The sequence below is a fragment of the Amycolatopsis sp. NPDC054798 genome (assembly GCF_053611505.1).
This window is the reverse complement of record NZ_JBSHAM010000026.1, coordinates 57,672-99,996: the sequence shown is the minus strand read 5'-3', so window position 1 is coordinate 99,996 and position 42,325 is coordinate 57,672. Positions and strand designations below refer to the sequence as shown.

At 68.6% G+C, this 42,325-nt stretch carries 40 protein-coding genes and 1 riboswitch (1 of these 41 running past the window's edge); of the genes, 19 read left to right on the top strand and 21 right to left on the bottom strand.

From position 1 onward, the window contains the following. Positions 1-166: 166 nt before the first annotated feature. From ACWGIC_RS18475 to ACWGIC_RS18430, 10 genes are all read right to left on the bottom strand, one after another. Positions 167-1,540: an L-serine ammonia-lyase gene (locus ACWGIC_RS18475; protein ID WP_452077144.1), complete on the bottom strand. Its 1,374-nt coding sequence runs from the start codon at positions 1,538-1,540 to the stop codon at positions 167-169. Between the two features lie 16 nt (positions 1,541-1,556). Further along, on the bottom strand, positions 1,557-2,561 hold the full coding sequence (lipA, locus tag ACWGIC_RS18470) for a lipoyl synthase (protein WP_452077143.1): 1,005 nt from the start codon (positions 2,559-2,561) through the stop codon (positions 1,557-1,559). Then, the gene (glyA, locus tag ACWGIC_RS18465) at positions 2,558-3,835 is read right to left on the bottom strand and encodes a serine hydroxymethyltransferase (protein ID WP_452077142.1); all 1,278 of its coding nucleotides are present in this window, start codon (positions 3,833-3,835) and stop codon (positions 2,558-2,560) included. Before glyA ends, lipA begins: the two co-directional genes overlap by 4 nt. Further along, positions 3,835-4,212, bottom strand: a complete 378-nt coding sequence (gene gcvH, locus ACWGIC_RS18460; RefSeq protein ID WP_067589411.1) for a glycine cleavage system protein GcvH — start codon at positions 4,210-4,212, stop codon at positions 3,835-3,837. Before gcvH ends, glyA begins: the two co-directional genes overlap by 1 nt. 15 nt (positions 4,213-4,227) lie before the next feature. Beyond that, positions 4,228-5,316: a glycine cleavage system aminomethyltransferase GcvT gene (gcvT, locus tag ACWGIC_RS18455; protein WP_452077141.1), complete on the bottom strand. Its 1,089-nt coding sequence runs from the start codon at positions 5,314-5,316 to the stop codon at positions 4,228-4,230. 35 nt (positions 5,317-5,351) lie between these two features. Next, positions 5,352-8,183, bottom strand: coding sequence for an aminomethyl-transferring glycine dehydrogenase (gene gcvP, locus ACWGIC_RS18450; RefSeq protein ID WP_452077147.1), 2,832 nt, complete (start codon positions 8,181-8,183; stop codon positions 5,352-5,354). A 142-nt stretch (positions 8,184-8,325) separates the two neighbouring features. Beyond that, positions 8,326-8,418, bottom strand: a riboswitch (glycine riboswitch). A 166-nt stretch (positions 8,419-8,584) separates the two neighbouring features. Further along, positions 8,585-9,352, bottom strand: a complete 768-nt coding sequence (locus ACWGIC_RS18445; RefSeq protein WP_452077140.1) for a 3-oxoacyl-ACP reductase — start codon at positions 9,350-9,352, stop codon at positions 8,585-8,587. A 6-nt stretch (positions 9,353-9,358) separates the two neighbouring features. Beyond that, positions 9,359-10,732 (bottom strand): aldehyde dehydrogenase family protein, encoded by a 1,374-nt coding sequence (locus ACWGIC_RS18440; RefSeq protein ID WP_452077139.1) that lies wholly within the window; start codon positions 10,730-10,732, stop codon positions 9,359-9,361. Continuing rightward, positions 10,729-11,442 (bottom strand): gamma-glutamyl-gamma-aminobutyrate hydrolase family protein, encoded by a 714-nt coding sequence (locus tag ACWGIC_RS18435; RefSeq protein WP_452077138.1) that lies wholly within the window; start codon positions 11,440-11,442, stop codon positions 10,729-10,731. Before ACWGIC_RS18435 ends, ACWGIC_RS18440 begins: the two co-directional genes overlap by 4 nt. Next, on the bottom strand, positions 11,423-12,769 hold the full coding sequence (locus ACWGIC_RS18430) for a glutamine synthetase family protein (protein ID WP_452077137.1): 1,347 nt from the start codon (positions 12,767-12,769) through the stop codon (positions 11,423-11,425). Before ACWGIC_RS18430 ends, ACWGIC_RS18435 begins: the two co-directional genes overlap by 20 nt. 256 nt (positions 12,770-13,025) lie before the next feature. Here ACWGIC_RS18430 and ACWGIC_RS18425 point away from each other — a divergent pair, with 256 nt between their 5' ends. Beyond that, entirely contained in the window at positions 13,026-13,547 is a 522-nt protein-coding gene (locus ACWGIC_RS18425; RefSeq protein ID WP_344285862.1) for a general stress protein, read from the top strand. A 437-nt stretch (positions 13,548-13,984) separates the two neighbouring features. Here ACWGIC_RS18425 and ACWGIC_RS18420 read toward each other — a convergent pair whose 3' ends face one another. Then, positions 13,985-15,241, bottom strand: coding sequence for an HAAS signaling domain-containing protein (locus ACWGIC_RS18420; protein WP_452077136.1), 1,257 nt, complete (start codon positions 15,239-15,241; stop codon positions 13,985-13,987). 59 nt (positions 15,242-15,300) lie between these two features. Next, complete coding sequence (locus ACWGIC_RS18415) at positions 15,301-15,624, bottom strand: PadR family transcriptional regulator (protein WP_037356117.1); 324 nt, start codon at positions 15,622-15,624, stop codon at positions 15,301-15,303. Between the two features lie 161 nt (positions 15,625-15,785). Between ACWGIC_RS18415 and ACWGIC_RS18410 the strand changes: the two genes are divergently transcribed. Both ACWGIC_RS18410 and ACWGIC_RS18405 read left to right on the top strand, forming a co-directional pair. Then, the gene (locus ACWGIC_RS18410; RefSeq protein ID WP_452077135.1) at positions 15,786-16,367 is read left to right on the top strand and encodes a TetR/AcrR family transcriptional regulator; all 582 of its coding nucleotides are present in this window, start codon (positions 15,786-15,788) and stop codon (positions 16,365-16,367) included. Further along, on the top strand, positions 16,351-17,841 hold the full coding sequence (locus tag ACWGIC_RS18405) for a nitrilase-related carbon-nitrogen hydrolase (protein ID WP_452077134.1): 1,491 nt from the start codon (positions 16,351-16,353) through the stop codon (positions 17,839-17,841). The genes ACWGIC_RS18410 and ACWGIC_RS18405 overlap by 17 nt, the downstream gene beginning before the upstream one ends. Here ACWGIC_RS18405 and mutM read toward each other — a convergent pair. From mutM to rsmD, 8 genes are all read right to left on the bottom strand, one after another. Beyond that, complete coding sequence (gene mutM, locus ACWGIC_RS18400) at positions 17,783-18,643, bottom strand: bifunctional DNA-formamidopyrimidine glycosylase/DNA-(apurinic or apyrimidinic site) lyase (protein WP_452077133.1); 861 nt, start codon at positions 18,641-18,643, stop codon at positions 17,783-17,785. The genes ACWGIC_RS18405 and mutM overlap by 59 nt on opposite strands. A 155-nt stretch (positions 18,644-18,798) precedes the next feature. After that, positions 18,799-19,539 carry a ribonuclease III gene (gene rnc / locus ACWGIC_RS18395; protein ID WP_452077132.1) on the bottom strand — a complete coding sequence of 247 codons (741 nt, stop codon included), beginning with the start codon at positions 19,537-19,539 and terminating at the stop codon, positions 18,799-18,801. A gap of 14 nt (positions 19,540-19,553) precedes the next feature. Then, positions 19,554-19,736 carry a 50S ribosomal protein L32 gene (gene rpmF / locus ACWGIC_RS18390; RefSeq protein WP_009074209.1) on the bottom strand — a complete coding sequence of 61 codons (183 nt, stop codon included), beginning with the start codon at positions 19,734-19,736 and terminating at the stop codon, positions 19,554-19,556. Positions 19,737-19,810: 74 nt separating this feature from the next. Next, positions 19,811-20,428 carry a YceD family protein gene (locus ACWGIC_RS18385; RefSeq protein WP_452077131.1) on the bottom strand — a complete coding sequence of 206 codons (618 nt, stop codon included), beginning with the start codon at positions 20,426-20,428 and terminating at the stop codon, positions 19,811-19,813. A gap of 299 nt (positions 20,429-20,727) precedes the next feature. Beyond that, on the bottom strand, positions 20,728-21,453 hold the full coding sequence (locus ACWGIC_RS18380) for a DivIVA domain-containing protein (protein WP_182892150.1): 726 nt from the start codon (positions 21,451-21,453) through the stop codon (positions 20,728-20,730). 153 nt (positions 21,454-21,606) lie between these two features. Continuing rightward, the gene (locus ACWGIC_RS18375) at positions 21,607-22,326 is read right to left on the bottom strand and encodes a ribonuclease domain-containing protein (protein ID WP_452077130.1); all 720 of its coding nucleotides are present in this window, start codon (positions 22,324-22,326) and stop codon (positions 21,607-21,609) included. Positions 22,327-22,467: 141 nt separating this feature from the next. After that, complete coding sequence (coaD, locus tag ACWGIC_RS18370; RefSeq protein ID WP_452077129.1) at positions 22,468-22,950, bottom strand: pantetheine-phosphate adenylyltransferase; 483 nt, start codon at positions 22,948-22,950, stop codon at positions 22,468-22,470. 52 nt (positions 22,951-23,002) lie between these two features. Continuing rightward, positions 23,003-23,569, bottom strand: a complete 567-nt coding sequence (gene rsmD / locus ACWGIC_RS18365) for a 16S rRNA (guanine(966)-N(2))-methyltransferase RsmD (protein ID WP_452077128.1) — start codon at positions 23,567-23,569, stop codon at positions 23,003-23,005. Between the two features lie 125 nt (positions 23,570-23,694). On the opposite strand from rsmD, the gene ACWGIC_RS18360 reads away from it, so the two are divergent. The 15 genes from ACWGIC_RS18360 to ACWGIC_RS18290 all read left to right on the top strand — a co-directional run bounded on the left by ACWGIC_RS18360 (position 23,695) and on the right by ACWGIC_RS18290 (position 39,112). Beyond that, on the top strand, positions 23,695-25,818 hold the full coding sequence (locus ACWGIC_RS18360; RefSeq protein WP_452077127.1) for a HelD family protein: 2,124 nt from the start codon (positions 23,695-23,697) through the stop codon (positions 25,816-25,818). Positions 25,819-25,858: 40 nt separating this feature from the next. After that, positions 25,859-26,854, top strand: a complete 996-nt coding sequence (locus tag ACWGIC_RS18355) for an LLM class flavin-dependent oxidoreductase (RefSeq protein WP_452077126.1) — start codon at positions 25,859-25,861, stop codon at positions 26,852-26,854. After that, positions 26,854-27,666, top strand: coding sequence for an alpha/beta fold hydrolase (locus ACWGIC_RS18350; protein WP_452077125.1), 813 nt, complete (start codon positions 26,854-26,856; stop codon positions 27,664-27,666). Before ACWGIC_RS18355 ends, ACWGIC_RS18350 begins: the two co-directional genes overlap by 1 nt. Before the next feature lie 289 nt (positions 27,667-27,955). After that, positions 27,956-28,729: an MlaE family ABC transporter permease gene (locus tag ACWGIC_RS18345; protein WP_009074192.1), complete on the top strand. Its 774-nt coding sequence runs from the start codon at positions 27,956-27,958 to the stop codon at positions 28,727-28,729. Continuing rightward, positions 28,729-29,571, top strand: a complete 843-nt coding sequence (locus ACWGIC_RS18340) for an MlaE family ABC transporter permease (protein WP_134665503.1) — start codon at positions 28,729-28,731, stop codon at positions 29,569-29,571. The genes ACWGIC_RS18345 and ACWGIC_RS18340 overlap by 1 nt, the downstream gene beginning before the upstream one ends. Continuing rightward, positions 29,568-30,809 (top strand): MCE family protein, encoded by a 1,242-nt coding sequence (locus ACWGIC_RS18335; protein ID WP_452077124.1) that lies wholly within the window; start codon positions 29,568-29,570, stop codon positions 30,807-30,809. Before ACWGIC_RS18340 ends, ACWGIC_RS18335 begins: the two co-directional genes overlap by 4 nt. Then, a complete protein-coding gene (locus tag ACWGIC_RS18330; RefSeq protein WP_452077123.1) occupies positions 30,806-31,807 on the top strand; it encodes an MCE family protein in 1,002 nt (333 codons plus the stop codon). The genes ACWGIC_RS18335 and ACWGIC_RS18330 overlap by 4 nt, the downstream gene beginning before the upstream one ends. Continuing rightward, the gene (locus ACWGIC_RS18325; RefSeq protein ID WP_452077122.1) at positions 31,804-32,787 is read left to right on the top strand and encodes an MCE family protein; all 984 of its coding nucleotides are present in this window, start codon (positions 31,804-31,806) and stop codon (positions 32,785-32,787) included. Before ACWGIC_RS18330 ends, ACWGIC_RS18325 begins: the two co-directional genes overlap by 4 nt. After that, the gene (locus ACWGIC_RS18320; RefSeq protein ID WP_452077121.1) at positions 32,784-33,782 is read left to right on the top strand and encodes an MCE family protein; all 999 of its coding nucleotides are present in this window, start codon (positions 32,784-32,786) and stop codon (positions 33,780-33,782) included. Before ACWGIC_RS18325 ends, ACWGIC_RS18320 begins: the two co-directional genes overlap by 4 nt. Beyond that, the gene (locus ACWGIC_RS18315) at positions 33,779-34,831 is read left to right on the top strand and encodes an MCE family protein (RefSeq protein ID WP_452077120.1); all 1,053 of its coding nucleotides are present in this window, start codon (positions 33,779-33,781) and stop codon (positions 34,829-34,831) included. The genes ACWGIC_RS18320 and ACWGIC_RS18315 overlap by 4 nt, the downstream gene beginning before the upstream one ends. Further along, entirely contained in the window at positions 34,831-36,036 is a 1,206-nt protein-coding gene (locus ACWGIC_RS18310) for an MCE family protein (protein ID WP_452077119.1), read from the top strand. The genes ACWGIC_RS18315 and ACWGIC_RS18310 overlap by 1 nt, the downstream gene beginning before the upstream one ends. Further along, a complete protein-coding gene (locus tag ACWGIC_RS18305; protein ID WP_452077118.1) occupies positions 36,015-36,611 on the top strand; it encodes a hypothetical protein in 597 nt (198 codons plus the stop codon). Before ACWGIC_RS18310 ends, ACWGIC_RS18305 begins: the two co-directional genes overlap by 22 nt. Positions 36,612-37,030: 419 nt before the next feature. Beyond that, positions 37,031-37,501, top strand: a complete 471-nt coding sequence (locus ACWGIC_RS18300) for a hypothetical protein (RefSeq protein ID WP_452077117.1) — start codon at positions 37,031-37,033, stop codon at positions 37,499-37,501. Positions 37,502-37,535: 34 nt separating this feature from the next. Further along, a complete protein-coding gene (locus tag ACWGIC_RS18295; protein WP_452077116.1) occupies positions 37,536-38,171 on the top strand; it encodes a hypothetical protein in 636 nt (211 codons plus the stop codon). 329 nt (positions 38,172-38,500) lie between these two features. Continuing rightward, entirely contained in the window at positions 38,501-39,112 is a 612-nt protein-coding gene (locus ACWGIC_RS18290; RefSeq protein ID WP_452077115.1) for a DUF6801 domain-containing protein, read from the top strand. Positions 39,113-39,511: 399 nt separating this feature from the next. On the opposite strand, the gene ACWGIC_RS18285 is transcribed toward ACWGIC_RS18290, so the two are convergent. Further along, positions 39,512-40,648 (bottom strand): RCC1 domain-containing protein, encoded by a 1,137-nt coding sequence (locus ACWGIC_RS18285; RefSeq protein WP_452077114.1) that lies wholly within the window; start codon positions 40,646-40,648, stop codon positions 39,512-39,514. 244 nt (positions 40,649-40,892) lie between these two features. On the opposite strand from ACWGIC_RS18285, the gene ACWGIC_RS18280 reads away from it, so the two are divergent. Further along, positions 40,893-42,325 carry the 5' portion of a DUF6801 domain-containing protein gene (locus tag ACWGIC_RS18280; protein ID WP_452077113.1) on the top strand. 19 nt of this gene lie beyond the right edge of the window, so 1,433 of the gene's 1,452 nt are visible here — the first part of the coding sequence; the start codon lies at positions 40,893-40,895; its stop codon lies beyond the right edge, outside the window.

Here is a 42,325-nt window from a genome sequence, read left to right as displayed (position 1 = left end):
ACCACCCCCACCCCCCCCCCCCCCCCACCCCGCCATAAACAAACTTCGGGGCCGCATCTATTTACACTGCCCACAACACCCCACCCCCCAACCCCCCGCCGCCCGTCATCACAATTCAGGCTTCGGGGTGCCCCGCGCACCAACCCAACGAGGCAAACCCCAGCAATCAACACTCAATAACGTTGACAGCCAACCCGCCGCGCGCAGTCTCCTTGTACTTCACTGACATATCCGCACCAGTCTCGCGCATAGTCTTAATAGCCTTGTCCAACGTCACCACATGGCTGCCATCACCACGCATCGCCATCCGCGCAGCATGAATAGCCTTGGACGCACCGACGGCATTCCGCTCAATACAAGGAATCTGCACCAGCCCGCCCACCGGATCGCACGTCAATCCGAGGTGATGCTCCACCCCGATCTCAGCCGCGTTCTCCACCTGAGCCGGCGACCCGCCCAGCACCTCAGTCAACCCGGCAGCCGCCATCGCCGAAGCCGAACCGACCTCGCCCTGGCACCCGACCTCAGCCCCGGAAATCGACCCGGTCTGCTTGAGAATCGAACCGATAGCCCCAGCAGTAAGCAGGAACGTCACAATCCCGTCGTCCGACGCGCTCCGCACAAACCGTTGGTAGTAGTGCAAAACCGCCGGAATGATCCCCGCCGCGCCATTCGTAGGAGCGGTGACAACGCGACCGCCCGCAGCGTTTTCCTCATTCACCGCAAGCGCGTACAGACTGACCCAGTCCATCGCATACAACGGATCGTCCGCACCGTCTTCAGCAAGCAGCTTGTCGTGCAACGACTTGGCCCGCCGAGGCACCTTCAACCCACCGGGCAGCACACCCTCGTGCGTGTACCCATTGCGCACACACTCGACCATCACCTGCCAGATCTCCAGCAGTCCGGCCCGAACTTCCTCGCGACTGCGCCAGGAAAGCTCGTTCTGCAGCATGATTTCGCTGACCGGCAGCCCGGTGTCCGAGCAATGCTTCAGCAGATCCGCACCAGTGCGGAACGGATAAGGCACCGGCGTGGAATCCTCCACGAAGACCGGGTCGGTCTCGTACGACTCGTCGCGCACGAATCCGCCGCCCACCGAGTAATACGTCCGCTCCCGCAGCAGCGAACCGTCCGAAGTGAACGCCCGGAACACCATCCCGTTCGGATGCGCGGGGAGAGATTTCCGCCGGTGCATCGTCAGGTCAGTGTCCTCGACGAACGCGACGGAATGCGTCCCGCCGACAGCCAGCTGCCCGGATTCCCGGATCGCCGCGACCTTGGCGGGCACCGTGTCGGTGTCGATCTCCTCCGGCCGCTCGCCGGACAGCCCCAGCAGCACCGCTTTGTCGCTGCCGTGCCCGAATCCGGTCGCGCCGAGCGAGCCGAACAACTCGGCTTGCACCCGCGCGACCCGCTCCAGTACGTCGTCCTCGACCAGACCGTCCACAAAGGTCTTGGCCGCCCGCATCGGGCCGACCGTGTGCGAACTGGACGGCCCGATGCCGATCGAAAACAGGTCGAAGACGCTGATCGCCATTGATCCGCCCCTTCTCTTAGTTCCTCGCCAGCACGCTGCTGGCTTCTTGCGCCGCCGGTCCTTCGGCGGTCAGGTGAGCAAGGTTCTCCGGCAATTCCTCGCCCCGGTGAGCCTTGGTCTGCGCGTACAACCGGCCCGCGCGGTACGACGACCGCACCAACGGCCCCGCCATCACGCCCGGGAACCCAATAGCCTCAGCGGTTTTCGCGTGCTCGACGAACTCTTCCGGCTTGACCCACCGGTCCACCGGGTGGTGCCGCGGAGAAGGCCGCAGGTACTGGGTGATGGTGATGATCTCGCAGCCCGCGTCGAAGAGATCCTGCAAGGCGACGGTGACCTCGTCCGGGGTTTCGCCCATGCCGAGGATCAGGTTCGACTTCGTCACCAACCCCGCCGCACGCGCCTGCGTGATCACATCCAGCGAACGCGCGTACCGGAACCCGGGACGGATCCGCTTGAAAATCCGCGGCACCGTCTCCACATTGTGCGCCAACACCTCCGGACGCGACCCGAACACCTCCGCCAACTGCCCCGGCTCCGCATTGAAATCCGGGATCAGCAACTCGACCCCGGTACCGGGATTCAGCGAATGGATCTGCCGGACCGTCTCCGCATACAGCCAGGCACCGCCGTCAGCGAGATCGTCGCGAGCGACACCGGTGATCGTCGAATACCGCAACCCCATCGCCTGGACGGATTCCGCGACCTTCCGCGGCTCGGTACGGTCCAGCGCAGCAGGCTTGCCGGTGTCGATCTGGCAGAAATCGCAGCGCCGCGTGCACTGGTCCCCGCCGATCAGGAACGTGGCTTCCCGGTCCTCCCAGCATTCGTAAATGTTGGGACACCCCGCCTCTTCACAGACGGTGTGCAGACCCTCGCGACGCACCAGGCCCTTGAGTTCCGTGAACTCCGGACCCATCCGCACCCGCGTCTTGATCCACGACGGCTTCTTCTCAATCGGCGTCTCACTGTTGCGCACCTCAAGCCGCAACAACTTCCGCCCTTCGGGCTGCGCGCTCATCGGTTCAGGTCCGCGTACAGCGGGTGCTTCTTCGCCAGCAGCTCGACCCGGTTCCGCAGCGCCTGCTGCGCGGCCTCGTCGAAGTCCGGTTTCAATGTCTCGGCGATGATGTCGGCGACCTCGGTGAAGTCGTCGGCGCCGAAACCACGGGTGGCCAGCGCCGGGGTGCCGATCCGCAGGCCCGAGGTGACCATCGGCGGACGCGGGTCGAACGGCACCGCGTTGCGGTTGACGGTGATCCCGACCGAGTGCAGCCGGTCTTCCGCCTCCTGGCCGTTGAGCTGGGAGTTCACCAGGTCGACGAGCACCAGGTGCACGTCGGTGCCGCCGGTGAGGACGCGGACGCCCGCCTCGGCGCAGTCGGTGCGCGACAGCCGGTCGGCGAGGAGCTTCGCGCCTTCCAGGGTGCGCTCCTGGCGCTCGCGGAACCCGTCGGTCGCGGCGATCTTCAGTGCCACGGCCTTGGCCGCGATGACGTGCTCCAGCGGACCGCCCTGCTGGCCGGGGAACACCGCCGAGTTGATCTTCTTCGCCAGCTCCTGGCGGCACAGGATCAGGCCGCCGCGCGGGCCGCCGAGGGTCTTGTGCGTGGTGGTGGTGACGATGTCCGCGTGCGGCACCGGCGACGGGTGCAGCCCGGCGGCGACGAGGCCGGCGAAGTGCGCCATGTCCACCATCAGCTTGGCGTCGACCAGGTCGGCGATCCGGCGGAACTCGGCGAAGTCGAGCTGGCGCGGGTAGGCCGACCAGCCCGCGACGATCAGCTTCGGCTTGTGCTCGACCGCCAGCCGCTCGATCTCGGCGACGTCGACGATCCCGGTCTCCTTGTCGACGTGGTAGGCGACCACGTTGTACAGCTTGCCGGAGAAGTTGATCTTCATCCCGTGCGTCAGGTGGCCGCCGTGCGCGAGGTCGAGGCCGAGGATGGTGTCGCCCGGCTTCAGCACCGCGAACATCGCCGCCGCGTTGGCCTGCGCGCCCGAGTGCGGCTGCACGTTCGCGTGCTCCGCGCCGAACAGCGCCTTGGCCCGGTCGATCGCCAGCTGCTCGACGACGTCGACGTGCTCGCAGCCGCCGTAGTAGCGGCGGCCCGGGTAACCCTCGGCGTACTTGTTGGTCAGCACCGAACCCTGCGCCTCGAGCACGCCGACCGGCGCGAAGTTCTCCGAGGCGATCATTTCGAGCGTCGACTGCTGGCGGTCCAGCTCCGCGGCCACCGCGGCGGCGACCTCGGGGTCCACTTCGGACAGATGGGCGTCGAACGGGGCGGTCATCAGTTCTCCTGGGTCAGCTCGGCGTACGCGGACGCGTCGAGCAGCTCCGGGACGTCGCCCGAGAGCCGCACCTGCAGCAGCCATCCTTCGGTGTAGGGGTCGGAGTTGATGACCTCGGGGGTGTCCGATGTGGCCTCGTTCACCGCCACTACCTCGCCGCTGACCGGCGAGTACAGCTCGCTGACCGATTTCGTCGACTCGACCTCGCCGAACACCTCGCCCGCGGTGACGGTGTCGCCGACGCCGGGCAGCTGCACGAACACGATGTCGCCGAGCGAGCCGGCCGCGAACGCGGTGATGCCCACCGTCGCGACGCCGTCGGAGACCGACAGCCACTCGTGTTCCTTCGTGTAGGACAGGTTCTGGGGGATGCTCATGTGTTCGGAGGCCTCTCAGGCTCGGGAGTAGAAGGGCAGGGCGACGACCTCGACCGGCTCGACGCGGCCCCGGATGTCGACGGACAGCGCGGTGCCGGGCTCGGCGTGCTCCCGGTCTACATACGCCATGGCGATCGGGTAGCCCAGCGTCGGCGACAGCGCGCCGCTGGTGATCTCCCCGATAGTGGCATCCCCGGACAGCACGGCGTACCCGTGCCGGGGGGCGCGGCGGCCGGTGCCGCGCAGGCCGACCCGCACGCGCGGGACGTCGGCCTTCGCCAGCTCCTCCAGGGCCGCGCGACCCACGAAGTCGCCCGGCTTCTCGAACTTCACGACCCGGCCGAGCCCGGCGGCGAACGGGTTCAGCTCACGGCTGAGTTCGTTGCCGTACAACGGCATTCCGGCTTCCAGCCGCAGCGTGTCACGGCAGGCGAGGCCACACGGGACCAGACCGTGCTCCTGCCCCGCCTCGGTCAGCAGCCGCCACAACGCCGGGGCCTCGGCGGCGGGCACGAACAGCTCGAAGCCGTCCTCGCCGGTGTAGCCGGTGCGGGCCAGCAGGACCTCGATGCCCTTCACGACGGCGGGCACGCTCGCGTAGTACTTGAGCGCGCCGAGGTCGGCGTCGGTGACCGCGGCGAGCACGTCGACCGCCTTCGGGCCCTGGACCGCGATCAGCGCGGTGTCCGCGGACCGGTTCTCCACCACCGCGTCGAATCCGGCGACGCGTTCGGCCAGCGCGTCCGCGACCACGGCGGCGTTGCCCGCGTTGGCCACGACCAGGTACTCCTCGTCGGCGAGCCGGTAGACGACCAGGTCGTCCAGCACGCCGCCGTCGGCGTCGCAGATCATCGTGTAGCGGGCCCGGCCCGGCTTCACGCCGGAGAGGTTGCCGACCAGTGCGTAGTCGAGCACGTCGGCGGCCTGCGCGCCGCGGACGTGGATCTCGGCCATGTGCGACAGGTCGAACAGCCCGGCCGCCTCGCGCACGGCCTTGTGCTCGGCCAGTTCGCTGGCGTAGCGCACCGGCATCGACCAGCCGGCGAAATCGGTGAACAGTGCGCCGAGATCCTGGTGGACCTGGTGCAGAGGGGTTTCCGTCACAGGAAGCCTTTCGTTGTCGCGAGCGGAGGACACGCTCACGCGTCGTACGCGTCGAGGGGCGGGCAGGAGCAGACGAGGTTGCGGTCGCCGCGCGCCCCGTCGATCCGCCGCACCGGCGGCCAGTACTTGGTCTTGCGCACCACGCCGCTCGGGTACGCCGCCAGCTCGCGGTCGTAGTCCGCGGTCCATTCGCCGATGACCGACGAAGCGGTGTGCGGCGCGCCGCGCAGCGGGCTGGTCTCCGCGGTCCAGCGGCCCGCGGCGACCTCGTCGATCTCGCGGCGGATGGCGATCATCGCGTCGCAGAACCGGTCGATCTCGGCCAGGTCCTCGCTCTCGGTGGGCTCGACCATGAGCGTGCCCGCGACCGGGAAGGACATGGTCGGCGCGTGGAAGCCGTAGTCGATGAGCCGCTTCGCGACGTCGTCCACGGTCACGCCGGTTTCCTTGGTGATGCCGCGCAGATCGAGGATGCACTCGTGCGCGACCAGGCCGTCCTGTCCGGTGTAGAGCACCGGGTAGTGCGGCGCGAGCCGGGCGGCGATGTAGTTGGCCGCGAGCACCGCGACCTTGGTGGCCTCGGTGAGCCCGGGCGCGCCCATCATCCGCACGTACGCCCAGGAGATCGGCAGGATCGAGGCCGAACCGTAGGGCGCGCCGCTGATCGGGCCGACGCCGGTGTCCGGACCGGCCTGCGCGAGCAGCGGGTGGTTCGGCAGGTACGGCGCGAGGTGTTCGCGCGCCGCGACCGGGCCGACGCCGGGACCGCCGCCGCCGTGCGGGATGCAGAACGTCTTGTGCAGGTTCAGGTGCGAGACGTCGCCGCCGAACTCGCCCGGCTTCGCCAGGCCCAGCAGGGCGTTGAGGTTCGCGCCGTCGACGTACACCTGGCCGCCGCCGTCGTGCACGATCTTGGCGAGCCGCTCGATGCCGTGCTCGTAGACGCCGTGCGTGGACGGGTAGGTGACCATGATCGCGGCGAGATCGGCGCTGTGGGCGTCCACTTTGGACTGCAGGTCTTCGAGGTCGACGTTGCCCTCGTCGGTGCACTTGACCACGACCACGCGCATCCCGGCGAGCACCGCGGACGCGGCGTTGGTGCCGTGCGCGGAAGACGGGATCAGGCAGACGTCGCGCTCGGGCTGGCCGTTGGCCTGGTGGTAGGCGCGGATGGCCAGCAGCCCGGCCAGCTCGCCCTGGCTGCCCGCGTTCGGCTGCAGCGACACCTGGTCGTAGCCGGTGACCTCGGCCAGCCAGCCGGACAGCTGGCGGACCAGCTCGTGGTAGCCCTCGGCGTCCTCGGCAGGCGCGAACGGGTGGATGCCCGCGAACTCGCGCCAGCTGATCGGCTCCATTTCGGCGGTGGCGTTGAGCTTCATCGTGCAGGAGCCGAGCGGGATCATGCCGCGGTCGAGCGCGAAGTCCTGGTCGGCGAGACGGCGCAGGTAGCGGAGCATCGACGTCTCGGACCGGTGGCTGCTGAACACTTCGTGCGTCAGGTAGCCGCTCTCGCGGGCGAGGCCGTTCGGGAGCGCCTGCGCGGCTTCCCATGCGCTGTCGACGCCGAAGGCGCGAAGCACCTTCGCGAGCGTGTCGGGCCGCGTGACCTCGTCGCTGGCGATGCGGACATGGTCGGCGTCGATGTGGCCGAGGTTGATCCCGGCTTCGCGCGCAGCCGCGTGCACTTCAGCCGCACGGCCAGGCACCTTCGCAACGACAGTGTCGAAGAACGCCTCGTGCGCGACCTCGACGCCACCGGCGCGCAGCGCGTTCGCGAGACCGGCCGCGAGTTCGTGTACCCGCGTCGCGATCGCCTTCAGCCCCTCGGGACCGTGGTAGACCGCGTACATCGCCGCGAGCACCGCGGGCAGCACCTGCGCGGTACAGATGTTGGAGGTCGCCTTCTCGCGACGGATGTGCTGCTCACGCGTCTGCAGCGCGAGGCGGTACGCAGTGTTGCCATCCGCGTCCACGGACACGCCCACGAGACGGCCCGGCAGCGAGCGCTCAAGACCAGCGCGCACCGCCATGTACCCGGCGTGCGGGCCGCCGTAGCCCAGCGGCACGCCGAAGCGCTGCGTCGAGCCGACAGCGACGTCCGCACCGAACTCGCCGGGCGCGGCGATCAAGGTGAGCGCGAGAAGGTCGGCAGCGACCGTGTACAGCGCGCCCGCGGCCTTCGCCGCTTCGGAAACCGCGTGGTAGAAACCGCGGCCGCGCAGCACGCCGGACGCGCCGGGGTACTGCACGACAACGCCGAAGAACTCCTCGGGCAGCCCGGTGAGCAGGTCGCGCACCTGCACGTCGATGCCGAGACCGGCGGCGCGCGTCCGCACGACCTCGACGGTCTGCGGAAGGCATTCGGAGTCGAGAACGACCACATTGGACTTCGACTTCGACGCCCGGCGCATCAGTGTCATCGCCTCGGCCACCGCGGTGGACTCGTCGAGCATCGACGCGTTGGCGATCGCCAGCCCGGTCAGGTCGGAAACCGCGGTCTGGAAGTTCAGCAGCGCTTCGAGACGGCCCTGCGAGATCTCCGGCTGGTACGGCGTGTACGCGGTGTACCAGGCCGGGTTCTCCAGCACATTGCGGCGGATCACGCCCGGGGTGACGGTGTCGGAGTAGCCGAGGCCGATCATCTGCGTCATCGGCCGGTTGCGCGCGGCGAGCGCACGCAGCTCGGCGGTGGCCTCTTCCTCGGACGCCGGCGCGGGAAGCGCCAGGTCACCGGCCGTGCGGATGGCGGTCGGCACCGCCGCTTCCACGAGGGCGTCCAAGCTTCCGTAACCGCATTCGGCGAGCATCTTCGCCCGCTCGGCCTCGCCGGGACCGATGTGGCGGGTGTCGAAGGGGGTGGAGGTGATGGGAGCTCCTCGGGACGGGCACCGGGCGCGGCGGTGCACTGGGAACTCCCCCTCTGTCATGGGCACCTGAGAGTTTCACCGCGCGCACAGCACGGCTTTCACCTTGGGTGAGGCGCGGGTGCGCCTGCTTTCCAGAGTGGCCTCGCCAAAAGCGGTAGCGGTTACCTGAGAGATTCCGGGGAGTTTGCTCCTTCGGTGTCCCACTGCTCGCATGGGACTCTCCCGCTCCGGCTCGAACGGCCCTGTGTTCAGTTAGAGGTACAGCACGTGGTGGCGGCCACTCTACCTGCCGCTTCACGCGCCAGTCTACCGCTCCCGGCCTACGCCACACCCCCTTGTCAAAGGTCCGTGAAGGGCTCCTTGAGGGACTCAGATTCCCTCAAGGAGCCCTTCACGGACAGTCACAGCGGGGTTACATACGCGCCGGAGATACCGCCGTCTACCAGGAACTGCGCGGCGGTAATGAAGCTGGCGTCGTCGCTCGCCAGGAAGGCCACTGCGGCGGCGATCTCCTCCGGCTCGGCGAAACGGCCGACCGGAACGTGCACCAAACGCCGGGCCGCGCGCTCCGGGTCTTTAGCGAACAGTTCCTTCAGCAGCGGAGTGTTGACCGGCCCCGGGCACAGCGCGTTGACCCGGATGTTCTCGCGCGCGAACTGCACGCCCAGCTCGCGCGTCATGGCGAGCACGCCGCCCTTCGAAGCGGTGTAGGAAATCTGCGACGTCGCGGCCCCCATCACGGCCACGAACGACGCGGTGTTCACGATCGAACCGCGGCCCTGGCGCTGCATGTGCGGCAACACGGCCTTGCAGCACAGGTACACCGAGGTCAGGTTGACCCGCTGCACCTTCTCCCAGGCATCGATGCCGGTGGTGAGGATCGAATCGTCCTCGGGCGGCGAGATGCCCGCGTTGTTGAACGCGACGTCGACCGCGCCGAACTCGTCGACCGTCGTCTGGAAAAGGGCTTCGACCTGGTCCGCGTCGGTGACGTCGACCTGGACGAAGGCCCCGCCCACCGCGTCGGCGGCCGCCTTGCCCGGCTCCGGCGCGACGTCGCCGATCACCACCTTCGCGCCTTCGCTGGCCAGCCGCTTGGCGGTGGCGAGGCCGATGCCGCTCGCGCCGCCGGTGATCACCGCGACGCGGCCGTCAAAACGCTGCACCATCGTGGGTCATTCCTCCGTGTTTTCAATGCTCAGGAAAACGTTCTTGGTTTCGGTGAAAGCAGCGGCGGCGTCCGGGCCCAGCTCACGGCCGAGGCCGGACTGCTTGAAGCCGCCGAAGGGCGTCCAGTAGCGGACCGACGAGTGCGAATTCACCGACAGGTTCCCGGATTCGACGCCGCGCGCGACCCGGAAGGCGCGGCCGACGTCGCGGGTCCAGATCGAACCGGACAGGCCGTATTCGGTGTCGTTGGCCATCCGCACCGCCTCGGCCTCGTCGCGGAAGCGGACCACCGCGACGACCGGGCCGAAGATCTCGTCGCGGGCCAGCGGATCGTCCAGCCCCGGCGGGAGCACGACGGTCGGCGCGAACCAATACCCCGGCCCGGACGGCGCGCTGCCGCGGAAGGCGACCGGCGTCTGCTCAGTGACGTAGGAGGAGACTTTGGCGTGGTGGTCCGCAGAAATCAGCGGCCCCATCTCGGTCTTCTCGTCGCATGGATCGCCGACCACCACGCCCTGCACCGCGGGTTCCAACAGTTCGAGGAACCGGTCGTAAACGGTGTCCTGCACCAGGATCAGCGAACGCGCACAGCAGTCCTGCCCGGCGTTGTCGAACACCCCGTATGGCGCGGTCGCCGCAGCCTTTTCCAGGTCGGCGTCGGCGAACACGATGTTCGCGTTCTTGCCGCCCAGCTCCAGCGTTACCCGTTTCACCTGCGCCGCGCAGCCGGCCATCACCTGCTTGCCGACCTCGGTGGAACCGGTGAACACGACCTTGCGCACTGCCGGATGCGTGACAAACCGTTGCCCAACAACGGATCCCTTGCCCGGCAGCACCTGGAAGACGTCCTCCGGGATACCGGCTTCGCGAGCGAGTTCGGCCAGCCGCAGCGCGGTGAGCGGGGTCAGTTCGGCCGGTTTGAGCACGACCGTGTTGCCCGCGGCGAGCGCCGGTGCGAAGCCCCAGCCCGCGATCGGCATCGGGAAGTTCCATGGCACGATCACGCCGACCACGCCCAGGGGCTCGTGGAAGGTCACGTTGACGCCGCCGTCGACCGGGATTTGCTTGCCCAGCAGCCGTTCCGGCGCGCCGGCGGAGTATTCGAGCAGGTCGCGCACGTTGCCCGCTTCCCAGCGGGCGTTGCCGATGGTGTGCCCGGAGTTCTCGACCTCCAGCCGGGCGAGGTTCTCCAGGTCGGCGTCGACCGCGTCCGCGAACCGGCGCAGCAGCCTCGCCCGATCGCCCGGGGCGACCGCCCGCCAGGCGGGGAACGCGGCGTGCGCGCGGGCGATCGCGGCGTCGGTCTCCGCTTCGGTGGTCAACTCGACCTGGCGCACCACTTCCGCGGTCGCCGGGTTGCGCACCTCGAACGTCGTCATTTCCCCTCCTGCGCGGCGTTCACCAGCGCGGCGAACAGCCGGACGTCGTCGCTATCCTGCTCCGGATGCCACTGCACGCCGAGCACGAACTCCCCCGGCAACTCGGCGGCCTCGACCGTCCCGTCCGCCGCGTGCCCGGACGCGATCAGACCGGAGCCGAGCCGGTCTATCGCCTGATGGTGGTAACACTGGACTTTTGTTTCCTCGCCGAGAATCGCCGCCGCTCGCGTGCCGTCGACCAGGTTGACCGTGCTGGTGCCGAACGTCGCCGGAGCCGGCTGATGCGTTGCCTCGCCCAAGGTTTCCGGCAGGTGCTGCGAGAGCGTGCCGCCGAGCGCGACGCTCATCACCTGCAACCCGCGACATACCCCGAGCACCGGCTTCCCGGCCGCACGCGCCGCCGCGAACAGGCCGAACTCGAACGCGTCGCGCTCCGGGCGGATGTACGTCGCCGGGTGCGGTTCCTGGTCGTAACGGCTGGGTTCGACGTCCGCGCCACCGGTGAGGACGAGACCGTCGATGCGGCCGACGAGCGCGTCGTAGTTCGTGCTCACTGGCGGCAGCAACACCGGAATCCCGCCCGCCTTGACCACGCAGTCCGCGTACACGCGGTGCAGCAGCGTCGCTTCGGTGTCCCAGGCCAGGAACTTCGCCTGTTCCGAGTAAGTGCTGAGCCCGATGACAGGTGGGTCAGAGTCGTTCGAAACCACGGATGCGCTCCCAATCGGTCACAGCTCGCTCGTACGCTTCGCGCTCGATCCGCGCGGCGTTGAGGTAATGGTCAACTACATCGGTGCCGAAGGCATCTCGCGCGATACGGCTTCCGTCGAGGACTTCAGCCGCTTCAGCAAGCGTGACCGGCACAGTGGGTTTGTCGGACGCGTACGCGTTGCCTACGAACTCAGGCTCCAACGGCAGTTCGTTCTCGATGCCGTGCAGCCCAGCAGCGATCATCGCGGCGACAGCGAGGTACGGGTTCACGTCTCCGCCGGGTACGCGGTTCTCGACGCGCAACCCGTCACCGTGCCCGACAACCCGCAACGCGCACGTACGGTTGTCCGTGCCCCACGCGATCGCTGTCGGCGCGAAGCTGCCAGGGACGTAACGCTTGTAGGAGTTGATGTTCGGGGCGAAGAAGTACGTCAGCTCGCGCAACGCTTCCAGCTGTCCGGCGAGGAAGTGCTGCATCAGCTTCGAGAAGCCGTGGTCGCCGTCGCCGGGAAGCACCGCTTCGCCGGACTTGCTGCGCAGGCTCAGGTGGATGTGGCAGGAGTTGCCTTCGCGCTCGTTGTACTTCGCCATGAAGGTGAGGCTCTTGCCCTCCTGCGCGGCGATTTCCTTCGCACCGTTCTTGTAGATGCCGTGGTTGTCGCACGTCGCGAGCGCTTCGGCGTAACGGAAGGCGATCTCGTGCTGACCCGGGTTGCACTCACCCTTCGCCGACTCCGGGTACAGGCCCGCACCCGCCATGCCGTTGCGGATCCGGCGCAGCAGCGGCTCGATGCGCGCGGTGCCGAGCATGGAGTAGTCGACGTTGTACTGATTGGACGGTTTGAGGTCGTGGTAGCGCTTGTCCCACGCTGTTTCGTAGGAGTCGTCGAACACGATGAACTCGAGTTCGGTGCCCACGTACGCCTTCAGGTCGTGCTCGGCGAGCCGGTCGAGCTGACGGCGCAGCACCTGGCGCGGCGAAACGGAAACCGGGCCGCCCTGCACGCGCTCGACGTCCGCGAGCACCAGCGCGGTGCCCTCCTGCCACGGAATCTCCCGCAGGGTCGCGAAATCCGGCCGGAGCACGAAGTCGCCGTAGCCGCTCTGCCAGGACGAGATGTCGTAGCCGTCGACGGTGTTCATGTCGACGTCCACCGCGAGCAGGTAGTTGCACGCCTCGGTGGCGTGGCCGACGACCTCTTCGAGGAAGTACTCCGCCGAACAGCGCTTGCCCTGGAGCCGTCCCTGCATGTCGGTGAGCGCGACCAGCACCGTGTCGATCGTGCCCGCCGTCACCCGTTCGCGGAGATCTTCGAGCGTGAGCATTCCTCGCCTGGCCGCCATCGCATCGCCCCAAAGGTTCGGATCAGGTCCTTTGCGGGTTCTTCTTACCGGGCTGTTCTGCCAGGGTCAATCCGCTGAAAGGTACATTCTTATACCTTTAACTGCGCGCGTCGTCAGCCTCACCCAGGTGGCGCCTGCTATGTCCGGGTTGCCCGGCTGAGAAGATACTGTGAATCCGGTGCGTCCGGGACCAAATCCGCCGCCTCGCGCGTTGGACCGGGCAAGAGAGGTGAGAGGGATGACTGAAGCATTCACGCAGACCACGTTCAGCCAGCAGCAGGCGCGGCCGCAGCTCCCGACGCTGCCCACCGGGTGGCCGATCGGGTCGTACGAGTCCTACGAACAGGCCCAGCAGGCCGTCGACCACCTCGCGCACGCTGACTTCCCGGTCGCCGACGTCACCATCGTCGGCGTCCAGCCGATGCTCGTCGAGCGCATCGCGGGCAAAATGAGCTGGAGCCGGATGCTCAGCAGCGCGGCCATGTCCGGCGCGGTGTTCGGCCTGTTCCTCGGCCTGGTGCTGAGCATGCTCAACCCGGCCGCCGGACTGCTGTCCATCGTGCTCGGCCTCGCCGCGGGTGTCGTGTTCAACGTGGCCTTCGGCGCACTGGGCTACGCGGCGAACCGCAACAAGCGCGGCTTCATCTCGCAGAGCCAGCTGGTGGCGCAGCGCTACGACGTGCTGTCGCAGCCGCGCAACGCCGAGAAGGGCCGCCAGCTGCTGGCGGACCTGGCCGCGCGCTCGGCGTTCAACCACTGAGTTCCGGCACTCGCCTCCCGGGTGCCCGGGCCGTTCGCGGCCGGGGCGCCCGGTTTGCGTTCCGGGGGGGGTGATCGCGCGTGAGACAGGCTGGGGAGCCCGGCGGGGGACGGACCGCGAACGCGGCGGTGAACCGGCCTGGCCGGACCCGGGTCCGGCGTTTGCAGGCCCGGTTCGCGAAGCGGAGCCCTTGCCGAGGGCCCGCGCCGGGCAGGGACTGCGCTCTGCGTCGGCTAGGGCTGCGGGATGCCGCGGTGCTGGCCGGATCTCGCGGGTTCTGGCCGGACCTCGCGAGCGCTGGCCAAGTCTCGCGAGCACTGGCCGGACCTCGCAGGTCCTGGCCGAGTCTCGCGGGCCTGGCCGGATCTCGTGAGCGCTGGCCGAGTCTCGTGAGCCGACGAGCGAGAGCAGCCCCGGCCTCTCCTCCCCAGCAGCTCCTACCTGGTCGGCGGAGCGGCCTTCGTCGGAGCAGTCGAAGCAGCCGGAGCAGTCGGCGGCACCGGCGTCCCGGACGTCGCCGGAGCCTTCGGGATCACCGCCGCGAACGGCATCCCCGCGTCCTCCCGGCAGTACCCGCGATAACCGTTGTAGCCGTTGACATTCCCGTGGTTGTCCTGCACTCCCTCGACGACCTTCGGCCGCGGGAACTGGTTGTCCTTTCCGGTCATCTGGCTCGTGCCGGTGTCCTTTTCGCAGCCGTAGCGCGTGATCGTGAGCGGACGGCCGAGGTCGTCGTACAGGTAGACGTTCTCGAGCGGCTTGCCGTTCGCGTCGAAGGCGTACAGGTTGCTCAGTTCGTGCGAGCCGTAGCGCAGCGCCTCGTTGCCGTGGCTGTCCTCGTACATCGACGAGGCGTACACCGGGGTGGAATTCGACGAGTACGTCCGGTCCCGGACAAGGTGGACCGCCGCGCCGAGACCGCCGAACGCGCTGCCCACCACGAACGCCGACACCGGCACCGCGATCCACAGCATCCGGCCGTCGACCTTGATCCGCGGGCCCGCCCACATCACCAGGCCCGCGCCGACGAGCAGCACCGGCAGCAGCAGCACCGCGTGCAGATCCCGGATCATCAGCAGCAGCCCGAACGCCAGCAGCCCGAACGCGCAGACCACCCACCACGCCGGCTTCAGCGAATTCACATAGGCGAGCGCGCGTTCGGCGGAGCGGTCCTCCCGCATCGACTTCACCATCGCCCGCGCACGGACGGCCTCCGGCAGGTCCCGGATCGAATCGACCCCGCGCAGCAACAGGAACACCACGCTCACCGCGAACACCGGGGCCAGCGCGAGCATCCCGATCAGCACCTCGGGATCGAAACGCACCGCGGCCGAGAACGCGACCATCGCCGTCCCCGCCGCGCAGAACACCAAACCCCACAAGGCGAGCCGCGGTCCGATCCGTCCCGGCTTGGCCGTCGGGAGCACCTCGGTCGCGGCGGCCGTTTCCGGAGCCGCCGGAGCGGGCGGGTAGCCGCCGGACGCCCGCAGTTCGGCCGCGTAGCTCTCCGGAGTGCCGAGCCGCGCGACGAGGTCCTCGACCCGCGCCGCCGCCCCGAGTTCCGACTCCATCTCGGCCAGCTGCGGCCGGACGTCCTCGAGCAGTTCCTCGATCTCGTTCGCGGGCAGATCCGCGAGCGCGGTGCGCACCCTCGACAGGTACACCCGCGCGGCCGTCGGCTTGTCCGTGCTCATGCTGCCTCTCCCCGATTCGTGCCGCGGACGTGCCGCCGCGGTCGCGCCTGCCCGCGAAGTCAGGCCCGCTCTTTCACCAAACTGTCCATAGTGGACGCGAAGCTGTGCCACGTGCGCGCCGATTCAGCGAGCCGCGCCCTGCCCCGGTCGTTCAAGCTGTAGTACTTGCGGTGCGGGCCCTCTTCGCTCGGGACCACGTACGACGTCAGCAATCCCGCCTTGTACAGCCGCCGCAGCGTGCCGTACACCGATGCGTCCCCGACCTCCTCCAGGCCGGCGACGCGAAGTCTTCGCAGCACGTCGTAGCCGTACCCGTCGTCGTCGCGCAGCACCGCGAGCACCGCGAGGTCCAGCACTCCCTTGAGCAGCTGACTGATCTCCACGGCGTTCCTTCCCCCGGTCCTGCGCGAGAGAAGCTACCACGCATAGCGCAGTAGTGTGCGCAGCGGACCGCCATCCGGCGGCAGCTCTGCCCCTCCTGCCAGGTCAGCGGGAGACAAACGGTCGGGTATACACCGTAGACATTGTGGTCTACGGTGTAGACATGGTCGAGATTCCGACAGCCGAACGGCTCGCGTCGGCGGCGCGCGAGATCATCGCCGCCGAGGGCGCGGAGGCAGTCAGCATGCGCCGGGTCGCCGAAGCCGCCGGAGTCACCGCGATGGCGATCTACCGGCATTACGAGAACCGCGAGGTCCTGTTGCGCGCGGTCGCCGACGCCACCGGCCGGGAATTGGGCGCGGCGTGGAAAGACCCGGAGCCGGACGGCGAATGGCTCGACCGCTTCGACGCGCTGCTGGACCGGTTCCTGGATTTCGCCCTCGGCCAGCCGCATCTGTACCGCTTCCTGATGACCGACAGCTGGGCGCGGGCCCGGCTGTACCCGGACGGTTTCCGCGAATCCGGTTCGCCGCCGTTCACCGCGCTGGTCCGGCTGATCGAAGACGGCATGCGCGACGGCGTGCTGCGTACCGACGATCCGCTGGAAGCCGCGCTGACCGTCAGCACTCAGACGCAAGGCATGGTGCTGCACTATCTCGCCGGCCGGATGGGGGCGTCCGAACCCGAGTTCCGCGCGCTGTGCCGACGTACCTCCCGGAGGATTTTCGATGGCCTCAGAACGTAATGCCCGCTGGCAGATCCCACTCGCGCTGCTGTCTTCGGCAGTGCTCTTCTACTTCGGCACCGGGCTCGCGCCGATCGCCGCACTGACCTGGCTCGCGCCGTTTCCCGTGCTGCTGCTGGCAACCCGAGCTGGCGGCTGGACCACCGCGGGCACCGCTTTCGGTGCCTTCTTGCTCGGCACTGCGAATATGTGGGCCTACCAAGCACATTCCGGCGACGAACCGCTGTGGCCGTTCGGGGCCGCCATCGATATCGGTATGTCGCTGGTGTTCACGTTCACGGTCTGGCTTTTCTGGGCGCTGGTGCGCCGACGCCGGACATTGCTGGCCAGCCTGGCCGCACCGGCGGCGTGGACCGCGCTCGTTTACCTGATCACCGTGCTGAACCCGATGGGGATGATGGGTTCCCTCGCCAACGACCAGGGCGACGCGCCGCTCGTGCTGCAAACCGCGTCGTGGGCCGGAATGTGGGGTGTCGAGTTCCTGGTGCTGCTGCCCGCTTGCGCGGTCGCCGCGATGTGCGCGCCCGGGGCTTCCCGGCTCCGCACCGGTGTCGTCGCCGCGGTCATTCTGGCTCTGTGCCTTGGCGGCGGAGCGCTGCGGCTGTCCGGTACGGGCGGCCCGTCCGTGCGGATGGCCGCGATCACGCAAAACGCTGGCTATCACTGGGGTCCTGAACTCGGTACCGCGAAAGGCCGCGCTCTGGTGCGGGACTACCTCCAGCAGATCTCAGCCATGCCGGACGGCGTGCAGCTCGTCGTCTTGCCCGAAGCCGCGTTCAGCGCCGAAGAGGAATGGCCTGCCGCTCTGGTGGAGCCGATGCGGCGCGCGGCCAAAGACCGGGGCGCGGCGATCGTGGTCGGTTTCGAGTACTACGACCGGCCGGGCAAGCACAACTACGACTACGCGCTGGCCTTCCCCGCCGACGGCGCCCCGCCCGCGCGGTACCTGAAGCACCACGACCTGGTGAGCCCGCCGGGCCGGGACCTGGTCTTCGCCCCCGGCGCGAAGATCCCGACCGGCCTGGTGATCTGCGGCGACACCACATTCGCCTCCCCCAGCCGCGACTACGCCGCCGCCGGTTCGCGGATCCTCGCCATCCCGGCGGAACTGGCGGTCCCGCCGGGCAGCAACGACGAGGGCGGCTGGCAGCACACCCGCAACGCGCTGCTCCGGGGGGTCGAAAGCGGACAGTCGATCGCGCTCTCCGACGCGAACGGCAGCCTGATGCTGTCCGACGGCTACGGCCGCGTCCTCGGCGAAGCCCGCACCGGCGGCCCGGCCCCGTTCACGGCGGTCACCGCCGACGTTCCGGCCGGTCCCGGCCAGACGTTCCACACCCGTTTCGGCGACTGGTTCGCTTGGCTCTCGCTCGCGATCACCGTTGCCGGCTTGGTTTTCGCCCGGCTCCGTACGGCTAAGCGGCCCGCGCCCGTCGCTGGCACCGCGGGCACGAAAACGACGACCGGTTCATGAACGGCTCCCGCCGGATCGGCGAACCGCACCGGCGGCACGGCATGCCTTCCTGGCCGTACGCGTCGAGCGAGCGCTCGAAGTAGCCCGACTGTCCGTTGACGTTCACATAAAGCGCGTCGAACGACGTGCCGCCCGCCAGCAGTGCCGCCGACATCACGTCGCTGGCCGCGGACAGCAGCGTTCGTCCTTGTGCCGCAGTGAGTTTCTCGGTGGGACGCGACCAATGCAGTTTGGAACGCCACAACGCCTCGTCGGCGTAGATGTTGCCGACGCCGGACACCAGCGTCTGGTCGAGCAGCGCGCGTTTCACCTCGGTGCGCCGCGAACGCAGCGCGCGCACCGCGGCCTCCGGATCGAATTTCGGGTCCATCGGATCCCGGGCGATGTGCGCGATGGTGCCGGGCAGGCTGTCGCCGTCGACCTCGACCAGATCGTCCAGCGCCAGGCCGCCGAACGTGCGCTGGTCGACAAACCGCAGCTCCGGTCCGTCGTCCGCGAACCGGACCCGGACGCGCAGGTGTTTCTCGTCCGGCGCGTCCTCGGCCTGCACCAGCATCTGGCCGCTCATGCCGAGATGCGCCAGCACCGCCTCGCCGTCCGACAACTCCAGCCACAGGTACTTGCCGCGCCGCCGGGCCGCCTCGATGGTGACTCCGGCGAGCCGTCCGGTGAAGTCGGCGGCTCCTTGCGCGTGCCGCCGGATGGCGCGGTCGTGCAGCACCTCGACAGCCCGGACGGTGCGACCGGCGACGTGCGCTTCGAGGCCGGCGCGGACGACCTCGACCTCGGGTAGTTCTGGCATGCGCTCATTCTGCCTGCCACCCCTGACAAAAACGGGGCAGGCGCCGCCCCTTGAGAACCAGCGGGCACAGCCGGAACCGGGGACCAGGACCTCCGGCGCACAAAACGGGGCTGATCAGCGAACCTCGCCAACCAGCCCCGGGAAGAGAAAACGCGTCAGCTCTCGTCGTCGCCCGTGCCGAGTTCCTTCGACAGCGCACGCCAAGCGGTCTCCGCGGCCTTCTGCTCGGCTTCCTTCTTCGTGGTGCCGTTGCCCTCGCCCAGCGCGCGGCCCGCCACCAGCACGGTGGCGGTGAATTCCTTGCGGTGGTCGGGACCGCTGTCCTCGACGCGGTACTCGGGCACGCCGAGTCCGCCGGAGGCGGTCAGCTCCTGCAGGCTGGTCTTCCAGTCGAGGCCTGCCCCGCGCAGCGGAGCCTCGGCCAGCAACCCGTCGAAGAGGTGGTGCACGAGCTTGCGCGCGACCTCGATGCCGTGCGCGAGGTACGTGGCGCCGATGACGGCTTCGAGACCGTCGGCGAGGATGCTCGCCTTGTCCCGGCCGCCGGTGAGCTCTTCGCCCTTGCCCAGCAGCAGATGCGCCCCGAGCCCGCCCTCGCCGAGCCCGCGCGCGACGCCCGCCAGCGCGTGCATGTTGACGACGCTGGCGCGCAGCTTCGCGAGCTGGCCCTCGGGCAGGTCGGGGTGGGTGGTGTAGAGGTGGTCGGTGACGACGAGGCCGAGCACCGCGTCTCCGAGGAACTCCAGTCGCTCGTTCGGCGGCAAGCCGCCGTGCTCGTAGGCGTACGAGCGGTGGGTGAGCGAAAGACGGAGCAGCTCGGGGTCGAGAACGACCCCGAGCGCCTCGAGCAGCGATGCGGGATCGGCCGCGGGTCCTCCGACGGGCTTACCCCCCATGGTCGGCTGCCCGCTCAGGCGGGCTCGACGACCTGGCGGCCGTTGTGCTGGCCGCAAGCCGGGCAAGCGACGTGCTGGATTTTCGGCTGGCGGCAGGCGCGGTTGGAGCAGGGCACCAGCTGAACCGGAGCCGCCTTCCACTGGCTGCGGCGGGAGCGCGTGTTGGATCGCGACATCTTCCGCTTCGGGACGGCCACGAGTAGATCTCCTTCAAACGGTCTGCTCGCGGATGCGAGCGAACTTACTTCTCCCGGATCGAGCTGGACGCTCGTCAGGCTTGCTCTCCGGAGCCGTGCGCAGGCTTTTCGCCCGCGTTCTCGTCGAATCGCTCGACCAGCGCGGCCCACCGAGGGTCTATCTTCTCATGCCCGTGTCCGGGCTCGAGATCGGCCCACTTGACGCCGCATTCGATGCACAGTCCCGGGCAGTCCTCGCGGCACAGCGGGGCGAGCGGAAGCGCCAGCACCACGGCGTCGCGGACGGTCGGTTCGAGGTCGATCCGGTCGTCGACCAGACGGGGAATCTCGTCCTCGTCGGTGGTCTCCTCGGTGGCCGAACCGGGGTACGCGAACAGCTCGGTGAGCTCGACCTCGAGGTCTTCGGTGACCGGGTCGAGGCAGCGCGAGCACTCGCCGGTCGCGACCGCCGAGGCGGTGCCGGTGACGAGGACGCCCTCGACCACGGATTCGAGCATCAGGTCGAGGTCGACCGGCTCGCCTTCGCGGATTTCGAGCACGCCGGGAACGCCGAGCGAGGTCGGCACGGGCGCGCTGCGGCGCAGCTCCCGGCTGAGTCCCGCGCGGCGGCCGAGCTCACGGGTGTCGACCACCCACGGGCTGCGGTCGTCGAGCTGCGCCGGGCGGGGGTTCTGGGCAGGGTTTTCGGACATCGCCTACCAGCGTACGCAGGCCCCGCGCACGTCGCTCGAGCGGCTGGTCAGACCTGGTGTCCCGTAACCTCGTTGGAGGTGGCCGGACCTGACGAGTGCCGATCACGGCCGGCACGCACGAGGCCGCAGCACCGGGTGCGCAGCCAGCCATGCGCCCCCAATGTGGCATTGGGTGCATGCGACGCACCGAACGCCACATTGGGTGCATCTGACGCACCCAATGCCACATTGGGGCGCTCGCCCCGCCGACAGCCTCGGGCATCCGTCCCGACCGGCCGGAACACCCACGAGGGGGTTGGTCAGACCTGGTAGTCGTACAGCGTCGAACGTCCGCCGCCGTGCCCGGTCGAAGGCGAGCGCAGGTGGTTGCGGCCCGAATCGACGGTGCGCAGCGTGGTGGCCAGCAGCTCGGAGAACTCGGCCAGTTTGCCGTCCACGTACGCGTCGCAGTCGGCGCGCTGGCGGTCTGCTTCGGCGTGCGCCTCGTCCACGATGCGCGCGGATTCGGCGTGCGCGGCCTGCACGACCTCGGTCTGCGAGACGAGCCGGGCCTGTTCGGCGCGGGCGTCCTCGATCGCGCGGTCGTAGGCGTCGCGGCCGGCCTGGATCATCCGCTCGGACTCGGCGCGGGACCGTTCGGTGAGGTTCTGGTACTCGGCCTGCCCGCCGGCGACCATGCGCTCGGCCTCGTTGTGCGCGTCGCCCAGCATCTGCTCGGCGCGGGCGCGCGCGTCGGCGAGGATGCGCTCGGCCTCGGACGTGGCGTCCGACACCGTCCGCTCGGCTTCCTCGTTCGCGCTGGCGACGGTCTCCCCCGCCTCCTTGCGCGCGGCCAGCAGCAGGTCGTCGCGTTTGTCGAGGACGTCCTGCGCGTCGTCCACTTCGCCGGGAAGCGCGTCGCGGACGTCGTCGAGCAGCTCGAGGACGTCGCCGCGGGGCACCACGCAGCTGGACGTCATGGGAACCCCACGGGCCTCTTCGACGATCGTGACGAGCTCGTCGAGTGCCTCGAAAACCCGGTACACGGCAACTCCCTCAAGCAGTTTCCCCGATCACTGGCTTCCAGTCTGCCCGCTTCGCAGCCTGAACCGGTGAACGAGCACCCGACCGGGCGTGTCCTGGCACAGATCAGAAGGGGCGGCCTCACCCGAGGGTGAGGCCGCCCCGCCGCGCCGGAATCAGCCGTTCAGATCGATCTTCTGGAAGGTGGCGTAGTGGTCCGGCGTGTAAACGAGTTCGCCACCGTCGCCGGAGATCACGCGGTCCTCCGAGCCGACGTCGTACAGCGTGTAATAGCCGGCGTCGCACGCGGGCAGGACGCCCTCGCGGTTCTGGTAGGTCGTGCCGTCGCTGAGGGTGCCCGCGCGCACGCCGTCGACGACCTTCTTGGCCTCGGCGGACAGCGTCGAGTAGCCGACCGGGCTCAGCTTCGACAGGTCGCCGCACTTGGTCGGCGTGCTGCCGCCGTCGATGTCGATGACCTGGAACGACTCGTAGTGGTCGCCGGTGTAGAAGTACTCGCCGCCCTGGCCGGTCACGATCCGGCGGGTGCCGCGGTTGCTCGAACCGGGCGTGGGCACGGTGTACTCGTGGTAGTAGCTCGACGCGCAGGAGGGCAGGATCCCCTCGCGGTTGGTGAAGACCACGCCGTCGTTCTTCGGGTACGGGAACGGCCCGTTCGTCTGGATCAGCTTGTAGGTGTCAGTCGCCTGCGCGGGCAGCGCCGACAGCTTGACGTGCGTGAAGCCGGACAGATCGCCACAGGAGTTCTGCTTCGGCTGCACGGACGCCGGCGCCGCCGGGGACAGCGGGACGGCCTCCGCGGCCGTGCCGAACCCCAGGAAACCGACCAGCAGTGCGAAAAGGACACCGACTATGCGGCTGCGGTTGTTGGTCATTTTCGGACGGTAACCCGATGGGGTGGTCTGCAGAATGACGCGAGATGAACAGCTTCAGGCCGCGGCCGAAGTCCCGACGAAGGCTGTAATCCGTTCAGGCTAAATCGGCCGCTGGACTGGCCTTGCGGCCGGACGCGGTACTCAGTCCTGTTTGGCGTAGACCGCGAGGAGGCGTTCGTGGACCACCGGCGGCACGAGGTTCTCGATGTCGCCGCCGAGCGCCGCGATCTCCTTGACCAGCGAGCTGGACACGAAGCCGTACGCCGGGTTGTTGGCCATCAGCAGCGTTTCGAGACCGGTCAGCTCGCGGTTCATCTGGGCCATCTGCAGCTCGTAGTCGAAGTCGCTGACCGAGCGCAGGCCCTTCGCGACCGCGGCGATGTCGTTTTCGCGGCAGTAGTCCACGAGCAGGCCCTGCCACGAATCGACGCGCACGTTCGGCAGCTTCGCGGTGATCTCGCGCAGGATCTCCATGCGTTCCTCGACGCTGAAGAGGCCCTTCTTGCTCTTGTTCACCCCCACCGCGACGACAACCTCGTCGAAGAGCGCCGAAGCCCGCTCGATGATGTCGAGATGTCCGTTGGTGGCCGGATCGTAAGAACCGGGACAGACCGCACGCCGCATGGCGCGGACGCTATCAAGCCACGCCGTCGCGCGCGCTCCCGTGACGACTGCGTCACACCTCAGATGAGCCCTCGTACTCCGCCCAGTACAGCGCCGTGTCGCCGTAGCGTTTGTCGCGAAGCGGCTTGAACGTCGACGGCCAGTCTGGAGCACCGTCACGCGCCGCCCGTTCAATCACTGCCAACGCGCCTTCAGCGAGCCAGCCGCCACTGTGCAGCGAAGCGAGCACGGTGCCCAGCGAAGCAGCGTCGACCGCGTACGGCGGGTCGGCGAGCACCACGTCGAACTGCGCCGGCGCGGGCGCGGCGACCACGGTCTCGACCTGGCCAGCTCGCACTGTGCCGCCTAGCCGCAAATCGGCAACGTTGCCGCGAAGCACGTCTGCCGCCCGACGGTCGGCTTCCACGAACCACGCGTCCGCGGCACCGCGCGAAAGCGCTTCGAGGCCGAGCGCGCCCGAACCGGCGTAGAGGTCGAGCACACGGGCCCCGTCCAGCTCACCGGCCACTTCGAGGGCGTTGAACAGCGCTTCCCGTACGCGCTCCGACGTCGGACGGGTGCCTTTGGGCGGCACCTTCAGCCGCCGTCCGCCCGCCGTCCCGGCCACGATCCTCGTCACCCGGCCATCTTCGCCCAAGGTCGCGATGTGGCGTTGGGCAGGACTTGCCGAACCCGCGCGCGCGGGCGCGTAGAGTCGTTCTTCGCCCTCCAGAGGCGAAGTCATGGTGTTCAAGGGAGCGTTGCGTGTCGGAACCCCGGGTGAGACGGGCTGAGATCGCCGTCGAGCAGGCACACGTCGACCGGGTCTACACGCGGCTCGCCGAGCTGCGGACCCAGGCCGAGGCGATGCGGGCCAAGGGCTACGAGCTCGGCCAAGGCGCCCAGCGCGAAGCGATCTTCGAGCAGGCGTCGATGCTGTTCGAACGCGACATGATGGTCTACCACGCGAACCAGACCCTGCAGACGCTCGACGCCGAGTACGAGGGCCTGGTCTTCGGCAGGCTCGACCACCTCGACCGCGAGCACATCTACGTGGGCCGTCTCGGCATCCGCGACACCGAGTTCGACAATCTGGTCACCGACTGGCGCGCGCCCGCCGCCGCCGCGTTCTACCAGGCCACCGCCGAAGAACCGATGGACGTCGTGCGCCGCCGGGTGATCCGCTGCTCCGGGCAGACGGTGCTGGACGTGGACGACGACGTGCTCATCGCCGACGCCGTGCCCGAGGACATGCAGATCGTCGGCGAGGGCGCGCTGATGGCCGCGCTCGGCCGCTCGCGCGGCGAGAAGATGCGCGACATCGTGGCCACGATCCAGAAGGAACAGGACGAGGTCATCCGCGCGCCGTGGCGCGGGGTCACCGAGATCACTGGCGGTCCGGGTACCGGCAAGACGGCCGTCGCGCTGCACCGTGCCGCGTACCTGCTGTACCGGCACCGCCGTCAGCTCGGCGGCGCGGGCGTGCTGGTGATCGGCCCCTCGGGCGTCTTCACGACGTATATCTCGCGCGTGTTGCCGTCGATGGGCGAAACGAACGTAGAGCTGCGCGCGCTCGGCGAAGTGCTCGACGGTCTCGAAGCGACGCGACAGGACACAGCCGCGCTAGCCGCCATCAAGGGTTCGCTGCGGATGCGAAAGGTGCTTCTGCGCGCGTTGCGCGACACCCCGCCCGAAGCACCGGCAGAGCTGAAGATCGTTTACCGCGGCGAAGTCCTGAAGCTCACCGCGCGCGAGCTGGAGAAGGTGCGGCGCAAGGCGCACACGCAGGGCGCGCCGCCGAACCGTTCGCGCGTACGCGCGGCAGAGCTGTTGCTGGCCGCGCTGGCGGACAAGGCCGAGGAGTACGCGAAGGCGGACGGCAAGGAGATCGACCGCGCGGAGCTGATCAACGATCTCGGCGAGCGCATCGACTTCCACCGCTTCCTCGTCGTGTGGTGGCCGGTGCTGTACCCGGCGCAGGTGCTCAAGTGGCTCGGCGCCGAGAAGCGGATGGCCGCGGCGTCGAAGGGCATCCTGAACCGGAACGAGATCAGCTTGCTGTCGGCCGATTTCGCGGACCGTTCGCGCGGCTGGTCGGTAGCCGACGTCGCGTTGCTGGACGAGTTGCGCGTGCTGGTCGGGCCGGAGCCGAAGCGCCGCCGTCGCCAGACGGTGATCGAGGCGGCCCCGGAGCGCGGCAGTTCCGGAGGCGCACCGCACCGTCCGGAGCACTACGACGAGTACTCGCACGTGGTCGTCGACGAATCGCAGGACCTTTCGCCGATGCAGTGGCGGATGGTCGGCCGGCGCGGCAAGTACGCGAGCTGGACCGTGGTCGGCGACCCGGTGCAGAGTTCGTGGCCGGACCCGGACGAGGCCGCGCAGGCACGCGACCAGGCGTTCGGCGTGAAAACCACACGACGGCGCTTCACGCTGCGCACGAACTACCGGAACTCGGCGGAGATCTTCGACCTGGCGGCGAAGGTCGTGGCCGGCCACGCGCAGGCCGACGAACTGCCCAAGGCCGTGCGCACCACCGGAATCGAGCCGGAGGTCCGGCCGGTCGATCAGGCCGCGCTGGCGACGGCGACGCAGACCGCGGCGAAGGAACTGCTCGGCGCGGTCGAGGGCACGGTCGGTGTGATCACTGCCATGGACCGCGTCGAAGAGGTCGAAGGCTGGCTGACCGGGCAGTCCGACGAGCGGCTCAAGGTGGTCGGGTCCCTCGATTCGAAGGGCCTCGAGTACGACGCGGTCGTGCTGGTCGAGCCGATGGACCTGGTCACCGAGTCCTCGACCGGGCGGCGGGTGCTGTACGTCGCGCTCACCCGGGCGACGCAGCAGCTGATCGTGCTGGCCTCGAACCCGGACTGGCTGCCGCACGCGTAAGCCGGGAAGGGAATCGCGGCCGCGCGCGTTACTGCTGTACGTGACTTCCCTGCCTGACGTGCCGCTGTCCGTGCTCGACCTGTCCCCCGTTTCCGAAGGGAAGGGGGTCGGCGAGGCGCTGCGCAACACGCTCGATCTCGCCCGCAACGCCGAGCGGCTGGGCTATCACCGGTACTGGCTCGCCGAGCACCACAACATGCCGGGCATCGCCAGCTCGGCCACGGCGGTGCTGATCGGGCACGTCGCGGACGCCACCGAGTCCATCCGCGTCGGCTCCGGCGGGATCATGCTCCCGAACCACGCGCCGCTCGTGGTGGCCGAGCAGTTCGGCACGCTGGAGGCGTTCCACCCGGGCCGGATCGACCTCGGCATCGGCCGCGCCCCTGGCACCGACCAGCGCACCGCGCTCGCGCTGCGCGGGCCGGGCGGGCTGTCCGCGGAGAACTTCCCCGAGCACCTGATGGAACTCATCGGCTACTTCGAGCCGGACGCGGCGCGCGGCGTCAACGCGGTCACCGCCGAGGGCAACAAGCCGCCGGTGTGGCTGCTGGGTTCGTCCGGTTTCAGCGCGCAGCTGGCCGGACAGCTGGGGCTGCCGTTCTCCTTCGCGCACCACTTCGCGGCCGAGAACACGCTGCCGGCGGTTCGGCTGTACCGCGAGAACTTCCGTCCGTCCGAGGTGCTTTCCGAGCCGTACGTGATGCTGGGCGTGCAGGTGATCGCCGCCGAGACCGACGAGCGCGCGGAGTATCTGGCCGGGCCGAGCGGGCTGACCTTCCTCAGCCTGCGCCGCGGCCGTCCGATCGCGCTGCCGACGCCGGAGGACGCCGCCGAGTACCCGTACACCGAAATGGACCGCGCGTTCCTCGCCGAGCGGTTCGGGTCGAGCATCGTCGGCGGGCCGGAGACCGTCCGGAAGGGACTGGACCAGCTGCTGGCCGACACCGACGCGAACGAGCTGATGATCACCACGATGGTGCACGGCCACGAGGACCGGGTGCGCTCGTACGAGATCGTCGCTGATTTGAAGCGCTGATGGAGATCTTCGACTGGCAAGGGAAGCACGGGCAGCGGGTGCGGTGGTCCCGGCAGGGTTCGGGGCCGCCGCTGGTCTTCTGCCACGGCACGCCGTGGTCGTCGAAGCTGTGGGAGCCGATCGCGTCGACGTTCGCGGCTGACTTCACCGTGTACCTGTGGGACATGCCGGGCTACGGCAGTTCCACGATGGCTGAAGGCCAGGACGTTTCGCTGGCCGCGCAGGGCGAGACTTTCGCCGCGCTGCTGGACCACTGGGGGCTCGAAGAGCCGGACGTGGTGGCGCACGACTACGGCGGCGCGGTCAGCCTGCGCGCGTTTCTGTTGCACGGCGCGGCTTACCGGTCGCTGGCCTTGGTGGACGTCGTCGCGCTCGCGCCGTGGGGTTCGGAGTTCTTCCGTTTGGTGGCGGAGAACGCAGCCGTGTTCGCGCAGCTGCCGCCGAATCTGCACGAAGCGCTGGTGCGGGAGTACATCGCCGGTGCCGCCCATCGTCCGTTGCCCGCGGAAGCGCACGACATGCTCGTCGCGCCGTGGCTCGGCGAGGCTGGGCAAGCGGCGTTCTACCGGCAGATCGCGCAGGCCGATCAGCGCTACACCGACGAAATCGAGCCGCGCTACCGCGACGTCAGTGTGCCCACGCACATTGTCTGGGGCACTGAGGACACCTGGATCCCGGTCGACCGCGCGCACCGGCTCGCCGGCATGATTCCGGGTGCCGGACTGGAATTAGTCCGTTCGGCCGGACACCTCGTCCAGCTCGACGCACCCGAGGCGCTCACCGCTTCCCTGCACCGCTGGCTCGCCCGCTGAAATCTCCGGAAACCGCCGCACCGGTATTTATTTTCCGGTGCTGACAACCGCATTCCCGGCAGTTGTCACAACCGCACAAGAATTCGGCGGTTACGCCGCCGTGACCCCGCGGACCGGGGCAAGTTCTTGTCTGCGGGCAAGGCCCTCGTTAGCGTACTGACCAGTAACGAAACCGCACGGTAACCCCGCCGACGTTTTCCTTCCGGACCGGTCCGCCAAACGGATCAGCACCGGAACGGACGTTCGGCGGGCATTCCGCCGTGCCCGGAAATCGCTGGGAGGTCGGGCGATGGCGTTTCCCGGCGCCGCGGCATTGCACCAGACCGGCCGGCTCTACGCACTGGGGCTTGACGTCGTCCGGTTGACGTTCCGCCGTCCGTTCCAGTTCCGCGAACTCGTGCAGCAGTTCTGGTTCATCGCGAGCGTGTCGATCCTGCCGACGGCGCTGGTGTCGATCCCGTTCGGTGCGGTGATCGCGCTGCACATCGGGTCGCTGACCACGCAGATCGGCGCGCAGTCGTTCACCGGAGCGGCGAGCGTGCTCGCGATCATCCAGCAGGCCAGCCCGATCGTGACCGCGCTGCTGATCGCGGGCGCGGGCGGCAGTGCGATGTGCGCCGATCTCGGTTCGCGCACCATCCGCGAGGAAATCGACGCGATGGAGGTGCTGGGGGTTTCACCGATCCAGCGGCTGATCGTGCCGCGAGTGCTGGCCGCGATGGGCGTCGCGGTGTTCCTCAACGGCATGGTCAGCGTGGTCGGCGTCCTCGGCGGCTATTTCTTCAACGTGATCATGCAGGGCGGCACACCGGGTGCGTACCTGGCGAGTTTCTCCGCGCTGGCGCAGCTGCCGGACCTGTGGATCAGCGAGATCAAGGCGCTGTTGTTCGGTTTCGTGGCCGCGGTCGTCGCGTCGTATCGGGGACTGAACCCGCGCGGCGGGCCGAAGGGTGTGGGCGACGCGGTGAACCAGTCCGTCGTCATCACGTTCCTGCTGCTGTTCGTGCTGAACCTGATCCTCACCACGGTGTACCTCCAGCTCGTGCCGCCGAAGGGAAGCTGATGGCCACCCCGACCCCGACGCGCGTGCTCGAAGCCATCGACCGCAGACTGGGCTTCCTCGACACTCTCGGCGACCAGATCCTGTTCTTCCTGCGCGCGCTCGGCTGGGTGCCGCGCGCGGTGCGCCGGTACCTGCGCGAGATCGTCCGGCTCCTGGCCGAGGTGAGCTTCGGCAGCGGCGCGCTGGCGGTGATCGGCGGGACCATCGGCGTAATGGTCGGGATGACCGTCGCGACCGGGACTGTCGTTGGGCTGCAAGGGTATTCGGCGCTGAACCAGGTGGGCACGTCGGCGTTCGCCGGGTTCATCTCGGCCTACTTCAACACGCGCGAGATCGCTCCGCTGGTGGCCGGGCTGGCGTTGTCGGCGACGGTCGGCTGCGGGTTCACCGCGCAGCTGGGCGCGATGCGGATCTCGGAGGAGATCGACGCGCTCGAAGTGATGGGCATCCCGAGCGTGCCATACCTGGTGACCACGCGGGTGATCGCCGGGTTCATCGCGGTGATTCCGCTGTACGCGGTGGGGCTGCTGTCGTCGTATCTCGCGTCGCGGCAGGTCACCGTGTGGGGCTTCGGGCAATCAGCGGGCACGTACGACCATTACTTCCTGCTGTTCCTGCCGCCCGGCGACGTGCTGTGGTCGTTCGGGAAAGTGCTGGTCTTCAGCGTGGTCGTGGTGCTGGCGCATTGCTATTACGGCTTCCGCGCGAGCGGCGGCCCGGCCGGTGTCGGGGTCGCGGTCGGCCGGGCGGTGCGGACGGCGATCGTCGCGATCAGCGTCCTGGACTTCTTCCTCAGCCTCGCGATCTGGGGCGCGACGACGACCGTGCAGGTGGCCGGATGAACCGGCGCTGGCACAAGACCGGGGTCCGCACCGCCGGGGTGCTGTTCCTGGCGGCGCTGTCGGCGTTCGTGGTGCTCACGGTGAAGATCTACAACAAAGACTTCACCACCACGGTCCCGGTGACGCTGCGGGCCGATCGCGTCGGCAACCAGCTGCGCGCGGGCGGGCAGGTGAAGGCACGCGGGGTCGTGGTCGGCGAGGTCCGGGGCGTGCGCGCGATCCGCGGCGGCGCGGAGATCTCGCTCGCGTTGGAGCCGGACCAGGTGAAATGGCTGCCGGTCAACGTCTCCGCGCTGCTGGTGCCCAAGACCCTCTTCGGCGAACGGTACGTGCAACTGTCCATTCCGGACACTGACCGGAAGCGGGCGTTGCGGGCGGGAGACGTGATCTCGCAGGACCGGTCGGCGAACGCGATCGAACTGGAGCGGGTCTTCGACAACCTGCTCCCAGTGCTGAAAGCCGTGCAGCCGCAGAAACTGTCGATCACGCTGACCGCGGTGTCCACGGCGCTGCAAGGCCGGGGCGCGGAGCTGGGACAGACCTTGGCGACCGCGTCGGACTACCTGCGGCGGTTCAACCCGAACCTGCCGCAGCTGGACCGCAACGTGCGCGATCTGGCCACCGTCACCCAGATGTACGGCGACATCGCACCCGATCTGCTCGACGCGCTCACCGATTCGTCAGTCACCCTCGGCACGATCAACGCGAAGCGCACTGACCTCGGCTCGCTGTATCAGCAGGTCACCGCGTCCTCGCGGGATCTCACCACGTTCCTACAGCAGAACCGCGACAACATCATCGCGTTGTCCGCGGACAGCCGCCGTCCACTCGAAATCGGCGCTAAGTACTCCCCCAGCTTCCCTTGCACTCTACAGGCGCTGACCGACTTGAAACCGTCGATGGACCGGGTCCTCGGCGCCGGAACGAAGGAACCCGGGCTGCACGTCGAGGTCACGGTGTCCAAGCCGCGGGGGAAATACGTGCCAGGCAAGGACGAACCCGCGTACACCGAGAAGAGCGGCCCGCGCTGCTACCCGAGCGGGGTGATGCCGAGTGCTGGAACTCCGGCGGCCGTGCCGTCGAGCGGCGACCTCGGCGTCGCGAATTCCCCGCAGGAGCAACAGTTCCTGGCTCCGCTGATCGCGCCCTCGCTGGGCATTTCGACCGCTGAGGTGCCGATGTGGAGCAGCGTGCTCGTCGGCCCGCTCTACCGCGGAACGGAGGTGACGGCGAAGTGAGAAACCTGGCCGCTCCGCTGGTCAAAAGCCTGATCTTCATTTTCGTCACCGTTCTCGCGACCGTCGTTCTCGCGTTGTCGATCACCGGCGGCTCGGTCGGCGGGAGCGAACGGTACGGAGCCACTTTCCTCGACGCCACCGCTTTGAACGTCGGGGACGACGTGCGGATTTCCGGGGTGAAGGTCGGGCAGATCGAGGGCCTCGACGTGGTGGACCACAACCGCGCGCACATCAGTTTCTCGCTGGAGAACGGCCGCACAGTGCCCGCCAACGTGACCGCCGTGATCAAGTACCGCAACATGGTCGGCCAGCGCTATATCGCGCTGGAACGCCCGCGCAACAGTTCCGGAGTGCTGCCGCCGGGCGGCGAAATCCCGCTGGACCGCACGACTCCCGCGCTCGACCTGACCGACCTGTTCAACGGCTTCAAACCGCTCTTCCAGGCACTTTCGCCCAAGGACGTCAACGATCTGTCCGGCGAGATCGTCCAAGTGCTGCAAGGAGAAGGCGGCACAGTAACCGAACTGCTGCAGCACACCGGATCGCTCACCAGCACGCTCGCCAGCCGGGACCGAGTGATCGGCGAAGTGATCGGAAACCTGAACTCGGTGCTGAAAACCGTGAACGGCAAGGGAGATTCGCTCGCGACGCTCGTGTCGACCCTGCGCCAGCTAGTGTCCGGGCTCGCCGAGGACCGCACGGCGATCGGCGACGCGGTGTCCGGCTTGGCCGAGCTGACGCAGTCCACCAGCGGGCTGCTCACCGAAATCCGGCCAGGGCTCAAAGACAGCATCTCCGGCCTCGACACGCTGACCCAGAACCTCAACCGGGGAGAGGCCGACGTGGACAAGGCACTGACCACGCTGCCGCGGAAGATGAACGGCATCGGCACGCTCGGTTCGTACGGCTCGTGGATGAACTTCTACCTCTGCAAAGCCGTCCTGGAATCGTCGCCGCCGCGCGGCGTGCCAGCCACCGCTGAGAGGTGCGGCGCGTGAAGTCGTTCCGGGAGCGCAACCCGCTCGTGCTGGGGATCGTCGGCAGCGTCGCGCTGGCCGCGGTGCTCACCGGCACGCTCAACTACAACCGCCTGCCGTTCCTCGGCGGCACCACCTACCAGGCCGAATTCACCGAGGCCGCCGGGCTGCAGGCGGACGACGAGGTGCGGATCGCCGGGATCAAGGTCGGCGAGGTGTCCGAAGTGGACCTGGACGACGACCACGTGCTGGTCAGCTTCCGGGTCAAGAACGCCTGGATCGGCGACCGGACGTCGGCGCAGATCAAGATCAAAACGCTGCTGGGCCGGAAGTTCCTCGCCCTCGACCCGGCAGGGCGGGCGGAGCAGAACCCGGACCAGCCGATTCCCCGCGACCGCACGGTGACTCCCTACGACGTGACCGACGCGTTCAACGGCCTCGCCGACACCGCGGGCGCGATCGACACGAAGCAGCTCGCGAGCAGTTTCTCCACGATCAGCGACACCTTCCGCAACTCCCCGCAGCACGTCCGCACCGCGCTCGACGGGCTCAGCGCGTTGTCGAAAACGATCTCGTCGCGCGACAACGAGATCTCCGAACTGCTGTCCAACGCGCGCAAACTGACCACCACCATCGCCAACTCGAACGACGACTTCGAAAAGCTCGTCAAGGACGGCGACCTGCTGCTCACCGAACTGGACCACCGCCGCGACGCGATCCATCAGCTGCTCGTCGGGACCCAGCAGCTCGCGAAGCAGTTGTCCGGGCTCGTTTCGGACAACACCGCTCAGCTCGCGCCGGCGTTGCGGCAGCTCGACCAGGTGACCGACCTGCTGCAACGGCAGGACACGAACCTCGCGCAAAGCCTCAAGCTCGCCGGGCCGTACTTCCGCGTGCTGAACAACGCCGGGGGCAACGGCCGCTGGATCGACAGCTACCTGTGCGGCCTCATCCCGGAGAACCGCGATCCCTGCATCCCGCCGCTGGGAGGCCCGAAATGACCACGCGCGCTTACCGTTTCGTCGTCTACCTGCTGGTGCTGGCCTTGGTGATCTGCGGCGTGATGTGGTGGGTGTTCTCCGGCTCCGGCCGGTACCGCGTCACGGCGTACTTTTCGCGGGCCGTCGGCGTCTACAGCGGTTCCGACGTCCGGGTGCTCGGGGTGAAAATCGGCGAGGTCACCGCCGTCCTTCCGCAGGGCGGCCAGGTCCGTGTCGACTTATCGGTAGATCCACACGTCGCGGTCGCCGCCGACACGACCGCGCTGGTCATCGCCCCGAGCGTGGTCGCCGACCGCTATGTCCAGCTGGGCAAACTCGCCCGCAAGGGCCCGCGGCTGGCCGACGGCGCGGTGATCGGCACCGACCGCACGGGCACGCCGGTGGAGCTGGACCAGCTGTACTCGAGCCTGGACACCCTGAGCAAAGCGCTCGGCCCGAACGGCGCGAACTCCCACGGCGCGCTGTCCGATCTCCTCCGCACCGGCGCGGCGAACCTGGACGGCAACGGCAAGGCGTTCAACACCTCCGTGCGCGACTTCGCCCGCCTCGCCCGCACGCTGTCCGGAAACTCGGCGGACCTGTTCGGAACGGTCGACGAACTGCAGAAGTTCACCACCATGCTCGCCACGAACGACCACCAGGTCGCGGACGTGAACCAGCAGCTGGCCAAGGTGTCGGCCACCCTCGCGGAGAACCGGGGCGAACTGTCCGAAGCCCTGCGCTCGCTCGGCAGTGCGCTGGCTTCCGTCCAGGGCTTCATCCGGGACAACCGGGCCGCCATCAAGTCCAATGTGGACAAGCTGGCGAAGACGACCCAGACGCTGGTCGACCAGCGGGCTTCCCTGGCCGAGGCGCTGGACGTCCTCCCGCTGGCCGCTTCGAACGTGCTGAACGCGTTCGATCCGGAGACCGGACGTCTGCAGGGCCGCGCTGACCTGCTGGAATACCTGCCGCTGCCCACCACGGGCGTGGCCGTGACGGGAGGCGGCCGATGAAGGCGCGACGGCTTTTCCTGGCGCTGGCGGTGAGCACGCTGGCCGGCTGTTCGGCACCCGGCAATTTCCGCGGCGTCTACGACCTCCCGCTCCCCGGCGGCGCGGACCTCGGCGCGCATCCGTACGAGGTCACCGTCCAATTCGCCGACGTCTTGGACCTGGTTCCGCAGGCCGCGGTGAAGGTGGACGACGTCCCGGTCGGGCGAGTCCAATCGATCCGGCTGGGCGCCGACGGCTGGACCGCCGAAACCGTCCTGGCGGTAAACGGCGACGTCCACCTGCCCGCGAACGCGATCGCCCGGCTGCGGCAGTCGTCTCTTCTCGGCGAGAAATTCGTCGAGCTGGCCGCGCCCGTCCAATCGCCTTCCGGGCAGCTGGGCGACAAAGCCGTGATCCCGGTGTCGCGAACCAACCGCAACCCGGAGTTCGAGGAGATTTTCGGCGCGCTGTCGCTGCTGCTCAACGGCGGCGGGATCGAGCAGCTGCAGACGATCAACCGCGAACTGACGAAGGCCATGGACGGCAACGAGGAGGAGATCCGCAGCTTCCTGTCCGGGGTCGACCAGCTGATGACGAACCTCGACGCGCACCGCCGCGACATCACCGCCGCGCTGGACGGCCTCAACCACCTCTCGGCGTCGCTGGCCGACCGGAACGAGCAGATCGCCGACGCCCTCACCGACCTGACCCCGGGGTTGAAGACCCTCACCGACCAGCGGCCGCAGCTGGTCACGATGCTGCAATCGCTGGACCAACTGTCCACGGTGGCCACTGACGTCGCGAACAAGAGCCGCGACGACCTGGCCGCCGACCTGCGCGCACTCGCCCCCATCCTGCGGCGGCTGGCCGAGGCCGGGCAAAACCTGCCCAAGGCGCTGGAAATCCTGCCCTCGTTCCCCTTCACCGACGCCGTGCTGGACGGGATCAAGGGCGACTACCTGAACGTCTACGCGTCGGTGACTCCAGGCCCCGGAGTCCCGCTGCCTCCGCCGGGCCAAGGCGTCCCGCCAGGTCTTCCGACGCTGCCGCTTCCGTCCGGAGGCCGCTGATGCTCACCAGACGGATCCGGCTCCAAGTCATCGCCTTCGTCGTAGTCGCGTTGGCCGCGACTTCCTTCGTCGGCGCGAAATACGCCGGAATCGCGCGCCTGTTCGGGGCCGGGAGCTACACCGTGCGCCTGGAACTTTCCGAAGGCGGCGGCATCTTCACCAACGGCGAGGTCACCTACCGGGGCGTGGCTGTCGGCCGGATCGGCCAGCTGCGCCTGACCGAACACGGCATGGAAGCGGACTTGCTGCTGGACACCTCCGCGCCGAGGATCCCTTCGAACTCCCGCGCCGTCGTCGCGAACCGCTCCGCCGTCGGCGAGCAGTACGTCGACCTCCAGCCGTCGAACGACCGCGGCCCATACCTGGAAGACGGCAGCGTCATCCCCCGCAGCTCGACCACCCTGCCGCTGCCCGTGCAGACGTTCCTGTCCGATGTGGACTCACTGACGGCTTCGGTGCCGACCGAGGACCTGCGCACCGTGGTGAACGAACTGGACAACGCGTTGCAGGGCACCGGCCCGGACCTGCAACTGCTGATGGACACCGCGAGATCGTTCACGAACTCCGCGTCCACCCACCTGCCCCAGACAACAAAACTCATCAATGACGGCTCGACAGTGCTGAAAACGCAAGCCGCGTCCTCGACGGCCTGGCGAGACTTCAGCCGAAACGCCCGCCTGTTCGCCGCGCAACTCGCTTCCTCGGACGGCGACCTGCGGCAACTGATCGCCACCGCCCCACCCGCCGCTTCGCAGGTGACGGGCTTGCTGCGGGACACCAGCCCCGGCCTGCCGATCCTGCTGGCAAACCTCCTCACGACGGCGGACGTCTTCAGCGTCCGCACGGACGGCCTGGAGCAAATGCTGGTGACCCTCCCGAAAACCGTGGCCGCGACCTCCTCCGCCATCACCCCCGACGGCGGGAAACTGTCGCTGGCCTTGACATTCTTCGACCCGCTGCCGTGCCGGAAAGGGTACGAGAGCACGAAAGTCCGCAGCAGCGCGGAGCTGCCGGTGCTTCCGTTCAACACTTCCGCCGCCTGCACCCTGCCTGCTGGGGACCCGTCCTCGGTGCGCGGTTCGCAGAACGCCCCGCGCGCCGGGGTGCCGGAACCTGCCCGGCCCGGCGGCCTTCCCGGCGTGGCTGCGGGACTTCCGACCTCGACTGATCTGGAGGAGATGCTGTGGCTACGCCAGGGAAACTGACGGTCGCTTCTCTTTCTGACGGTGTCTCCTCGCCGCCTGCCGCTTCCCGTCCCTCCGATACTTCCGCTTCCCCCGCATCCCTGGCCAAATCCCGCCGGACCCTGACGTGGACCGCCGGAATCGCCCTGACCGCAGCAGCCGCTTTCGCCGCCTGGTCAGCCTGGTCGTGGCACTCCGCCGCGACCGCCCCCGCCTCCACCGCGGGCGCGGCCAGAGACGAGGCCGTCACCGCCGGCAGTGCCTTGATCACCACCGTCACCACCTTCGACCCCCAGCACCGAGACCAAGCCCTGACCCACTGGCAAGCCGCGACGACCGGTGCCCTCCAAACGTCCCTGCCCACCAGCGTCCCCACCGACGGCTCTGCGACGACCGGCCACGTCCTCGACGCCGGACTCTCCGACCTGGACGCCGACGCAGGCACCGCGAAACTCCTCGCCTCAGTGGAAATCACCGTCACCAAAGACGGTGCCGCACAACCCGTCCGCCGCACCCGCCTGGCAGCGACACTGGCCCGGACGGCGTCCGGCTGGAAACTCAGCTCGCTGGAGCAGCTGGGGGTGGCTGGATCATGAAGCTCGCCCTGCGCTGGTCGAAGTCACGGACCGAGCCTGCTGGGGTTTCTGCTGCAGCAACGGAGGCCGAAGAACCGCCTGCCGTCACGGCGGAAGACGCTCGCTCAGCCAGCGGGGTCGCTCAACCGTCCCCGCTTTCTGGCTCAGCTCCTCAGCAGTCCGCGACGACTTCCGAGTCAGGCCAAGCGCACACCGACGCCGGGGCGGTCCGACCTCCCGTCGCCGAGCCCAAAGCCGCCCAGTCCTCTACCGCCCAGCCCGCTGCGGCCGATCCCGTCGATGCCGAGCCGATTCCCGCTGTTGCCAGCTCCCCTCCCGCCAACGCCGAGCCGACTCCCTCCCCTTCCACCCCAACTCCCGCAGATCCCAACCCCTCCCCCTCTCACCACACGCGCCGCCTCCCCGCCCTCCTGCTCGCCTTGACCGTCCTCCTCACCGCCACCGGCATCTGGTGCACCGTCGAAGCGCGCTCGACCACCGCGTCCGCCACCGCCTCGAATCACGCGCTGACCGACCAGCCCGCCACCGCCGCGGTCACCTCCGCGATCAGCCTCTCCCTCAACAAGATCTTCTCCTACACCTACGACAAAACCGACGTCACCGAGAGCGCCGCCGCGACCCTGCTCCGCGGCCAGGCCCGCGATTCCTACGAAAAGCTCTTCGCCCAGGTCCGCACCATGGCCCCGAGCCAGCGCCTGACCCTCACCTCGCGAGTCTCCGCGACCTCCGTGCAGCAACTCACCGACGACCACGCACAGTTGCTCGTTTTCCTCGACCAGTCCGCCACGAGGGGGAATTCCACCACTCCGGAAACTGCCGCGGCACAACTGTCCGTCACCGCTCAGAAAATTGACGGAAACTGGTACGTCACCGATCTCGTGCCCCGATGAAATTCTATTCAATCATCGCCGAAGGAGTACCGTCATGCCCATTTCCCGGATCTTCCGTACCGGCGTGCTCGCGGCGGCCGCCGCGACCGCGGTCAGCCTCGCCGCCGCCGTTCCCGCGTCGGCGACCGAAATACCCATTCCGATCTCGTACTCGGTGACCGGCAGCACGGTCGTGAAGAAGACCGGCAGCACCCTTGACCTCGGACCCGGCAGTCTCGCCGGGAATCTTCTGGTCGACGACCAAACCGGAGCGGTCGGCCTCAACGCCAATCTGCAATTGCCGCCGGCGACCGCGCACATTTCGCTGCTCGCGGGCGGGTTCAAGATCAAGGCGAAGGTCACCGTCACGCCGACCGCGCCCGCGACCGGCACCCTCGCGAACGGCACCCTCACCACCCACGAGACCGCGAACATGGAGATCAGCGACATCTGGGCGGGCCCGATCGTGCCGATCTTCCCGGTGCCGACCGTGCCCGGAAGCTGCACGACCGTCAAGCCGATCGACCTGAACCTGGCCGCGGCGAACGTCGACATCACCAAGCCGATCACGCTCACCGGCAATTACACCATCCCGGACTTCAAGAACTGCTTCATCGCCGATCTCGCCCTCGGCGCGCTGGTGTCCGGACCGGACAACACGATCTCCCTGACCTTGACCTCGAAGAACTGATCCGCCCCGCGAAAACGGAGTGCCGGAACTGTTTCCGGCACTCCTTTTTCGCATACCCGATCTTCGCCGAATTGTCACGCTCGCACGAAACGCCGATACGGTTTACCCCCTCGATGACAAAAGAATCGGTCCAGTCGCCGACCCGCGGAACAGGCGCGGACCAGGGTTGTTGCTGACTGAACTCGCGGGTAACCTTGGGCTCGCGGCCGGTATTTCCACCGAGCCGATCCCCGTTCCCGAAACCTGTTCCGGAGCGGAATACGCGGAAACCTCCGTCCCCACTGCGCAGGATCGCCGCGAAAACTGCAGTCCGATCTAAGGAGAATGGTATGCCCCGGCTCAGCAAACTGTCCACGGGCGTGGTGACTGGTGTCGCCGTAGGCGCGATCGCGGTCCTGACCGCAGGCACGGCCTCGGCCGCCACCGCGACCTACCAGGCCGGCCCCGCGAACTACAGCTGCACATTCCCGGCCATCCCGCCGCAGAACGTGTCGGTCACCGCGCAGTTCGACGGCCCGGACACGATCCCGGTCAACGGCACCACGACGCCCGCCAACGTTTCCGGCACCGCGACGATCACCGCGCTGGTCCACGCGCTGCTCACCGCCGCGGGTTACGACGGCATCCGCGGCACCGCCGACGTCCCGATCACCGCCGACAACGGTTCGCTGTCCCCGTCGTCCGCCTCCGGCCTGCAAATCCCGGAGCAGATCTACCCGGCTGGCGGCGCGATCACGGTGCACATCGCGCAAACGTCGACGTCGTCGATCCCGACCTACACCGCGCCGAGCAGCCCCGGCACGGTGACGTTCGGCCTCGACACGTCGCTCTCCGCCCAGCTCGAGTTCCACAAGCCGTCGGACAACAGCTGGACCCCGTGGACCATGACGTGCACCGCCCCGTCGGGCACCGACTTCAGCCCGTCGGGAACCATTTCCTGACCCATTCCGGCGGAGGGGCGGCCGAGCGCCGCTCCTCCGTTGTCGTTTCCGGACCGCGGCCAGGCCCCGGCAAGTACCCGGTTCGTCAGCGGGAATCAGCTGGAAGCGCCGGAACTTTCAGACGCGAGACGGGGATCGAGCGGCTGTCCTCGCGCTCTTCGGCGCAGGCACCGGTCCGGCGGCGAGGAGTCACACCCGCACCGGCAACGGCCAAGCCCCAGCCCATCCACTCTCGCCTCAGCGATGAGACCCGCTCCCGTCCGACGTTCAGAGAACCGCCCCTCTGCTGATACAGCGAGCAGGAAAAGGCCCGTATTCTCTTTCAATAGAACAGAAACTGGCTCCCGGCCAGAGACCGGGAGCCAGCACTATTCACCGCTAGGGAACTGCCCGCCAGCGTCAATGGCGGCAAGGCACCGACCGGTCAGTGATCACAAGGCCGAACTCATAACCCGCCGACAGACCGGTGACCGGCCCGCACACCGGCGGCTTCGGCACTGTCGCCTGGTTATACGAGTTGTTGCCCCAGGCGACCAACGACCCGTCCGCCTTGACCGCCAGGTTGTGGTTCCACCCCGCGTCGATGGCGACCACCCCGCTCTTCGCCGCCGCGGGCACGTTGGTCTGGCCATAGTTGTTGTGTCCCCAGGCGATCACCCCGCCGTCTTTCAGCGCGAGACTGTGCTCGTACCCGGCTGATATGGCAGTGACCCCCGACTGAGCCGCCACGGGAACCGTCGTCTGGCCGAAACCGTTGCTGCCCCAGGCAAGCACGGACCCGTTCTTCAGTACGAGGTTGTGGTCCCCGCCCGCTGAGATCGCGTCGACGCCGGACTGGGCGAAGTCCGGCACGTCCGCCCGGCTGCCCCAGCTCACCACTTGGCCGTTGCGCAGCAACGCGAGACTGTGCACCGTGCTGGCGGAAATCGCGGTGACCCCGCTGGACACCGAGGCCGGAAGCTCCGTCTGGCCGTACCAGTCGTTCCCCCACGCGTACACCTTGCCGTTCTTGAGGCCAAGGCCGTGCAGCCAGCCCGCGGCGATCTGCGTGACGCCGGACGCGAGGTCCACCGGCACCTCGCTTTCGCCGAAATTGTTGTCGCCCCAAGCGAGGACGGCACCGTTTTTGAGCGCCAGCCCGAACAATCCGCCCGCGGAAACTGCGGAGAGGCCCGAGGTGGTGGCCGCGGGCAGTCCCGACATGCCGCGGGTCCCCCACTGGTAGATGCCTCCTGCCGCTGTCAGCTGCGGGACGTTCGCCGCACCGGCCGCACTTCCCGCGCCCGGCTGCGATCCAGCCGCACTGCCCGCCGCCCCCGGTTGCGCCGCGGTCACCGTGCCCGCCGCGTTGCCTGCCGCCCCTGGCTGCGCTGCGGCCGTGGTCCCAAGCTGCGCTGAGGTCACGACACCCGCCGCACTCGTCTGCAATGCGTTCACCGCGACAGCCGGGCCGCTCGACGCCGCCCCCGCCCCCACCACGACGACTGCGGCGGCCGCTGCCGCACCCTTGCCCCATCGCCGGTGTCCGGCCGCCATCGCAGCTCCTTCCTCCGTGCTTCTCGCGAAGATGATTCCAGCCCCTGGGCCCTTCGAGGCGAATGCGCGGATTCTTTGTCAGAATCCGATGAAAACCCGGTGCCGAACTAGCCCATGAATCTAAGAAAACCCCTTGCGGACAACGGAAATCTGCCGTCTCCCGACCACGCTTGCGCACCGGTAAAACTCACCGGTAACTTCGCTCGGAAGCCATTCTCTGTGCCGAGCGGCGAGGAGGCGCATCATGCCGGAATCACGCGGGCGCTCCGCCCGCCGCCCGGCCCGCCGGGGTGCTTTCGCCGCCCTCGCAGTCCTAGGCGCCCTGTCGATCGGCACCGGTGCGCTCACCGGCGTCAGCTCCGCCTCGACCGAGACCCCGACGCCGGTCGCCGCCCCGCCCCCGTCGTCGGCCGGTGAGCAGCAGGTCAGCAAGGACGTGGTCCTTGATTGCCCATTCGCCGCCCCCGCCGGCTCCCAGCAGATCACCCTCACCGCCTCCGCCACAGTGCCCGCGACCGTGCAGGTCGGGTCCGGGCTGAAATTCCGTTCCCTGACCGCGTCCTTCACGCTCCCCCATGCCGTCGCTACCCAGCTGGTGCCGACGGCCGCAGACGGCATCCGCGGCGGTCTCACCCTTGACCTGACCGCGCATCAAGGCGACCGACGCACCGCGATCCCCACACCGTTCACGATCGCCGAGACCCCGTTGCCGGAAAACGGCGACGTCAAGCTCACCGCGACCGCAGACCTGCCGGAACAGGCGATCACCGTCCCCGGCAAGGTCAGCTTCGACATCGGTGCCCCGACCATCGCCTTGAAACCGGCTGCCGAAGGCGCTGCCGAGGCGACCCCCGTCACCTGCACCGTCCTCCCGGACCAGACGACCACCCTGGCGTCGATCCTCGCCACCCAGGTGCCCGCTGCCCCCGCAAGCCCAGGCAAACCGAGTCCTCCGCCTTCGCCTGCGCCGCCCGCAGCCGGCCGCAACGCGGTCACGCCGAAGGACGACGGTTTCCCGCTCATCACCCCGCTCAACTACGTCCAGGTCACGGCGACCTCGTCGGTCTACCGGCTGGGCGCGACCGTCACCAGCAACCGGACCGGGGTGCTCAACGGATCCTGGACGGTCATCCTGGACCCGCCTGACTACATCCCGCGCGACCCGAGCACGATCTCCGGCGTCGTCGGCTTCCGTCCGGTCGACGCGACCTTCCTCGGTTTCGGCTTCGTTCCGGTGACCGCCACTGTCGAGTTCTTGCCCGTCGACTACCACAATTCCAAGCTGATCGACCTCACCGGCCAGCTCTGGGGCGGCGTCCGCCTGACCACTCACGTCCAGGTGATGGCCCGGATGAGCAACGCCAGAATCAACGGCGAACCGCTGGACCTCGGCCCGGACTGCGTCACCGCCAAACCGGTGTCCCTCAACCTGTCCGGCAAATACAACGCCACGACGGGCGGCATCATCAGCACCGACCCGAATTCGCCCGATCCCGACTACCGCGGTTTCGCCCTGCCGCCGTTCGTCCACTGCGGCACCGCCGAACCGCTCGAGCCGCTGCTCACCGGCATGGCCTCCACCACGGCGAATCTCAACCAGGCCAAGGTCGTCAACGTCAACTTCGTCGAATGCGCCTCGAACAAGTTCCCGGATCACAAGAAGTGCCCGCCGATCCC

What these genes read in the sequence shown, in the direction of transcription:
- ACWGIC_RS18475 (WP_452077144.1), bottom strand. Translation starts at nt 1,540, where the DNA reads ATGGCGATCAGCGTCTTCGACCTGTTTTCGATCGGCATCGGGCCGTCC.
- lipA (WP_452077143.1), bottom strand. Translation starts at nt 2,561, where the DNA reads ATGAGCGCGCAGCCCGAAGGGCGGAAGTTGTTGCGGCTTGAGGTGCGC.
- glyA (WP_452077142.1), bottom strand. Translation starts at nt 3,835, where the DNA reads ATGACCGCCCCGTTCGACGCCCATCTGTCCGAAGTGGACCCCGAGGTC.
- gcvH (WP_067589411.1), bottom strand. Translation starts at nt 4,212, where the DNA reads ATGAGCATCCCCCAGAACCTGTCCTACACGAAGGAACACGAGTGGCTG.
- ACWGIC_RS18445 (WP_452077140.1), bottom strand. Translation starts at nt 9,352, where the DNA reads ATGGTGCAGCGTTTTGACGGCCGCGTCGCGGTGATCACCGGCGGCGCG.
- ACWGIC_RS18440 (WP_452077139.1), bottom strand. Translation starts at nt 10,732, where the DNA reads ATGACGACGTTCGAGGTGCGCAACCCGGCGACCGCGGAAGTGGTGCGC.
- ACWGIC_RS18430 (WP_452077137.1), bottom strand. Translation starts at nt 12,769, where the DNA reads ATGCTCACGCTCGAAGATCTCCGCGAACGGGTGACGGCGGGCACGATC.
- ACWGIC_RS18425 (WP_344285862.1), top strand. Translation starts at nt 13,026, where the DNA reads ATGACTGAAGCATTCACGCAGACCACGTTCAGCCAGCAGCAGGCGCGG.
- ACWGIC_RS18420 (WP_452077136.1), bottom strand. Translation starts at nt 15,241, where the DNA reads ATGAGCACGGACAAGCCGACGGCCGCGCGGGTGTACCTGTCGAGGGTG.
- ACWGIC_RS18410 (WP_452077135.1), top strand. Translation starts at nt 15,786, where the DNA reads ATGGTCGAGATTCCGACAGCCGAACGGCTCGCGTCGGCGGCGCGCGAG.
- ACWGIC_RS18405 (WP_452077134.1), top strand. Translation starts at nt 16,351, where the DNA reads ATGGCCTCAGAACGTAATGCCCGCTGGCAGATCCCACTCGCGCTGCTG.
- mutM (WP_452077133.1), bottom strand. Translation starts at nt 18,643, where the DNA reads ATGCCAGAACTACCCGAGGTCGAGGTCGTCCGCGCCGGCCTCGAAGCG.
- rnc (WP_452077132.1), bottom strand. Translation starts at nt 19,539, where the DNA reads ATGGGGGGTAAGCCCGTCGGAGGACCCGCGGCCGATCCCGCATCGCTG.
- ACWGIC_RS18385 (WP_452077131.1), bottom strand. Translation starts at nt 20,428, where the DNA reads ATGTCCGAAAACCCTGCCCAGAACCCCCGCCCGGCGCAGCTCGACGAC.
- ACWGIC_RS18375 (WP_452077130.1), bottom strand. Translation starts at nt 22,326, where the DNA reads ATGACCAACAACCGCAGCCGCATAGTCGGTGTCCTTTTCGCACTGCTG.
- coaD (WP_452077129.1), bottom strand. Translation starts at nt 22,950, where the DNA reads ATGCGGCGTGCGGTCTGTCCCGGTTCTTACGATCCGGCCACCAACGGA.
- ACWGIC_RS18350 (WP_452077125.1), top strand. Translation starts at nt 26,854, where the DNA reads ATGGAGATCTTCGACTGGCAAGGGAAGCACGGGCAGCGGGTGCGGTGG.
- ACWGIC_RS18345 (WP_009074192.1), top strand. Translation starts at nt 27,956, where the DNA reads ATGGCGTTTCCCGGCGCCGCGGCATTGCACCAGACCGGCCGGCTCTAC.
- ACWGIC_RS18340 (WP_134665503.1), top strand. Translation starts at nt 28,729, where the DNA reads ATGGCCACCCCGACCCCGACGCGCGTGCTCGAAGCCATCGACCGCAGA.
- ACWGIC_RS18335 (WP_452077124.1), top strand. Translation starts at nt 29,568, where the DNA reads ATGAACCGGCGCTGGCACAAGACCGGGGTCCGCACCGCCGGGGTGCTG.
- ACWGIC_RS18320 (WP_452077121.1), top strand. Translation starts at nt 32,784, where the DNA reads ATGACCACGCGCGCTTACCGTTTCGTCGTCTACCTGCTGGTGCTGGCC.
- ACWGIC_RS18315 (WP_452077120.1), top strand. Translation starts at nt 33,779, where the DNA reads ATGAAGGCGCGACGGCTTTTCCTGGCGCTGGCGGTGAGCACGCTGGCC.
- ACWGIC_RS18310 (WP_452077119.1), top strand. Translation starts at nt 34,831, where the DNA reads ATGCTCACCAGACGGATCCGGCTCCAAGTCATCGCCTTCGTCGTAGTC.
- ACWGIC_RS18295 (WP_452077116.1), top strand. Translation starts at nt 37,536, where the DNA reads ATGCCCATTTCCCGGATCTTCCGTACCGGCGTGCTCGCGGCGGCCGCC.
- ACWGIC_RS18290 (WP_452077115.1), top strand. Translation starts at nt 38,501, where the DNA reads ATGCCCCGGCTCAGCAAACTGTCCACGGGCGTGGTGACTGGTGTCGCC.
- ACWGIC_RS18285 (WP_452077114.1), bottom strand. Translation starts at nt 40,648, where the DNA reads ATGGCGGCCGGACACCGGCGATGGGGCAAGGGTGCGGCAGCGGCCGCC.